The sequence below is a fragment of the Kitasatospora sp. NPDC048722 genome, from assembly GCF_040650235.1.
Taxonomy (GTDB): Bacteria; Actinomycetota; Actinomycetes; order Streptomycetales; family Streptomycetaceae; genus Kitasatospora.
On record NZ_JBEZGX010000017.1, the window covers coordinates 1 to 55861 of the forward strand.

The following is a 55861-nucleotide window of genomic DNA, read 5'->3' on the forward strand; positions in this document are numbered from 1 at the left end:
AACCGCACCCTGCTCGACGAATGGGCCTACGCCAGGCCCTACCGCACCGAGCAGGAACGCCGCGACGCCTACACCGACTGGCTCCACACCTACAATCACCACCGCGGACACACCGCTCTCGCAGGCAAGCCACCCGCCAGCCGCGTCCCCAACCTCACGGGTCAGAACACCTAGCGCGGCCCCGGGGCCGGCCGTCGGCCGCCTGTTCGCCGGTCACCGGACGAAGGCGGGGGCAGGCGGATCACCCCCGGCGGCTGACCCAGCCCCGTATTCCGTTCCGGTGGCCGGGCACGCACCCGGGCATGGACCAGGCGCCGGGCGGGTTCGTTCTCCGGGCGGACGCCCTCGACCTGCGCCCCGGCGGCACTTTGACCTACACGATGACCGCGACGGGCGCGCAGCAGGTGGCCTTCACGGAGGGCGCGGGGCTCCCGCTGAGCACGACGTCGAGCGAGACCTGCACCGTCGTGGAGCCGCAGCGCCGGCTCGGCTACACCACGCTGGCCGACTTCGTCCCCGGGGTGACCCCGTACGAGTTCCTGACCGAGGCCGAGCTCACGCCGACCGATGACGGGGTGCACGTGACGATGACGGTCGACGCCATGCACGACCAGGAGCGGACCGATCGGCTGGTCACCGGGCGGCGCAACGAACTGGCGAACCTGGCGGCCCTGGTCGGATCAAGGAAATCGGGCCGCGGTCGGGTGGGGAACCCGTCGCGCACGCCGAGACGTGACAGGTCGGTGCGATGCTGCACGCCGCCCTCGCCCAGCACCGCACCCGCACCACCCACCGCGCTCCAGCATGTGCTGCGCCGTGAGCGCCACCGCCGCGACTTGATGGCAATCTCCGGAGCCGGCTCCGGCCGCGGTTCCGCGAACGACGCGCACCGCCAGCCGTGGCCCCGGCACTCTCCGGCACCGTCCGGCATCTGACGCACTGACAAGACGTCAACCGGTTGCCGGCGAGTCCGTCCCGGTGGGAGGTACAGCACAGGGAGGGGTCCGGCCGAGCCCGACCGCACTGACACCGGTGATCCACACCGCGGCGAGCAACCGCCACAGCGGCTCCGCGCGGGTCACCGCGGGCACCGGTATCGAGACCAGGGAGAGCAGCAGCAGGGGGCCGACGGCGACACCGAAGAGGACCAGCCACCGTGGCCCGCGCCCTTGGGCGAGCGCGCTTCGCGAGACGTACCACAGCAGCCCGGCGAGCCCGGTCAGGTGGATCGGGCCGCCCGCCGCGAGCGTGAGCCGGGCCAGGACGAGAAGGGTGTCGTCGTCCGCACGGGCCGCGACCGCCGCCAGGGCCAGCGCCAGCGCGCTCGACACCGCGAAGGCCCCGGCGGCGAGCCACATCGCGAACCGCGCCCGGCGATCGGCACCCACTGCGATGGAAGCCCCGAGGCCGAACCGGAGCAGTCCAGCGGCAGCGACCAGCTGGAGAAGCGAGGACACCGCAACCGCCGTACCGCTGTGGTCGTAGTAGCCCCTCAACTGGCCCACTGTGGCGGTGGGCAGGAACACGGAGCCCCTGGCCAGCACCGCCCCGAAGACCAGGCTGGCGATGAAGCCGACCACGAAGACCGGTCCGCCGAGTCGCCACCCCCGGCGTGGATTTCTGCTGTCCATGTCCCCCTCGTTCAGAGTCCGACCACACAGGAGCGGCCGCGTCGACGGAGGTCGCACCACCTGCCGCGGCTGTGCCCAGCAAACCCGGAACTGCCGTGCGGCGTCGTCGTACTGATGGAGGCGGTTCCGCTACTACCCGGGGAGTAGCTCCGGGGGGCGTCACCCCCGCCGAGGCCTGCGCACGGCACCGCGAACGCTTCGGCCTCCGCCCCGGACCACCCGGGATCCCGAAGGTAGCGTGGATCAACGACACCGCCGAGCGCAGGGAGCCCACCCCGCGAACCTCATGGCGTCACAACCGTCTCGCTGGACTTGAAAGCTTCCGCCACGCTGCCGAGAGCACCAGGATGTCCCGATCCCCGATGACTGTCATGGATACTCTGGCAGGTACCTCATCCGAACGGTCACTCCTTCCCGGGCCCCGAGCCGCGGCCTGCACCGACGGTACGGAGGTTGCCGATGGCTCTCTCGCGAGAACCGGCCTGTGCACCGCCGTCCCAGGGCACGACGGCCCATCCGCCTCCGGTACGGCGCGCCCGTGGTTTCACGAAGGGTCTACCCGATGCCACCGCACCAGGTCTCCGGCCTGCCGCTCCGGCTCCGGCGCAGCAGGCGGTCACGACGGGCCGATGCCGTGCGGCTTCGGGTGCGTGGTGCTTCCCGTGCACGTCTCAGGTCCGTCCGCAGCCCGGAACGAACGGCGCGATCGCTGGCATCCCTGTTGGTGATTCTGCTGGTTCTGCTGGTAACTGCGCTGTTCCTCGGTTTCTTCGGGGTCGAGGATGTCAGTGAGGCCCTGGCATACACCGGCCGTTTCACCGGTGTGCTTCTGCTCCTCGGCGCCGTTGCCACGCTTCTGGGCGCAGTTGCCGTGGTGGACTACTGGTTCCGGCGCAGCTTCGCCTATTCCGGGATGGTGGCGTTGCTTGGCACCGCCACGGCAGCGGTGGCCAACGGAATGCTCCTCGTCGCCACCCTGAGGGACGGCGACTCCACCGCCTACACGCTGTTGTGGTGCGTTCTGACGGCTGGGTCCGCATGGGCCGCTGTCACGGTCTATCGGACGTCGGTGGTGATCCCGTCACCCAAGCGGGTCGCAGCGGCGGTGATCGTCTCCGCCGCTGTCGCTGTCGCCAACTTCGGTTACACGCAGCTGTATCAGCCTTACGAAACCGAGGCCGACCCCATCCTCGACGTGACCCTGGAACAGCCAGTGCTGAGAGCTGACGGGAAGGCGTTCGCGCTGCCGGTCACCATCAGGTTTGAGAACCGCAGCAACGTTGGCCTGTACCTGCTCGCCCCGGAGTTCAACGTCATGGGCCGCAGAGCGCCGTTGAGTCAGACGGACCGCCTGACCTCAGAGTGGCGAGACGACATGGTGCAGGGGAAACAGTTGTCCCGTTGGGAGATCAACGAGTCCCCCCAACTGGTCGAGGCCGGTAGCTGGACCGTCTTCGGCAGCCTGATCGCGGCGCACCAGACGTTCACGACCAACAGGGTTGTGGAACTGCCCGTTGACACCCCGTACGACCAGGTCCAGGTCAGGGCGAGTACGGCGATCGCCCGCCGGGACCGGCTGAGTCTGGACGCCTTCGGCACCCCTGGGGAGTATTCCTGGCAGAGCCACCACGGAGCCCCCCGGGGACTGGGAATCAGCACCGCGGACTATGTCACCTACCGGGGGCGGATCCATGAGAACAACGCGATCGCCGAGCACACGAGAGACCCCCGCTACGTCACCATGTGGTGGGTCTTCGGCGACAGCGGCTCAGGGGCGGCCGGCACGATCGCACGCGACGGTGAGGACGACGAGCCCGCCACGGGCGCCGAGGCGGTCCAGCTGGCGGACCGGTACGGCTTGAGCTTCCTGAACAAGGGCTGGGTCGTGAAAAGCCTGTGGGGCATCAAGGGCCAGCGGTGATCCGCAGTGGCCCCGGCGAGAGCCGCGCATCCATGGGGCCCGTGGGTTTCCCCCGAGGTGTGGAAGGTCGCCGGAGATGGCCTGATCGGCCATGAGAAGGGAGCCTCTGCCGTGGCTGCACCGATGAAGCACCCGCCCGTTGCGACAGCGAGCTGTTGCCGCATACCGCGCCGCCGGCCCGAAGCCGGTGATCCGGCAGATGGCCCGTGAGCTCGGGGTGCACCACGAGGCCCTGCGCAACTGGATCCGCCTCCTCCCGGGCGAGCGTTACGCCTTCGCCCTCGACGACCCGGAGCGGCTCCTCGGTCCGCGCGTGCGGCGGGAGTTCACCGGAGCGGGCGCGCCGGCCGCCTACGGCCGCAGGCGGCGCATGCCGGGTGGGCCGGGCCCGGGCGGGCCCGTGGTCACTGGCCCTGGCCGGCGCTTCCCATCGGGCCGATCTTCACCGGGGATCCGTTGGTGTCCGTGGCGGGCAGCGAGCCGGCGCCCGGCCAGGGCAGGGTGACCGGCTGGGTCTCGTCCGGCGGGGTCACGACCAGGCCGGTGATCCGCAGGCCGGAGCCGCCCGTGTTGTTGGGCGGGTAGCTGATGCCGAAGTAGGTCGACTTGCCGGGTGCCAGGGCGGTCGTGACGACGGGCTCGCCGGAGCGCTGCGCGGACAGCGGGCCCGAGGGGGTCTTCAGGTCGACGCCGGCGTATCCGGAGAGCGTGCACTCCTTGCCGCTGTGGTTCTTCAGCTCGACCACGACGGTGTTGTCGGGGTCGCCGGTGATGGTGCGGTCCGCGGCGGTGATGGTCAGGTCCGCGGTCCGGCACTTGGCGGTCTTTTCGGCCGGGCCGGAGCCGGCCGGTGCGGCGGTGGGCGGCGTGCCGGTCTGCCCCGGCTTGCTTGTGGCCGGTGCGTGCGAAGCCGGTGCGTGCGAAGCCGGACCGCCGGTGGCGGCGGTGCCGGTGGATGCCGTCGGGGCGGCGGTCGGGGCGCCCTGTGCACTGTCGGTCTCGTCGTTCTGGCAGGCGGTGAGCGAGAGAGCGGCGGTGACGGCCAGGGCGGCGAAGGCGAAGTTGCGGACGCGCACGGTGTTCTCCTCCAGGTGGGGCGGCGGTGCCCGGTGCTCGGTGCGAGCGGGCTTTCGAAAACAGGGACTGCCCTCCCGCTGGAACCGTTGCGCCCGGGCCACCCCCAGGACAGTGCTGTGACATGTACGGCCGAAACCACCCGCGCCGCCGCCCGCCGTACCGTGCCGCATCCTGCCGCCGACCTGCACGGACGCCGGTCCACACCGCCGCCGCGCACCGTTGACGCCGTTGCCGATCACCGGGACAGACCCGTGACGCAGACGATCTTGACCACGGACCACGACAACACCGCCCGCCCCGGCACGCCGGCACGACGTACTCGGTCCCGGCGCAAGCCGACGGGGTGGCCGGGCCGCCGCCCGACTCCGAATCGACGTCGTCCTCGACGTGACGGCCACGGAGCACGCCCGGCCCAGGACCTGACGAACCGTAGGTAGGTCGCGCTCGGCGCGGTGGCACCAGGGCTCACCCACCATCGGGGGTGGACAGCCAATGGAGGGGGGCCAGGTGTTCGCCCACTACAGCTGATCCACGACCGACTCCCGCCGACACCGGCCGGGCGTCGTCCCTGCCTCGCCCCATCCGGCGCCGGGTGGGGCCGGCGCCCCGAATCGTCGAACGCCGGGCCTCACTTCGTACGCATGGGCGATCGTCCGGTCCCGGCCCGTGATGCTGAGCGTGCCGATGGGGCGCCCGCACCGTCCCGGTGCCCCCGGGGTGCACGCCATCGACCGTGCCCGGCAGGGGAGTTGACGAAGGTAGTTCGGGTACGTCACGCTCGATGGGCCGCCCGGGCGGGCCGTCGGCCACGTTGCCGAGCGTACTTCGGACGCCCCGGCCGGATGTCCACCGTGCACCCCCTAGCGGAGGTACCACCATGCCCAAGCGCCGTCCCGCCGTCCCCGGAGCCGCTGTCGCCGCTCTGGCCCTCGCCGCCCTGTTCCTCCCCGCCACCGGCGCCCACGCCGCACCGACCGCCGACTCGTGCACCAACAACTGGAGCATCGGCTCCGCCGAGGGCTACGCGAACGGGAAGTGGTGCAACTACGACACCAAGGTCATCGGCACGGTGCACGACACCAAGGCGGACGGCCGCTGCCCCTACGTGCACGGCGGCCTCTCCGACGGCGGCTACGTCGACAGCGACTGGGCCGGCGGAAAGGGCAAGTCCCGCTCCATCACCCTCCTCGCTCCCTCGAACACCCGCTTCACCAGCCTGAGCATGCGCTACATCAACTGTTGACGCCCACCGCGGCGGCAGGGCGGTGGTGTCCGGCGCCTTCGTGTTCGCCGAACATCCTGATCAACGTCGGCTGCCCCGGCTACGTCGCGACCGGCGTCAACGGCTTCCGCGGGGTGCACACCCCCGAACAGGGCGCGGCGATCGCCGTCGAACTCGCAACACCGCCCGACGGCGGCCCGACCGGTCAGTCCTTCGAGGACGCCGGTGCAGTGCCTGGTGATGTGCAGGGCGGCCATCTCGCTCTCGTTCAAGCCGGGCCGCCGCGCTCGCCGTCCCCGATGCCGCCGAGCAGGTCGTCAGTCGTACGAGCATGCGGGGTGGTGCCGACGCCCGCGCCTTCGCTCACCACCGGCCTTCGGGGGGCCATCCGCGCCGCCCCGGCGGCCCCGCCGACTTCTTGAGGGCTGTCTCCTTGATCGGGCCGGGTGGGCGGCCGGCCCGGAACAGTCCGGCAGCCCCGGGCGGGGGTGTGTCGGTGTGGAGCGGCAGGATGACCTGCATGACGGACGGAATCGCCTGGCTCGCGGAGCCGCAGAGCATCGCCTTCGGCGGCTACAGCGTGACGCTGGCCCGGGGCCTCGGGATCGAGGCGCTGGCGGCGCGGATCGCGGCCTCGGCCCAGTGGTCGCAGCGGACGGTGGAGCCGGTCGGGGAGCTCACCGGGGACGGGCTGCTCGAGGCGTTGGATTCGGAGTGCGGGGACGCCTTGGACGGGATCGGGCTGCGGCTGGGGGTGAGCGGCGGGTGGACCTTCGCGGTGGCGTACGGGGGCTGGTTCGGGGAATTCCGGGACGATCCGGCGATCTCCGAGGGCGGGGCCGAGGTCTTCCTGGTGGAGTACGAGGAGGAGAACGGCAAGCCGGTGCCGCCGACCTTCCACTACCACCGGGACGGCCGGACGATCTGCTCGTTCAATCTGCACCTGGACGACTCCTGGGGCAACGGCCAGGTCGTCGGAGACCCCGATGTCGCCGGTCCGGTCAAGGAGTTGCTGAGCGCAGAAGGCCTGCCGGACGAGGAGCGGGCGGACCGCGAGGTGCACCGGACCACCCTGGGGGTGTTGGAGCGGTACTTCGGACTGACGCTCTCCCGGGCCCTGGTGCTGGAGGCCCCGCTGCCGGCCGTCCTGCTCGCCGGCTAGAACGTGACTCTTCGATGGGCTGAGCTGTTGATCGGATGTGCCTGTCCGATTGGTGATCAGTGAGGCGATGTGGGGCCGGATCGAGCCCTTGATGCCGCCCGATCCGGTCCGCGGGCGGCGACGGGCGAACCACCGCCGCACTCCGGAGACGATCGCGTGGAAGTACCGCACGTGCTCGCCCCGGCGGGATCCGCCCGACGGGCTCGGCTCCGTTCGGGACCGCCGACAAGCGGCTCCTGCACTGGGTGGTCGACGGTACCCGGGCGAAGGTCTTCGCCGCTGTTCGCGCCGCAGCGGACGCGGGCGACGACATCGGCTGGACCGTCTCGGGTGGACTCCACCGTCTGCCGGGCGGTGAGCGCGGCGCGCTCGCGCTCGGCGGCGCCGGCCCACCAGCACGCCGCCGGTGCCCGCGAAGGGACACCGGCCGAGGAGAGCCGGCCGACCACGCGCTCGGACGCTCGCGGGGCGGCCTGAGTACGAAGGTTCACCTGGCCTGCGACGGCAACGCCCGTCCGCTCCCCGGTTGTCCTCACCGCCGGACAAGCGGGCGGCGCGCCCCGCGTTCAGGGTGCCTGCCTGTCACGAAGTGCTCGGCTGCGGGCTCATCGCACGCTCGTACAGCTTCTCCCGCGCCCGCTTGAGCAGTTCGGCGGTCTTCTTCCGCGACGCCTCCTCCGCCTTGTCGAGCGCGCCCGGGTAGTCCGCGGACATCCCCGAGCCCGCGCTGTAGTCGACGTCGACCGTCAGGCGCAGATTCCCGTCGCAGATGGCCGACTTGAAGCTCAGTTGGTCGACCGGCCCGGGGATGGTGTCGGTGAGCGGGTGTCGGACCGACACCTGGTAGCCCTCTTGGCCGAGCCCCCCGCCGTCGGTCATCTCGAACCTCCGCGTCTCGGTCGGCTTGGGTCCGCCGAGCGGGGACTTGGCGATGTCCGCCTCGACCTCCAGCCAGTGGCAGCCGCGGGCCGCCTCGAAGACCGTCGCATCGATGTCCACCCGCCAGTCCTCCGTTGCCGGACCGCCGTCGTAGCCGCAGCTGAGCGTCTTGGACGGGTCGCTCGCGATCCCCTCGCTCGTCACCGGTATGGAGCTCCTCAGCTGCCCCGGCAGGCCAGGATCGCCCACCACCGCGCACAGGTTATCGACCGTGCGGTACCAGCCGACCTGTTTCGTCCTGCTGTCACTACTGCTGCCACCGCCGCCGCAGGCGGTGAGGAACACGAGGCCGGCAGCCACGAGGGCAGCCGCGCCGGTACGGGAGGTTCGATTTCGACTCGTCACCGCGCCAGGCTAGTGCTGTGACCGCATGCGTTCACCGGGTTTGCGATCACTGACGTCAGGAGCCGAGCTCGTCGGGTCTTTGCGAAAGTAGATCTTGAGTTGCGATGATCACGGCGTGGCGCGAGCGGACTTGACGGACCGGCAGGGGACACGACTGAGCCGTTGCTGCCGGTGGGGAAGAAGCCTGGGAAGCCGCGGACGTGGACGCGTCGGCAGCTGATCGACGGGATACGGGTGGATCGGTGACGGCCTGGACGTCGGGATGATTGCGATCAACGGCAACGGCGGCGGCCGGTTCTACGACGGCGCCTGGCCGGACGGCAGCGGCTTCGTCGCGACGCACGTACGGGGCGGGGCGCAACGACGTCGGCGACCTGATCGGGCTGAGCGGCGCCCAGTCGGGCTGGAAAGTGCGACTGCCGCGCCAGCCAGCCAGCCAAGCTGGCGCCGCGTGGCCCTGTTGGAGCCTCAGAGAGCGGTGAGTCACATGGGGCACGTCACCAGGTCCGGCCTGTGCGTGTCGACTGGACTCGTGCCTTACGGCGCCAGGACTGTCTCACCCCGTTTCGCTTGCCGGGAGGGCTTGACGAGCGGGCTGGGACGGACGACTACTGGCCGGGCGGGGCGTCCTCGATGGCGGCGAGCAGGCGGGCGTGGACGCGGGCGGCGGCTTCGCGGGTGGCCGGGTCGGGGTCATCGAACTGCGGGGCGATCAGCTCGGCGGCCGCGGCGAGGACCGGTACCGGGACGGTCGCCTCGCGCAGGTGGAGGAGCTGGGCGGCGGCCTTCTCGCCGGGCGTGGCCCTGGCGCGGGCTTCGGGGATCAGGGCGCTGATGCCGCGAGGCAGGGGCTGGGTGCTGGTCACCCGGCTCATTCTCCCGTGTGGCGGGCGCTGGTGATCACCACGGCCGGTCGTCCGGTGGCTCAGCGGGCAGGGTGCCGTGGTGGTGGCGGGCGGCCTCGGGCTCGCGGGGCGGACGGTGGATCGAGTGGACGTGGACGATCCGGACCGTGCCCGGGTCGCCCTTGCTGGACCGTTCGGGTGACTGCGGGGTTCGGCGCCGTTGGCGTGGTGGGCAGAGCCTGGGGCATGACGGCACCCCAGACCGAGCGCCGCCGCCACCGTCGGCGCCGTCCGGTCCCGCCCACCCCCGAGTCGGTCACCCCGGTGCGTTTCCCCGACCGTGCTCTCGACCCTCCAGCTCGTTGTCGGCTGAAGCAAGCGGGTAGTCGAGCGAGCGAGGGTGTGGGTAGGTCGGTCCGGGCCGCGATGGCGGGTGAGCGGCTCACCCTGATCGCCGACGGCAGAGCCAGGGCCACTAAGCTGCGGGTTCTCCCAAGCGATCACCGTTCCCTCACAGAAGTGGACCCCGATGCCCACCACCGCCGGCCCGCTCGTGGCCAACGAGCGTCTGGACCCGCAGGAGATGGTCGTCCTGCACCGTGTCTTCCGCCGCGAGATACCGCTCCTGGCCGACCTGGTCGAAGCCGCCACCCCGGGCGACCGGCGGCGCACTGCCGTGCTCGCCGACCACCTCGACCTGGTCCTCGGCGCCCTGGGCGAGCACCACGATGGCGAGGACCATCTGCTGTGGCCCAAGCTGCGCGAGCGTGCCGCCCCCGGCGACACCGTCGTCGCACGGATGGCCGAGCAGCACGAGGCCATCGCCGGCGCGCTCGCCGGGGCCACCGAGCTGTCGCACCGCTGGCGCACCCGGGCCGACCGCGACACCGCCCTGCTCCTCGCCGAAGCCCTGCGCGCACTCGACCGGCACGCCGCCACCCACATGGACGACGAGGAAGAACACCTCCTTCCCCTGATGGCCGACCACATCACGCCCCGCGAGTGGAGCGAGGTCGGTGAACGCGGACGCCGCAGCGTCCCCAAGACCAAGCTCCTGATCTTCCTGGGCGCGATCCTCGAGGACGCGACCGCCCAGGAACGGCAGCTGTTCCTCTCGCAGATGCCCGCCCCCGCCCGCCTCCTGTGGCGCACCCTCGGCACCCGCCTCTACAAGCGCACCTCCACCCGCGTCCGCCGAACCAACGCCGTGGTTCCCCAGGCGTAGCACTCGGTCCCACGGGCAGGAGGACGGAGTCCCGCGCCCTCCCACGGCACAAGACAGGTCCGGCCGACGCTTGAGTCCGGGATGACCGCTTCCGGGAGCGCCATCAGCGCCCGCCACGGCCCCGCCGGGCGCTGGTCCTGCGGTCGTTCCGGCGCCCCGGGGCATCCGGTGGTGGCCAGGCGGGGTGCTCAGGCTGGTCGGACAGCGCGAAAATCGTGGCCGTCAACCCTGCAAAGTGGCCATCTGCCGTGCAAAGTCACACCACCTCCGGGCAGGCGGGCCCGGCCCTTCGCTGCGGCCACAGACGCACCACGGCCTCGCTGTTCGGCGCCCGGCAGTCGGCACCAGGAGCAAGCGGGAGCCGAACGCGGTGCTGGTCGCGGCGTCGTTCGGGAAGATCTGCGCGTGGGCCCTGCCGCACGGATCGGACTGGCTGTCGCGAGCGCTGCGGATCCTGAAACCCGATCACCGGCCCGAACCGCGCCGCCCTCCCTCGGTGTATCCTGGCCCGGAGGTTAACCGGGGAGCTATCCCCACTTCTGGGGGTGGGGGAAGAGGGGCGCCATGAACGGGACGGCACTGGTACTGGGCGGCGGCGGCCCGGTCGGCGGTGCGTGGCTGACCGGCGTACTCGCGGGCCTCACCGCCGGCGGGATCGACCTGACGGCCGCCGACACCATCATCGGCACCTCGGCCGGAGCCGTCTTCGGCGCCCGGCTTGCGAGCGGCGAACCCGCCTACGAGCTGTACGAACGTCAACTAGCCGACCTCGACAGGGTCGAGATGGGCGTCACCGCCGCGCAGACCTTGCGCTTCCTGTGGGCTGCCCTGGCCACCCGCAACCCGGAACGCTCCGTCCGGCGCCTGGGCCACGCCGCCCTGACCGCGCGCACCACCCCCGCCCACGACCTGTCCGAAACCGTGCGCACCCTGCTGCGCGACGCCACCGCCTGGCCCGCACAGGCGCTGCGAATCGCCGCCGTGGACGCGGAGACCGGCAGCGTCGAGGCCTTCGACGCGGGCTCCGGGCTCGACCTCGCGGACGCGGTCGCCGCCAGCTGCGCCGTCCCCCTGATCTGGCCGCCCACCGCCGCCCTCGGGCGGCGGTGGATCGACGGCGGTACCCGCTCCACCGGCAACCTCCAGCTGGCCACCGGCCACCGACAGGTGCTGGCCGTCTCGCCCGTGCCCACCGCCGTCGGGCCACATCCCAGCGCCCAGCAGCAGGCGGCGCAGCTGCGCGCCGCCGGCACGCACGCCACCCTGATCACCCCGGATGCCGACGCCCGCCGCGCGATGGGACGCAACCTGACCGCCAACGCCCGGCGCCCGGCCGCCGCCCGGGCCGGCCACCGCCAGGGCACGGCCCTCGCCGCCTCGGTATCCCGCACCTGGCCGGTGGAGCGCACAACCTGAGGGTGCGTGGCGGTTCGGGGCGGACGGACGGGGCCGCCACCCGTTGAGCAACGGCCTCGCGTTCAGGTGGCTCCCGCATGGCAGTCCGCCCAGGTGCGGCCAGGCGCCGGGGACCGAGGACTGGAGCGGAATCGGGCGATCATCGACTCGATCGTCCGCGCCTTCAGGTGAGCAACGGCTGACAGCCGCCGACCGCCGCCGCACCGCACGTGAAAAGGGCCCGGATCAGGCGTCGGCGCGCTCCTCTACCGGCACTTGGAACAGGCCCCCGTCGCCGTGCCCGTGCCGGCGGGTCCTGCGAGCGCCCGGTCAACGCCGGAGGCCGAGCAGCTCGGCCGTCTCGGCGCGCCGGCTCCAGGCGATGACGGACAGCGGCACCATGAAGAGGAACGGGGTCCCGGCGTTCTCCCCGTGCATCGCGGTGAGCTGGGTGAGGAACGCGAACACGAGGAAGACGATGAGCGCCGTCGCGGCCGGTCCGGCCAGCCGCCCGACCAGCAGGCCGATGGCCCCGGCGAGCTCCACCAGTCCGGTCAGGTACATGAACCAGTGGCCCCAGCCGATGGCGTCGAAGACGGTGGTGGCGGCGGGGAGCGCGAGCAGCTTGGGCAGCGCGCTGGCCAGGGCGAAGAAGAGCGCGAGCAGGATCCGCAGCGTCCAGACCGACCGGACGGCGGCCTTGCTGGACTTCACGGTGGTGGTGGCGGCGGTGGCGGTGGTGGACATCTCAGGTCTCCCCGGGTCGGCTGTCGTTGCTTTCCCGGGTTTGACCGTCGCCACCGCCTGAACTCATCGGTCCGGTGAGAGGCAGTTTCCCGGGCTTTCCGGTGGCTCGATCACGGCGGGGGAGTCGGCCCGGGCCCTCCGGACGATCACCTGCGGGTGCGGACACGCCGCCGGCGCCTGTCTCCGTGCCCGGCGCGGGATATCCGGTGGCGGGCGGTGGGAGCTGCCCGGCAGTATGCCGCCATGACGACGAGCGGAGCCCCGGGAACGGTGGCCGAAGCGGTGCGGGAGCTGCGGGGGATCGCCCACTGGTGGGTCGACGGCCGGTACGCCGAGCCGCAGTCGCTGATCCGGGCCGCTCTGGGCGCCCTGGTCGCCGGCGTGGACACGCCGTCGCTGTGGCTGCTCGCCTGTCTGCTCAGCGGCGAGGAGGACCAGGCCCCGGGGCTGTTCGGCCGGGTGATGGACGAGCTCGGGTTCGGCCTCCAACTGCCGGACGACGAGGGGGACTACTGGCAGGGCCGGCTGGTGCTCGCCCGCTGGTGGGCCGCCGAGATCGTCGGCGGATGGCTCGACCCCGTCGAGGGGGCCGGACTCATCGTCGAGAACGTGGCCGAGGCCTACGGGAAGTGCGAGGAGCTGGCACCCATGGTCGACGCGGTGGTGGCGCACATGGGCGATGCCGGATCGCAGGTGCCCGCGGACGAGATCGCCGCGCACCTGACCCGGGCCGCCGGTGAACTCCTGGTCCGCATCCCGTCCCCGTCCGGCGGGCTCGTTCCGCACGACCTGGCGGATCCTGCGCGCGCCGGCAGCGCACGATCAAAGCCGGTCAGTCGAGCGTCTCGATTGTCTCGATGATCCTGCCGGTGCCGGCCGGTTCAGGGTGGGGGTGGCGTCGAAGGGGACGTCGGGCGTGATCGCGTCGACGCCGGGCGCCAGGCCCACCGTGGCGTTCACCGCCACCGGGCGCCATGTCCCGGGGCGGGATGAGCTTCGCCGGCGGCATCAGCAGCCCGAACGGCGCGATCGTCAGCAGAACGATCCGAACCGCGCGCACACCGCCCGGGCGCCGGGCCGGACGGCGCCGGTTACGGTGGCGCTGCGCCCGTGGCCAGCGTGGTTCGCGCCTGTTTGCGCAGCCAGGCGTGGGCGTGGTCGGTGTCGTGGCGCTGATGCCATGGATCGCCGCCCACGTCGACCTGGCCCAGGGGCAGCAGCCCGAGAACATCGCCCTCGAACCGGACGGCTCCGCCGACCTCACCCTGTCCTTCGCCCGGCAGACCGGCCGGTGGGCGGCGAGCACGTCCGGTCGGACCGGACGTCCACCGGGATCAGGCCCCACGGTGCCCGGGGGCGGCGACGAGTACGCAGGGCGGTCGTTGGATCCGTGGCGGGGCCGGGTCCACGGGCTGCGCGGGCACTGCGAATCCGTTGCCTCGGAGGCGGGGGGCCGGCGCGAGGCCGCCGAGTACGTCGATCCGGCGCTCTCCGCGGCGGAGCGGGCGCGGCTCGGTGAGCACACCGAGGGACGGGTTCGCCGCCGTCCTCGACGCCTTGGCCGTCGCCGGGGGAGCGGCGGGCGGCAGTCCCGTCGGTCGGGCGTGCCGGCCGGCGCTCGGCCGTCCGTTCCCCGCTGCGGCGGGCCGTGGCGCTGACCGTCGAGGTTCCCGGCGTCCGCAGTGGGGCGAGGCCCTGTCCGACCCGGCCGACAGAAACAGACAAATTCTGGAATTCGTACGACCTCGGCATGTGCGGATTCGTCAGTCGACGTTCACGTGCAGGCGGTTCGAGTCATCTCGATTGTTCATTCGGCCTGCTCGACTACAGTGCGATTCCCGCGCCGGACCTCCGTGGAGTCGGTGGCGGATTGTCAGATGGAACGCAGCCGATTGCAGGGGCATGTCAGGATTCATCATATCGATGTGCGGGAGATTCGTCACCGATTCCGTTTTCGTTCAGCCGCCGTGCGAACCGGGGGGCGGTCGTGAATGAGGTCGGTTCCGAGGTGGTGCTGTCGCGGCTGACGGCCGCTCGACCGAGGAGTGCGAGCCAGGAATTCACCCGGATGCTGACCGGTGTCTCCCGTGACCGGTTCTCCGGGGCGCTCCTCGTCGCCGGGGATCCGGGCGGCACCTTCCACCTGCGGCGCGGTGCCATCGTCGGGGTGGCCTCACCCGGTGCCCCCGGTGTGGACACGCTTCTCCTGCGTTCTGGCCGGGCCATCCCGGACCGGGCTCCGGCGGGCGGGTCCGGGGTCGCCGGGAGTACGGGAGCCCCGCAGGCCGCGCTGGAACCGGTCGGTGCCGCGGAGCTGCGGCTGATCCGCGGGATGGCGGCTCTGGACGCGGCCCTGGCCATGGGAATCGGCCGTATCGACGGATTCACCGTCGACCACGACGCCACGGCGCACCGGTCGGCCGCACCGGAGGAAATCGAAACGGAATGGTTGCTCCTAGAAGCCGATCGCAGAATCAGGGCGCTCGATTCGCTGGGGCTGTCGATCTCCCCTTTCCACGACCGGCTGGCCCGGAAGAACGCCGGCGCCGCACTGAGCGGTTCGGCCACCGGCGAGCGACGGGAGATCCTGTTACGGGCCGACAGCCGGAACACCTCGCGGGACATCGCCTTCCTGCTCGGACGAAGCCTCTATGCCATTACCGTGGAAGTCCTGCGCATGCTGGGCGAAGGTCTCGTCGAGGCGGTGACCCTGCCCGGAAAGAACGGCCCGGTTCGGTCGTCGGCGACGGCGGCCGACCGGACGCCGACGGAAGCCGCCGCCTGCGCGGTCGGCGGCGCCGCCACTCGCCTGCCGCGCCGCCGGCCGGGCGCGAGCGGCATCAACGAGGTCCTCCCGCTGCGACCGGTGGCCAGTCACTGGCAGCCGCCGCCCACGCTCGTGGCGAAGTACCGGGCCGCCGGAGGGCATTCATGAGGGCCTCACCTCGCGTCCGGCGCAGGTGGGAGCTGGTTCGAGCGACACGGCTCGGGTCGAAGTCAACGCGCACGTGACAGGAGAACTGTGACTACCAGGGACGACCAACTGGTTGCCGAGATGCAGGTGCTACGCGACCGGGTCATCGGTGTCACCGACATCGTGGTTGCTTCCGCCGACGGCCTGCTGATCACGGCCGAGACCGACGGGACCGAGAGCGCGGAGGGTCTGGCCGCTCTCACGGCAGCGGCCCTCAGCATCGCCCGCCGTGTCGGCAGGGTCACGAGCATGGGCGTGCTCCACCACACCGTGACGCAGTTCACCGACGGCTACCTGGTCGCCCAGGCGATCGGCGAGATGGCACTGATCGGGATCCTCGGCGACTCCGGCACGGATGTGAAACGGCTTCACATCGAGGCGAAGGTGTCCGCGGAGCGCATCGGCACCCTGCTCACCACGGGAAGCACGGCGGATCCGGGCGACTGATCCCGGCACGAGCCGAAGACATCGGTTCGAAGGAACGCGGCCGATGTCCGTACGGACCGGGCTCGGTACCGGCCCGGTAAAGAGACGACAACACCGGAGAAGGAGAACGATGAACGTGCCGGAGGCCCACGGGGCCCAGAGCATGACCGAACGGGTTTCGAGCGTGGTCAAGGGGCTGCGCGCCGAGGTGCCGGACTGTGTGGCCGCGGGGGTCATCGACATGTCCACCGGCATGCTCCTGTCGGTGGAAACCGTCGACTCGCACCCCCCGGAGGTCCTCGACATGCTGGCGGCGGCGACCCTCGACCTGTTCCAGGGCCGCAACGTGGTCATGATCGAGGGCATCTTCAAGGAGCGGCGCGGTGTGGTGAGCGACCGGCACTACTTCCAGGAGATCCTCGTCAACAGCGACAACCTGGCGCACCTGTTCCTGCGGGTCGACAGCGCCGACGAGGTCGTCGCCGTGGTCGTCTGCCGCAAGTCGGTGAACGTGGGCATGCTGTTCGCCCAGGCCCGGCGGGTGCTGAAGGATCACGGACGGCTGTGAGGCACTCCGCCGCCCCGGGCCGGTGGTCCGGCGGTGGCCCGCCGGACCCGTACCGTCCCGCCCGTCAGTACCGACTTCTGCGCGCAGTACGGGGCCGAGCGGTCCGTCGACCTGAGCACGATCCGCGTCGTGGCCCGTGCCTACATGCAGCCCGACACCCTCACCCGCCCGGCACTCTCCTCACTGCTCCTGGACCGCGTGCTCGTTTTCACCCCCAGGTGCAAGGACTGACGGCACATCACACCCCGGGGGGTCCATGGAGCGGACCATGCTCACACGCCGTGCCCCGGCAGCACCGGCGGCGGAATTCGTCGCGTCCTGACGCCCTGGCCGCCGTCCGTTCGTGATGCGTCGCCGACCCGGCTGTCGGCAGGACGAGAACCGTGAGTGGTCGGGCCTGCGCGAAGGACCGCCCGACCACTCGTTTCCGCGTCCGGGCCACGACCGGCCGCCCGGGCGGGACCAGGTCAGCAGAACCCGCCGGCCGCCCTGTGCCGTCCCGGCCGTCCATGTGGTCAGCTCCTTCACCTGATCGCCGCCAGGTGCGCCCGGCGTCCGGCGACGCGCGGCTCGGTGCTCGTGCCGGTGCCGACGGCGCGGGCCGACGGCGCGGGCCGACCGCACTGTTCTGATCCGGCAACAACCCGTACAGCCGCGGACTGCGGCACGGAAAGCGATGGCAGACGGGCCCGCTGGGGCCCGGTCGCTTCACTCGCACGGGGAGTACCTCACTGCGTGCACCGCCCCCTCGTTCGAGTGTCTCTTGGGGCTCCTTCATGGTCAATCCGGGTGGAGGCATGCCGGTGTCCGGTTGCCAGCGCCACGTTCCCCACCCTCACGAGCGCAGGCCGCCGCACTGCTGCTGTCCCGCGTGGACGACCACGAGCCTCAAGATCACCAACTGCTTCCCGGACGGCCGAACAGTCGCTGCTATTCGAGAGGTGTGCGGTCGGGGTTGTGCGAAACGGCTGGAGGAAGGCCCGGACGGCTCCGTAGCAGCCCGTGCAGCCGCAGCCGCGCTTGACCTTCCCTGGGCCCCGGGGCAGGTGGCAGTCTGGGGGCCGTCAAGCCGCCGTGGGTGACGTCCAGGGAAGCCCCGTCCTGGGGCTGCCGCGCCTGCTGTCGCGTGGGGTGGTGTCGCGTGCTGTGACGTGGGCGGAAATACTCCTTCCAGCGTATCCGCCGCCTGGTGGAAGAGGACAGCGAGGCGAACACCCCTTCCTCCGGCATATACGCCTCGGCCCACGTTCCGACTCCTGGCCGAGAGTCCTCCTGGCGAATGCGAAGAACACCGGCTTCCGGTGGCGCCGCCCCTGACCGGCGGCCGGGTGTACCACGAGGTGCAACACGGCCTCAGTGCGGTGGCCCCCACCGGTGCCGTCTACGCCGCTGACCTACGAGAACTCTGGCGATCCGGGTCAAGCCCCTCCGGCGAAGCCGCAGGCCAGCGGCGGGGAAGCGGCGGGGGAGCGGCCACCAGTGACTCGCAGGACGTGGTTCGGATCAGCGTGCTATCCGTCGAAGTCGCCGTACCCGGCCTGGGCGCGGCGCCTGCACTGGTGAGTTTCGCTCCCTGGGGGGTGCTTCTCGTCCGGGCGGCCAACAGGCCGGTGAGTCACGGGTGTTGGTGAATCTGGTGGTAACTGCACACTTCCGGAGACAGGCTGACAACCCGCCGGATAATGTTTATCGTGCGCATGCCATCAAGCTATGCGGTTGCCGACCACCCTCGCTCCGGAGATGAGATGAAGAAGGCCATCAGCCTCCTCGCAGTTCCCGTCGTTCTCCTCTTTGCCGCCGGCCCCGCTTCGGCAGCCGACAACGAGACCAAGTCCTGGAATCGATTCACGAGCACGGACTCCCGATGGCACTGCGGCCCCACCAGGACGTTGTGGTCGGGGGTCCAAGCCCAGTCCTGCGTGATTCTTGCGACGGACGGTCTCAGCTACCAGGGGGCGACGATCGTCAACACCGACGTCCCCAGGAACATGTCGGCCCGGACGGAGTCGTTCGAAGCCGGGGTTCGAACCTGGTCGTCGGTGTGTGAGGACTCGCTGCTCCCTGCGGGTCGCTCGGTCTGCTTCAGCAAGACCATCACCGGTCACAACGGCAACGCCGTGCAGGCCCGCAGCCAGATCCTGAGCACCGCCGACATCTGGACCTCGCCGACTGCCGTCCTCGGCTCCTGAGATTCAAGTGTGGGCCCCAGACGACGGCCTGGGGCCCACACTCGTGATGAGCAGACGGCCCGGCACGGTGAGCAGTTCGGCCTCGTCACACCTGAACACGGCCGTGATCCCCTCGTGGTCTCCCTCGCCATCCGGATGTCGAAACCGGTCTCGGAGAACGTCTCCGGCTCGCTGGATGTCCTCCCGCTGCTCGCCGGGCCATGAAATCGATGTCCCGACACGCGGACGTTCACCCGGAACGCGGGAGGTGCACCCGTGGCAGATCCAATGAAAGGATCATCCCAGTCCTGTTCGCTGGCGCACCTGCCCGTCACGCACACGCACGCTTCCGGGGGGAACGATGACGACACGCACCCACGCACTGTCCGCGGCCACGGCCCTGGCCGCGGCCGCGGTACTCCTGCTCGCCGGATGCAGTAAGGAGGTGCCCGCCCTGAGGTTCGGCTCCGCGCAACCGTCGGGGGACCGGCTCGCCGCACAGCCGCCGTCGGGTCGCTCGCTGGCCCTGGCCCAATGGCCGCACGCCTGCGAGGTGCTGAGCGACGCCGAGATCAAAGCGATCCTTCCACAGGCCGACGGCATCAAGCGACAGCCGGTCAAGGTCACCGTCATCAACTTCAACCCGCTGTCCGGGGCAGATCAGGGCACGACGGGCGATGTGCCCGAAGGCGGCTGCAAGTTCAGCTTCGGCCTGCCCGACAAGTCCGAGAGCGCCGGTAACAGCAGCATCAAGCTCACCTTCACCGCTGTCGCCGATCCCGCGCTCGTCGCGAAGAGCTATGCCGATGACCTGGCCCACGCCCGTGACGACGCGACCAAGTACCACAAGGAGTTCGAGGACCTCGGCACTTCACTGGGCCCGCAGGGCTGCTACGCAGGCGACCTTGCCAGGGGCAACCTGACCTGCCACCAGGGACCGTACGAGTTCGAGGTGAGCGGCACCTCGACGGCCGGCGGCGTGGGGGAGTACCCGAAAGCGGACCGGAACTGGAGCGACAAGGTCCTGCGCCAGGTTGCACGTACCCTCGGCGCGCGCATGCCGTGATGGCGGCGAACCGACCCGCGCCGAGGCGCCCCGGCCGACGGGCCGCACGCCGCCTTGCGCACCGAGGTCCTGGCCGCCCTGGCTCGGGAGGTGGCCGACGGCCCGGAGCGGGAAGCCGACCGGGCCCGGGAGTTCGCCCGCGGAGCGGCGGACCGGGCCCGCCGCCGGTGAGCACCCCGAGCCGGGCCGGCACCTCGTCGTCTCCGCCACCACCGGCCGGGCCTGCGCCTGCCGCCCGGCGCGGCCGGTGTGCCGGCAACCCTGACCGACAGGCCCGCCCCGGCAGCGCGGGCGCTCACCGGGGAGCATCCGCGCCGAGTTCCGCTGCGCGGCGCCACTGACGCCCGGGGCGACGAAGCGGCGGTGCAGCAGGCTGAACGTCACCTCGGGCTCGCCGGAGATACCGGCCTTCTCGAGCGCGGGCGCCAACCGTTCGGCGAAGAACGTCTCGAAGGCCTGCTGCGACTCCCAGACGTCGGTCACGTGCAGGCCCTGCGCGTCGAACCAGGCGATCTGCAGGGCCTGCCGGCCGGCTCGACCTCCTCCCAGCGGACCTCGTCGCGCACGGTGTCGTACTGCTCGGGGGTGGTCCCGGCCCACCGCATCGACATCACCACAGCCATGTCACCGCTCCTTCACTCCCACCCGCTCCCCGCCGCGGTCCTTTCTCCCCACCTTTTCCAGCCAACTCCCGTCGAGGCCCGGCACGCACGTCGATCCCGCGCCCTGGCCGTCGACGAGCTGACCGGCTGTCGAATCACGGATTGGACGGCAGTGGAAAGATCGTCCTGGTCCTCGGCCCCGTCGCCGCCGGTGCCCTCAACCAGTTCCGGCTGATGTCCGGATCGCCCGGGCCCGCCGCGCCGACGACACCGCGTGCCCCTTCACCCCACGCTGCGCCACTTCCCGAAGGTGGTCCGGGGCGAGGTCGTCCTCGGGACCGCGGTCCTCGTGGTGATGCCGTTCCGCACCGGGTCCGCCTGTACCGGGTCCGCCCGCACCGATGCCCTCTGCGCCGGCAGCGTCTTCGCCCCCCGGTGTCGCTCTGCTCCTCGCCCCCGCCGTCTCGCTGTACGCCACGGCCAAGGCCTCCGGCGCGCTGTCCCGCCGCCCGGCGGCCACCCTGGCGGCGAGCGTCTGACGCCAGCTGCCCCACCGCCCGGATGCACCCGGTCGTACGGAGTGGTCGACTCGAGACGACGGGAAGTCTCGGGGGCCGTCACGGAGAGGAGCCGAGCGATGCCGAAGGTATCCAAGCAGTCCGCGACGAAGGTCCAGGAGTTCGGTCCGGTGACCGACCGCCGCGAGGAGATGAACGGCTACACCGTCGAATTCGTCTCCTTCGGGGCGGACGCAGACCTGGACGGGCCGCTGCAGTCGCTGCCCGACGGGATGTGCCGGTGCCCGCACTGGGGCTACGTCATCGCCGGGCGCATGCGCTTCGTCTTCGCCGACCACGAGGAGGTGTACGAGGCGGGCGACGCGTTCTACCAGCCGCCGGGCCACCGACCGTACGTCGACGCCGGGACGGAGCTGCTGCAGTTCAGCCCCACCGACGCGCTCGCCCGCACCGAGCAGGCCATCATCGACTGGATGGGCCGCCAACAGGGCGGTACGCCGTAGCCGTCCGGCCGCCGCGTGCTGCCGGTCTGGCCTCTAACGGGAGGCCGGCCGGCACACGGTGGCCTGCCCGGCCGCCCAGGTCGTCGCGCCTGTCGGGCTCTGGGGGCGCGCCCGGTCGTCGCCTAAGGAGGCCTCACCCGCACCCTTGTGCCTTTCGGCCTCAGTGTCCCGTGCGGACGACCACGGCCAGCATCGCGAGCGCGGCTGCGGTGACCACGAACGGGAGGACGGTCGCGGCGAAGCGTTGACCGCGTGTGGCGACCACGGCGGTGTGTGGATGGTCCGGGAGGTAGAGCACCGGGACCTCGGATCCTCGCTGCAGGCTGATGCCGGGACCGGAGCCCGTCTCGGTGATCCGGACCCGTTCACCGTCGGCGGTGACGAACCCGATGATGGGGGCCGTCCCGCCGCCCCTGCCGGCGGACGACATGTGCTGCTGCCCCACCACGACGCCCGTCGTTCGGACGCCGCGTCGGCGAAGGATCCGGGCCTTTCGCACGCTGTTCGTGCCGATGGCGAAGGAAAGAACGGCTATCAGCCCCAGCACGAGATACGGAATCACGGCAGCATCGTACGGGCGCGCTGCCCGTTTCATATCGGTGGGGGAACGCACGAAGAGGTGATGCCGCCGCTGAGGAGGAGGCGGCCGAACGCGCCCGTCTCGCCCCGCGACTCGGGGAAGGCCAGCGGCAACCTCCACCGGCCGACCGTCTACCACCGCAGGCTCCAACACGTCTTCCACACCTCCGCGTTGGTCAGCATCCGCTGCAATCCGAACTCACGGGTGTTCTACGACCGCAAGCGCGCCGAGGGGAAGAAGCATGTCCAGGCCGTGATGGCCCTGGCCCGCCGACGGGTCACCACCGACCCGGTGCCCCGGCGGACGATCCACAGCAGCCGTCTGCCCTCGTCGTCATCGATCTCACGGACCTGCACGCGTTCAGCCACGTGATCATTCTGACGGTCCGGCGCCGCCCGGAACAGCAACCGGGCGGCACGTCACGACTACGCCCGCCGGGCCGGCGGGGGAGTGCTGGTGGCCGTCCCCTGGGACGGCGAATAGCCCGGGCCGCCCCGAGACGTGAAGCGGACGGTCAGCGGGGCCGGCTCGTCGCCGCGCCTCCGCAGTCCGCCGGGCCGTCGTCCTGGTGGTTCGCCTCGTGCGGTCCGGGCGAGGCCTTGGCAGCCGTCGCCGTGGTCACCGGGCCCGCCGGCCCCGTCAGCGCTGCTGGCGTCCGGGACAGCGGCGTGCGAGGCCTTCCCGTAGACGGTTCACACCGGTCAGGATGGGGCCGAAGAACGGGATCGCTGCTGCCAGCAGGCACTGGGCGCTCGCCGCGACCGGCAGGTGCAGGAGAAGCAGCCCGTAGGCGCACGCCAGGAGCAGGACGATCGACGTCCCTGCCACGGCACGGCCGGTCCGCTTCAGGCCGCGGGGGACCCCGCGGCCCGCCTTGTCCGCCGCCCACACCTTGAGCGCGATGGCGAAAAATGCGAGGACCAGGGCCGTCACCTCCACGGTGGTCAGGACAACGGTCACGAGAACGTCGACTACCAACTGCCACATCTGGTCATCCTCATGCGGATCGCCAGCCCCGTCTTGAGTACGGGTACTCAAGTCTGTGACTGCAACCGGCTGGCACGCACCCGCACCGCAGCCTTCGCGCCGCGCGGCACCGAGCAGACCGCGGCCCGCCCGTCCCAGGACCGAGCTCGCCTACCCCGCCGCCGACGGAACCCTCGACGGCCCGGCGAACCGCACCGGCGGCGAGGCGGACCCGATCTTCCGCCCTCGGACCTGGCTGCGTAAGCAGGACAAGGCCCGCACCGACTGCAAGCTGACCGACCAGCAGCCAGCGCTCCCGGACGCCCTCTCTCGGCACGCCGGGACCGTCGCCGGCTCGGTCTGGGGCCCCGACCGCTCCCGCTGCACCGGGCGGCGAGGGCTGACCCCGCCGCCCGGCCTGGCCCCCGGCGTACGGGGCGGAGCCGGTGAGGGGTTACTGGAACGGTCGGGCGAGAATGGCCAGTTGTTGCTCGGCGACGGCGCCTATGGGGCCGGGGGTGCCGAGGTGGGCCACGATGGTGGTTTCGAACAGCTCCAGCATCGACTGGGCCTCGTGGATGGTCTGCAGGGTGAAGCTGGCGTGCTTGCGTCGGTCGCCGCCCAGGGCGGGGATGCGGCCGGTGATTACCTCGTTGTGGATGGTCTCGCTGGTCTTGATGGTGTGGCGGTACTTGTCGCGCAGGAAGTCGACCATCGCCTGGGTGTCGTTCATCGCGCCATAGTGGCGTACTGGCCGCCGGAGCACACCTTTTTCGGCAAGGGCGGTTTCGTGGCCTCGCTCCCGTGTGCGGTGTCGGCACACCCTTCTGGGAGCCCGTCACCGACACTCCCGTGACCTCCCTCACGCCCGGTCCGGCCCGGGTGGGCCGGGGTGCCTGGCTGCTCGTGGCCGAAAAGCAGCCGCCCGCCGCCGACTTGGCCCGGGCGCTCCGCCCCGCCCCCGCCGCACCCGAGGGCGAGGGCTGACCTCACCGCCCGGCCCTCCTCGTCCGGTGTTCGACCGGCGCGGTCATCGTTGGAGTTCCCAGGAGAGTGCCAGCACGGCCCCGACCGGCAGGGCGAACATGCCGACCAGAACGCGGTTGCGCAGAGTGTGAGGGAGGCCGGCGACTGCCGGATAGGCCAGTAGGCAGGCCGCCGCGAGGACGTCGACCACGAAGACGACGGCCGGTGGGTGCAGCGGGTGTGAACTGGCGCGGTTCGCCCAGCCGGTGACGACCTCGAAGCTGGAGAGCAGCACGACCACCGAGGCCAGCACGTTGGGGACGGGCGCCAACGCGGCGTGCGGGGTCATGCCGCCGGGTCGGAGCCGTGCAACGGCGACCAGCAGCCCGACGCTGAAGGCGATCGCCAGCACGGGCACGATGACGAAGATCAACGGTTCCTCCAGTGGGTCGACGCGACGGCGCTCACCGCCGCGGGCAGCAGGACGGCGAGGAGGAGCAGGGAGACGATGACCACGGACAGGTCCACGGGCCCCGGGGCCCAGGGCTGCGAGGTGTGCGGCGCGGTGCCGGCGGTCGGGGCCGTGGCCCCGCCGCTGGGCGTGGTGGGACTCGGTGTCGCTGCGGCGGGCGTGGTGGGACGGTCGGCGGGTGTGGTCGTCTGGCCGGGCCCGGTCGACGCGGGCCCTTCTTGTGGGACAAAGCGGGCGGTCGCTGCGGCTGGGGGAGGAGCCGCAACGGGAGCCGGGGCCGGGGCTGCAGGTGCGGGGGGCCGCTGGAGCGGTGCCACGGTCGGCTGCTGCTGCTGCGCCGGCGGGGCGGGGGATTGGGTGGCGGGCCGGGTCACGGCCGGTGGGTCCTGGCTCGCCGGCGGGCCCGGTGCCGCCTGCGGCGCGGGGCTCGGCGAGGACGGTGGGGTGCCCGGGGCCGAGGGCGCGGGCAAGGTGGTGGCCGGGGCCGCAGGCCACCACGCAGGCGGCGGTGTCGGATCGGGGCCGGGGCAGTCGGGCGTCGGGGCCGGTGTCTCGGTCCCGACGCCCGGAACCGGCGCCGCCGTGCGGGGTGCGACAGGATCAGGCACCGCTGTTGACCTGGAGCGCGGCCTCCACCCCGGAGGCCACGGCCCCCGCGATCCAGGCGTGGTAGCGGGGGTGGCAATGGTCCCCGGCGAAGTAGAGCCGACCGTCGACGGGCGTGGCGACGTGCGGCCCGAGGCTGGTCAGCTGGCCGGGTGTCTCCACGACCGCCTCGCCCAGTGCCCACCGGTTGCGCAGCCAGGACTGCGACACCGAGCGGTCGGTGGCGAACTGCCGGATCCGGTCGCCGTACAGGGCCGCGAGGTGGTCGAGCGCCTCGGTGCGCCGGTCGTCGGGGGCAAGGGCGTCGAAGCGCATCGCGTCCTCCGCCCAGTTGTAGGCGGCGAGCACGACGCCGCCCGGTGCGCCCTGGTCGCCGGCGTGGGAGGGGAAGTAGACGAAGCGGCAGGCCTCGTCGCTCACGCAGCCGCCGCCCACGGCCGGCCGCCCGGGCCCGTGGGGCGCGGGGCGGTACGCGCCGCCCGTCCGGCTGCGCCAGGTGTCCTCGTCCCACTCCCACCAGCGCTCGGTGAATTCCAGCAGCACCTTGTGCGCGGTGTCGTGGTGCAGTTCGTTGATCGCCCGCCGCTTCCCGTACGGCAGCAGCGGGTCGAAGCCGACGTGGCGCAGCGCCGCGAACGGCACGGCGAGCACCACGGCGTCGGCCCGGTACTCGTGCACCGGTGCACCGATGGCGCCGGCGCAGGCTTCGTCCTCGGGGCCGGTCTCGGGCGCGGCGAGGACGGTCACGCGGCCGGAGGGGTCGAGCACGACCTTGGTGACCACGCGGTCCTGTTCGATCGGCAGACCTTGGGCCAGGGCGGTGGTGAGGGCGTCCGTGCCGTCGGAGAACTCGAAGTAGGTGACGGCCGGGTTGATGTCGACGGCGTCCAGGGCGGAGTGCAGGAACCCGTAGGAGAGGCGGCTGGTGAGGTTCTCCAGGGTGCCGACCGCCTGGATCTGCGGTTCGTCCCAGTGTGCGATGTCCGTCAGGTAGCGCCGGAGGGAGTAGCCGTCCAGGTCGTGCAGCAGGCGCGCCATGCCGTCGACCCGCTCCTCGATGCCCTTGTCCGACCAGGTGCCGTCCGGGTTCCTGGTCTGGGTGTAGGAGCGGGCGGTGGCCAGCGCTTCCTCCAGGGCGGCGGCCGCGGTCTGCCCGCTGTCCCAGCCGAAGGACTTGTTGACGGGCCGTGGGTCGGCGCCGTAGGCGGCCTTGGTGACGGTCTGCCCGTTGACGTGGATCAGCCGTGAGCCGAGGGCGGCCGGCGCGTGGTACGGCGGCCGCGTTCCGGTGCTGAAGGTCTCGCCCGTCCAGGAGGTGTAGAGGACCTGGCTGTCGCCCGAGACGAGGTCGGGCGTCGGGTCGGTGTCGACGAGGTGGAACGGGCGGCGGGCGACGCCGAGCCGGTCGGCGAGCGCGAGGGTGAGGACGTGGCTGGAGGGGATCCGCATGGCGCCCGCCTCCGCCCGCAGTCTGGAGTCCTGCCAGACCTCGCCCCGGAAGGTCTTCACCCGGCCGCCCACCCTGCTGCGGTTCGCCTCCAGCACACGCACCCGGTGCCCGGCCGCGCGCAGCAGTCGCGCGCAGACCATCCCGGCCACCCCGGCACCCACGACCAGGACGTCGCGTTCGCGGACCGCCCGCAGTTGGGACTTTCCGGAGAGGATCTTGAGGTATTCCAGGGTCAGGTCGTTGTGGGATTCGTCGGTGAGCAGGATCCGGCGGGCCATCGTCAGCGAGTTCGCGTACCGCGCGACGTCGCGCACCGGTTCGGTAGGGTGCGCGGTTCCGGAGAAACCGGAGAGCGAGCCCACGGTCGCGGCGGAGGCCGCGGTGGAGAGGAGAGCCCTTCTGGTGATCATGGTCCACAGATTGACAGGTGCTGGGCTCACCACTTCGCGCGGTTGAGCCGGACTCACTCGAACGCTCTACAGATGCATACGAACGATAGTTCGCTCGGAACTCGTTCACCGATCGGCCGTTCGGACGCACGGCGTGTCACCGGTCTCCTGCCGACGGCCGGAAGCCGCCGGGCAGCGGTTCCGGGGGGCGCCCTGGAGGCAGGCCGCCGTTCTCGGCTTCCCGTCGAAAGCCGGTTTTTCTGCCGGTCCCGGGCTGTTCGCACGCCTCGACCGTGCCCACCCCGGACTGCAGTAGACGCCAGTACCCCGCCTCGACATCGAGCCCGCGCTCGGGTTCCCGCCTCGCCGTCAACTCGCCGGGAGCGGGCGAGGTTGCCGGCCAGTCCGCGGAGGAGCTCCGACCGGTGCTCCTGGGGGATGCTCCACGCGGAGAGCGCACGATGGTGGCGGGCGCGGTCGACTCGGTCGGGGTCGGCGTCGAGGTCGGCGGCGATGGCTTCCACCGCCGACTGGAACAGCTACCAGGCCGCGTCGCCGGGGCGGCGGTCCCGCAGCAGGTCCAGGGGGGTGCCGGCGCATCCGCGGGGCATGCCGAGGTTTGTCGCGCAGTCGGTCCAGGTGCCGCATGCTGTCTTCTCGACGAGCTTCAGCGCTGCGGCCCGCCGGACATGCTTGCCGTTGGCGCGACCGGGACCTCGTAGCTGGACGGTGGAAGCTTCACGGTGGCGTTCGCACCAGGCCGTCGGGATGATCCGGGAAACCTCGGCCGCGGTATGGCGGGCGGCCTCGCGGGAGGGCACCCGCAGGCGAACCCGGGCGTGCTTGCGACGCCCGGCTGCCGGGAAAACCCTGTTCTGGCTGGAGAGTGCTCGGGCGAGGGACTCGGACATCGGCCGGCGGAGCCGGTCATGCCCCGTCCCGGCACGACCCCCGTCGACCGCGGCCCGGGCTCCTTCCTGGGTCCGTGACGGTTGGAAGAAAGGAGCCGGCGCAGGTCCCGGGCCCGCGCCCTGGGCTCCTTCCTGGGTCCGTGACGGTTGGAAGAAAGGAGCCGGCGCAGGTCCGGGCCCGCGCCCTGGGCGCGCCGGCGGCGCCACTGTCGGTGGCCGACGGTTCATTCTTCGGCGCCGGAGCCGAGCCGGTAGAGGTGGAACTGCATGTTGGCGCCGTAGGGCAGGGTCGGCTCCGGTGTGATGCTGCGCAGGTGCCGGGCGCCGGCGAAGGAGCGGTTCAGGGAGTCGTGGGCGATCTGGTCGTTCGTCTTGATCGCCACCAGGCAGGGCCGGCCGTCCCGGGAGCGGCGGATGTCGTCGAGGATGGTCGGGACCGGCGGCGAGGTGCGGGTCAGGTCCAGGCCGGCCGGGGTGAAGGCCGGCCCCCAGGGAGGCTCGACGAAGTACGTGTCGCGGGGACCGCGTGCGGTCAGTTTGCCGAGCAGGTCCCGGTAGTCACCGAGGTGGAGCCGGGTTCGTGCGCCGATGCGGTCGAGGTTGTGGCGGGTTGCGGCGTGGACGGCCGGGTCGAGCTCGGCCGCGTACACGGTGGCGCCGAGGCGGGTGCCGAGGTGGTGGCTGAAGTTGCCCGAACCGCAGAACAGGTCCACAACCAGCGGCTCGTCGTCCTCGTGCGGGATGCCGGTGTGCAGGCCGACCAGGGTGTCGGCGACGGCGTCGGCGTAGTCGTCGATACAGCACTCGATCGTGGTGCGCCCGAGCAGCCGGATCCCGGCCGCCTCCATCCTGGGGGCCGGGATCCCGTACAGCGAGAGCCGGTTGGGGCGCCCGTAGATGAGTCGTCCCGCCTCGCAGAGTTGCTCGCCGGTCAGGACGGTGGTGCGCAGGTCACCCAGGAGCCGGTCGCGGAAGGCGAAGTACGCGGCATGGCTGACGTCGACTGTGCTGGTCATGCGGGGGTCAACTCCGGAGGAAGAGGCAAGGGGTCATCGCAGATTGACGACCGAGCGTGTCTGGATGATTCCAAAGTGTAGTCTCACTTCGGGGCTGATGATCACCGGCCCGGAACAGGAGCTATCGCACAATGACCGTGGAATCCTCCGTCTTCCCTTCGCAGTTACTCGGATCGGCGAAGGTCGCCGCTCGCCCGTTCGACGTTCTCGGCAAGACGTACGAGGACACCTACGCCCAGCTGCCCGAGCAACTGGCCGCGATCGAATGGCTGTTGGCCCGGCTGCCCGAGCGCGCGAGGGTGATGGACATCGGGTCGGGCACCGGCCGGCCGACCGCCGAGCTGATCGCGGCCGCCGGGCACGACGTGACCGGCTACGACGTGTCGAGCACGATGGTCGAGCTGGCGCGCACCCAAGTGCCGCACGCTCGCTTCGAGTTGGCCGACGTTCGAACGCTGGCGGACGCGCCCGGACAGTGGGATGCCGTCACCGCGTTCTTCCCGCTGCTCCAGATGCCCCGCGCCGACCTGGACGCCACTCTCGCGCGCATCGCCGACTGGCTGGCACCGGGCGGACTCCTCGTCTTCGCGACGGTGCCCTTCGACGCGGAGGACGAGGAGATCCAGTGGATGGGCCAGACCATCCGCTGCACCAGCTACCCAGCCGAAACGTACCTGCAACTGCTGCGCAAGGCCGGCCTCGACATCGTCCACGAGCAGATCAGCGTCTTCTACCCGGACTTCCCCGGCATGGGGGCCGAGGAGCACCTGTTCGTCCACGCCCGCAAGCCCGGCGGCCCGACCGTCGCGCCGCACGCCCTGGCCGGCCCGTACCCGCTGCCCGCCTCCTACCGGGGGCCGCACGAGCTCAGCGAGCAGGGCTGGTTGGGCATGGAGGCCCGCTTCGAGCGAAGCGACATCGGCCTGGTCGCCGACGCGCTCGCCGGCAACACCCGGGTGCTGGACGTCGGTGGTGGAACCGGCGCGGTCGTCCGGGAGATCGCCGCCCGAGTGGAGTCCGTGACCACCGTCGAGCCGCACGCGGCACGCGAGGACAGCATGCGCCCCCTCGCCGCGCGCGGGGTGACCGTACTGCCGGGGCGCGCCGAACAACTTCCCGTCGGGGACGGCGAGTTCGATGCGATCGTCGCCACCTGGGTGCTGCATTACACCGACGACCCCGACGCCGCCGTCGCCGAGATGGCCCGGGCCGTCGACCGTACCCACCCCGAGGCGAGGATCGTCATCGTCCAGGGCGCTCCGGACAACGAGCTGATCGGGCTGTGGAACCGCACCTGCGCCCACCTGATCGGCGAGCCCCGCGACCACCAGGGCTTCCTGCTCACCCGAGCCGCCCACGTGCTGGCCGAGCACGGTTTCGACGACATCGGCTTCACCCGTGGCCGCGTGGACGTGGTCTTCCCCGAGGAGGGCGCGGAGGCGAAGGCCCGCGCGGCGGCCGAGGTGCTGGCCGACTTCTGGAACACCGGACACCCCCGGCTCGCACAGCTGCGGGAGGCCCTGCTGCCCGCCCTGCGCGAACACTTCGCCACCGGCACCGACCGCTTCAGCGACGACGCCGTGATGCTCACCGCCCGCCCGCGCACTGTCCGATAGGAACCGCACACCGTGACCTCGACGCCCGTTGTCCCCGCCGGCGCCCCCGCCACCGCCACCTCGCCCTCGCTCACCTCCGCCGAGGTCGCGGCCTGGTACGAAGCCTCCGACGACCTGTGCAAGCTGATCAGCGGCGACAGCTTCCACTACGGCCTCTGGCAACCGGGCGACCTCGACGACCAGCTGACCGCGAGGGAGTCGGCCACCCGGGCGCAGAACCGGATGACCGATCTCTTCTGCGACCTGCTCGACCTCGCGCCAGGCCGGCACCTGCTCGACGTGGGCTGCGGCCACGGCAGCCCCGCCCTCCACGCCGCCCGGCAGCGCGGCGTCGAGGTCACCGGATGCAGCATCAGCCACGCCCAGATCACGGAGGCCACCCGCCGCGCCGCCGTCGCCGGCCTCGGCGACCGGGTCCGCTTCGGCTTCGGCGACGCCATGGACCTGCCCTACGACGGCGACAGCTTCGATGCCGCCTGGGCCCTCGACAGCTTCCCCCACCTCGACGACCCGGTGCAGGGGCTGCGCGAACTGGCTCGGGCGACCCGCCCCGGCGCTCCGATCCTGGTCACCTTCTACACCCAGCGCGTCCCCGCCACCGACGCCGAACTGGCCATGTGCCGCGACGCCTTCGCCTTCTGCCCGCTCCCCACCCACGACCAGGTCCTCACCCAGGTCCGCGCAGCCGGACTCACCCTGGAACGCACCCGCGACCTGACCCGGCACATCGCACCGACCGCCGACGCCTACGCCCGCATCTACCGCGACAACCGCGCCCTGGTCGCCGAAAGGTTCGGCACCCGGTTCGCCGACACCATGGACACCACCCTGGACGACACGCTCACCTTCCTCACCGACAAGACCGGCTACCTCGCATGCCTGCTGCGCGAGTCGGCACGCGACTGACACCACCACCCGTTCCCGTCCTCCGAGGAAACCCCCGTGACGACCCCGCCCCCCGGCTGCCCCGCGCACACCCCCGGCGCCATCGCCCACCATGCCAGCGGCGACTTCCACGCCACCTACGCACACCTGCGCCGAGAGCACCCCGTCTACCACGACCCCGAACTCGACCTCTGGGTCGTCTCCCGCCACCACGACATCGACGAAGTCCTACGCGACCGCGACCGCGCCTTCACCCCCGCCCACAGCTACGACCCCGTCCAGCCCACCGACCCCGAAGCCGCCCGTATCTACACCGCCGTCCACGACGTCCCGGTGGCCGCCTCCAGCGACCCGCCCGTCCACACCCGCTACCGCGACGCACTCACCGCGGTGTGGCCCACCAGCGCGAGCCAACTCGCCCCCTGGCACGCCCACATCGAAAAGCGCGCACTCCAGACGGCGGAGACCTTCGCCGCCCGGCCCACCCGCACCGGCGAACTCGGCGCCGACTACGCGCGCCCACTGACCTCACGCATCATGAGCGACCTCATCGGCATCGCCCCCGAGGACGAACAGTGCGTCATCACCGGCTCGTCCGGCATGGCCGACCTGCTGTGGTCCTTCCAGCAACCCGCCGACCAGCAGCGCTGCGCCCAGAGCGTCGTCGACCTGTGGAACCTGTGCACCCGCCTCGTCGCCCAGCGGCGCAACGACCCCCAGGACGACCTCACCACCGCCTGGATCGCCCACCGCGACGAGCACGGGCTCCCGCTGACCGACGCCGAGATCGCCTCCACCCTCATGGAAGTCCTCACCACCAACGCCGAAACCCTCGGCCTGCTCATCACCACCGCCATCCAACACCTCCTGGCCGACGGATACCGCCACCTGGCACACCAACCCGAACTAGCCTCCTCGGCCATCGAGGAAACCCTGCGCCTGGACCCGCCGCTCATCGGCTGGCTGCGCACCACGACCCGCCCGACCACCCTCGCCGGTACCGACCTCCCCGAGGGCGCCCGCCTGCTGCTGCTCATGCACTCCGGCGCCCACGACGAGGTCCACGGCGTCCGTGCCTCCGAGACCTTCGACCCCCGACGCCAGGACACACCGCCCGTCCTCAACTTCGGCGCGGGCATCCACTACTGCCCCGGCGCGCAGTACACCCGCCTCGTCGCCCGCCACGCCCTTGCCGCCCTCGCCACCACCCTTCCGGCACTCACCCTGACCGCGCCGGCACCGGCACCGCGACCGGCCAACCTCATCCTGCGACGCCCCGTGGAACTCAAGGTCGCCTGGTAGCCCCCCCGCGAACCAATCTCCGGCAGACCGGGGCCGGCGGGATGCGGCTGCTGGAGCTGCACCTGCACGTCGCGGTCAGCCGGTTCTGACCTCGCCCGGTGCCCCGGCCCCAACGCGGGACCGGGGCAGTCAGCCGGGTTCCTTCGACGGGATGTCCTGGTAGAGCAGCCTCGGAGCTTCGTCAGCCGTGCGTGGACATGGTGGGCCGTTCGGTTACCGGCACATCCGACGCGCGCCCGTCGCCCTGGTCGCCACCGACGCCGGACCCCTCGCCCTTGCCAACCCGCAGGAGGCGATGGCCGGCCTGTCGACGGAGTGCTGGCGCAGGCAGCGGTACACGGTGCACCAGTTGCGGCCAAGCGAACTCCTGGCCGAGGGCGAGGTCCGACTGCTGCGACGAGCTCTCGGCGAATGGGGCGGGCCGGCTCGGTGCAGCGACCAACTCGCCTTGCATGGGGTTCGTGGATGCTCGCGATCTGCTCGATCAGTGCCGCAGCCTGAGCCGCGCCCGGGGTGACGACGATCCGGTCAGACCTGTCGATTGGGCGCGGACTCTTCTGGCTGCGGAGATCGTCTTCGTCAGCGACCTCGCCGGTTCAGGCGTCGAGTGGCAGACGACCACAGGGCTCAGCGACGAGGCCACGCTCACAGTCCTCCGAGCAATCCAGCGAAAGCTGGGCAGGACCGTGAGCGCGTACTACGGAAAGCGACCGGCCGCAAAGCCGAGGTCGAGTTACGGGCTCTTAACTTCGACTGCGGAGCCTGCGCTTGCGGGTGATGACGGAGAAGCCGTGGAAGACAGGGAGGAGGAACACGAGAACGCCGGCCAGGGCGCGCCAGTTGGTCGTGTACCCGCCGAACACCGCAATCAGATCGACCGCGTACAGCAGTAGCCAGAAGGTCAGGTTGACCGCCAGGGCGGTCCACGAATTCCCTGGACGCGCAAAGGTGGCCTGTCTCCAGAATTTCTTCACGTTGTTCATCGGGTCGTCCTTGCGCTGCACTTCAGGGGGTTTGAGTCGAATGGAGCGCACCTGTTCATGGCGCGCTCCATTCGACTCAGGGGCGGACTACAGGTTAGGGGCTAAGGGTCGTCCCGTAATTGATCTCCGGTGGATCCGGGTTGGATGATCCGCCTCAGGGTTGGCTTCGCCTACGCGGCCTGTAGGAGGTTGTGGAGGCGGGCGATGCCGAGCATGGCGTGGTGAACGCCGTCGCCTTTGAGGCGGCAGTCGCGGAGGATCTTCCAGGTCTTCATCCGGGCGAAGACGTGCTCGACGCGGGCGCGGACCTGCTTGTGCTCACGGTTGTGCTCGACCTGCCACTCGGTGAGTTCGCCGCCGCGTGACCTCCGGTGCGGGATCACCAGACCGGTGCCCGGATAGCCGCCGTCGGCGATGGTCGTCGTCCGGCCGACGGCGGACTTCGCGCCCGACTCCTCCCATGCCTTGCAGTCGTTCCGGTTGCCCGGCAGGGGCTTGCCGACCACGACGACCAGTCGGGTGTGGGCATCGATGACGACCTGGTGGTTGGTGGAGTACCTGTAGTTTTTCGACTGCTCGGCGATCGTGTGGTCGCGGGTGGGAACCAGGGTGCCGTCGACGATCAGCACAGTGCCCTTACGGAAGCGGCGCCGCGGGTTGAGCGCGAGCAGGGGGCGATGTGGTCGAGGATCCGGCCGGCAGCAGACTTCGACACCCCAAACAGAAGCGCGAGCTGCCGCAGTGTCAGGTTCGTACGCCAGTATGCGGCGACCAACAGGACCCGGTCCTCCAGCGGCAGGCTCCACGGGCGGCCTCGGCGCATCGCGCCGGCGCCCTCGCGGCGGAGTATCGTGATCAGCTTCTGGAAGTCGCGGGGGCCCAACCCGGTGAACGGGGATATCCAGGACGGCTCCGAAGCCGTGATCACAGCAGCCATCGCAAGATCGTTCCACAATGCCCGACGCGACATCGCGATCTTCTGCCTCCCTCGCCCTGGCCGCGCCGAATCCTGTGGCGACGCCCCTGCTCGGTCTCTACAGTCACCGCATGGCCACCGAAGACGAGCCCCCGCACCGGCCCGACATCGCCGCGATGCTCACCGACCAAACCAGTGCCTGCAAGCCAGCACGCGAAGCCATCGCCGCCGGCGCTGACGTGAAGATCTTGGACAGGGAGGCGCCCCAGTGGATGGTCGCCGGTATCGCCGCAACAAGGTTGAAGCGGTCCGTGGCTCGCGGCCTGCAAGAGACCATCGGTCTCGACGAGAGCGTTGAGATCCTTGCACGGCACCGCGGTGAGCAACTGCGCACCGGGATCATCGACTCAGCGGACGGGCTCTGGTCCTTCACTCTGTACTTCGACGCCACCGGGACCGAACTCTTGGCGTGCAGCGGGGTCAAGCGCTCTCGGCGGCACAGCGCGATGGACTCATTCGAGTCCTGAGCTGATCCGGATCCGACCCCTGTCCGTCCTCCACCACTACCTGCAGTACCTCAACTCGAGGAACAGGCCGAGGCGGCAGGCATTCTGGCGAGACCTAACTGTGGTCAGGCGTTACGGGACAAGGCTTAGTACAGGATCCAGTAGACCGCATTGTCGATCGCATTCCACGAGCCCCATCCGAGGAATCTCACGATCGGGCCGCGCGCGTAGGTCAGCAGGTACCTGATCTCGAAGCGGTACCTGCTCAGGGCGTAGCTCATGGCTCCGCCGAGACCGATGCCCCAGGCGAAGGCGGAGCCGAACTTGTACCCGGCCGTGCTCCAGCTCCAGCAGCGGTTCAGGCACTGGTAGGCGTACTTCGCGACCGCGAGCAACGAGCGCCAGCGCCGCTCCCACGCCCGACCCGCTCTCGCCGGCCTGCGCCCACACCCCGGCGCACGCCGCCAGCTGCGCCGCGGTCTGCTCGTCGCCGGCACCGGGGCGGTGGCGTTCGACGAAGGCCCTCCGCGGTGCTGCCGGCCGGGCGTCGCCGCCTGCCGCCCGGTTCACCGGCGTTCCGCTCGCGTCGCTGCCCGGCTGGGCCGTCCCGCCGCGCCGTCCGCGGCGGTGGTCGTACTTGAAGGTTCTGTCGACTTCCTGTTGACCGGACGTCGACGCCCGGGCGGGAGCCTCGTCGCTGACCGCTGAACCAGCACAAGGGAGTCGTCATGGTCAAGAAGTCCATTCGGAACGTTGCGGTGGCCGCCGTGTCCGCGGTGGCCGCGGGGGCCGCGATGCTCGGCACGGCCGGTACCGCCCACGCCGCGGAAGGCGACCGGATCGACGTCGGCTTCACGGTGAAGAACGAGGCCAACTCGTACCAGAGGATCTCCGGGTCGGGGAGCTACACCAACGCCGGCGGCATCTCGAAGGTGTGCATCAGCATCCAGCGGAGGTACGCCGGCTACGGGTGGGACACCGTCACCACCGCGTGCCGGGCCGTCCAGGACTGGGGCAACATGGGCGAGTTCAGTGCTCCCGACTTCGGGGTGCTGTCCAAGTACGCCCGGTACACCGCCGACTTCCAGACCAAGGTGGAGGCGTTCGACCTGTCGGGCAACAGCTACCTGGTCAAGTTCTCGAACCAGGTGCAGGGCCGCTCCAGCTGATCACCTGATGAGACGATCACGGTTGCGGCCAGCAACGGGCGACCGCCACCTGGCCGCAGCCTTCTCCCCGACGCCGTCCACCGCCGCCTTGTCGGCACTGCCGCCCAACCCAGGCGCAGGCCCCAGAAGATAGCCGAGGGTGACATGTAGTCACTTTGCGTAGGTTTCTATGCGTACGATGCCGGGGATTTGGGCATGGTCAGCGCCGGGGGCCGTGACGGTCCCTTCGGTTCGCGTCCACAGCGGGCCTGAGAAGGTGCCGGTCCAGCGAAGAGGAGTCCTCCATGACGGGTCAGACGCCCGACGCCGCGCAGCAGCAGGTGCAGTTCCCCATCACCGAATCGTTCGCCGGCACGGCCCCGGCGAATCCGCACTGGCGGCTGCTGGGAAGCGCGCGGCTGAACGAGGGCGCGCTGGAGCTGACGCCGAACACGGCGTCGAAGGCGGGTACGGCGTTCCTGGACCAGCCGTTCTCCTCCTCGCTCGGGGTGAGCATCGACTTCGACTACTCGTGCGAGGGTGGCGGGGCCCAGGGGCTCGGGGACGGGTTCAGCCTCTACCTGATCGACGGGAGCCGCACCACGGAGCCCGGGGCCCGCGGCGGGGCGCTGGGCTACTCCTACATCAAGGACGGCTCGTACAACCTTCCCGGCGTCACTGCCGGTTACGTGGGCGTCGGCTTCGACAACTTCGGGAACTTCGCCGCCTCCTCCACCGGCCCCGGCGGTCCCGGCCGCAGCCCCGACACTGCAGGTGTGCGCGGCTCGGGGGACCTGCTCACGGGGTTTGCCTGGCTGACCGGTGTCGAGGCGCCGGGCGGGTTCCGGGGCGGCTGGGAGGCGGGGGCGCACCTGCAGGTGACCGTCATCGGCGGGCGCCTGACGGTGCGGCGCTCCAGCGCCTCGGACCCCAACGGCACGGTACTGATCGACGATCTGGACCTGGCCTCCGGACCGGGTGAGGTCTCGATGCCCGCCACGTTCAAGCTCGGGTTCGCCGCCGGTACCGGCGGCGCCACCGCGGCCCACCGCATCCGCAACCTCGCTGTCGCCCTGCCCGTGGCCATGCCGCTGGAGATGAGCGGCCCGCTGACCGCCAAGGCCGGCCACCGGGTCTCCTACACCGTGGGCGTCCAGAACCACGGGCCCAACGACGCCCCCGACGCCGTCGTGCGCGGTGAGGTGCCCGCCCAGTTGGTCGACGTGGAGGTGACGTGCCGGGGGGAGAACGGCGCGGTGTGCGGCCAGGGAACCGTCACCGGCGGCGAACTGCACCAGCCGCTGAGCCTGCCCAGGGGCAGCAAGGCGTTGATCACCCTGAGGGGCACCGTCGACGCCCACTACGAGGGCGACTTCACCGCCACGAGCAGGATCACCTCGGCCACCCGTGCCAACACCGCGGCCCAGCAGTCCGGTCAGGTCACCACCACCGCCGAACTGCCCCTGATCACCGTCGCCCAGAAGATCGCCGGGCAGTGGGACCAGACCTGGCCCGAGGACGCCAAGGGCTGGCTCGTCAGCTACAACCTCACCCTGGCCGCCAACGACCACCGCGTGACGGCCTGGGAGATCGCCTTCGACGTCCCCGCGCGCACCCGCGTCAACCCCGCGCAGACCCAGTGGTACCGGGTCATCAAGGACGGCCTGGAGGGAACCGTCGTCCTGGGATCCCCCAACGACGGCTCCCACACCATCGACCCCGGCACCCCGCTGCCCGTCGACGTCCAGATCCTCTACCCCTCCCAGTCCGACGCCGGCGACGGACGGCTCCGCGGTCTGTACGCCGTCGAGGTCACCAACCCCTGACCCGGCACAAGCGGCATCCGCGCCGGAACGCCTCGCAGCACGCATAGCCCGCGAGGCGATCCGGCTGCTGCCCAGGGCCCGACCTGTCGGCCACGCCCGTGTGAAGCAGGAGGACGCCGCGCTTCTTCTGGTCATTTCCTCTGGCTGGCCGCCGACCCTGCAAGGTGGCCAACTGTGATGCGAAGTCACACACGCCGCAGCCGCCCCGGCGCGGGTTGCCTCTGGGGTTGCTACTTGAGGCTGCGTCAGGCGGCGCCGCCGGAAGTGGCGTTTGTGCAGCTCAGTGCCCGCTTGTCCATAAGTCGGCGGGCGCCGACTGCTTCTCCCTGGGGATCTCGGCGGGTGCTGCCCCGGCAATGTCCGGGACACCGCCCGGATCGGCCCTGCCGGCTCGGGAACACGCGCCTGGCCGGTCCGGGGTGGTGGTTCCCGTCGACCGCGCCGGGGGCTCCACATCCTGCTGCCGTGCCGCCTGTACGGAAGTGCCGCGGGAGACCGTCGCGGGGACCCCCGACTCTGCCCTGAAGTACCTTCCGCCGCGCCGTGGCTGTCGGGTTGAGTGGGACGTTGCCGACGATCCAAGGAGGAGCGGAGCCCGATGCGCAAGCGGGAGAACGAGGAAGCCACCAGGGTCAAGCCCGGCCGGGAGGCGAGGCACGCGGCCGCCCAGGCCGGGCACCCACGGTCAAGACTGCTCGTCCTCCAGGCCACCGTGGGCAACGCGGCGGTCGTCCAGATGCTCCGCCGGGCCGGCCACGGCCCGGACGAAAAGGAACACCGGCACGGGGACGGCCGTGGCCATGAGGGCCCCGCCGTCCAGCGCGCCGCGGCCCCGGCCATTCAGCGCTCCTCCGTCCACAATGTCCTGCGCGGCCCCGGCCGGCCTCTGGACCAGGCCACCCGTACGGACATGGAGTCCCGCCTCGGCGCCGACTTCTCCGACGTACGCATCCACACCGGCGGCGCCGCGAAGGCGTCCGCCGCCGAGGTCGGCGCGCGTGCCTACACCTCCGGCCACGACATCGTCATCGGCGAGGGCGGGGGCGACGCGCACACCCTCGCCCACGAGCTCACCCATGTCATCCAGCAGCGCCAGGGACCGGTCAGCGGTGCCGACAACGGCAACGGGCTGAAGGTCTCCGACCCCTCCGACCGCTTCGAGCGCGAGGCCGAGGCCAACGCCCGCGCGGTGATGAGCCGTCCGGCCCCCCAGGCCTCCTCCGACGTGCAGCGTTCGGCCGGCCCCGGGACCGGGACGGCCGGTGCGGCGGAGGCATCCGTGCAGCGCACCCTCGCGGCGGGCCTCCCGAAGGGGACCCAGGTCGTCAAGCACACGGACGAGGGGGACGTCGAGGGGCAGACGATCCTCAGTTTCGGCTTCGGGTCCTATCTGATCTCCGCGGGCACGGACGGCAAGAAGCCCCGGGCTTCCCTCAAGGACAAGTCGTGGGGGACGGTCGAGGAGCGGGAGGCGTCCCGCGCGGAGTACGAAGCGGCTCGTGCCCTGGAGTTGGACCCGGCGGTCCTCGCGGCCAAGCAGAAGCAGAAGGACCTCGACCTCGGCGAGAACTACCTCAGCGCCGACTACCGCCGGATCAACCCTCTCCTCGCGGCCCTCGGGCAGGTCGGCTTCACCCCCGGCGAGATCGCCACCCCCGGTTTCTCCTACAAGTCGAAGGAGAGCGAGGTGCTCGACGCGTGGCGCAGTGTCGCCATGGCGCGGGGCTACGCGGACGAGCAGACCACGGAGGCGTGGGACGAGAAGCATCTCGCGGACACCTTCGACATCTTCGCCCGGATCAACGGCGTGTGGGACGACTTCACGACGCCCCCCGCCAACGCGGACGGCAACGTGGTACGGGGCGACAGCAAGCACGTCTACGAGTCGTTCGGCGGCATCCTCAAGCAGCAGGAGAGCCACCCCGACGGTGGCTACGTCCCGGTCGACCAGACGATCGAGTGGCCGGCGATCCTGTCGACCACGTACGGCGATCCGTTGACCCACACGTACGTGGCCGGCAAGGAGATCGTCTGGGAGTTCGGCCTCCCGGAGGACCACCGGGGAAGGGCGCTCGGAAGGAACAACCAGTCCGAGGAGGAGATGACCTTCCCCATCGGCACCAAGATCCACATCAGCCAGATCCTCGTGCGGAGCGGTGATTTCCGGAAGGAGCGGTCGGCGCAGTACGGCGAGAGCGCGGTCGTGATCGTCTTCGCCGACATTCTGGCGGGACAGGGACCGACTCGAGGAGCCTAGGTGCGCCTCTGCCAGAGCTTGGTTACATCCGGGTCCGGGTTCTCTGCTTGAGGCGTTCGTAGGGGGTCTGGCCGCCGAGAGCGCCGTGGGGGCGGTGGAAGTTGTCGTTGTCCTCCCATTCTCGGAGTTTGTCGTTGAGGACGCCGGTGTCGTCGATGACGACACCGGCGAGCATGCGGTACAACTCCTCGGCCTCGATGCGGTGTGAGCGTTCGACCGGGAAGTTCCCGCGGCCCCGGACGGCCTTACGGATGCGGCGTTCACGCACTCACGTTTGCGGCCCTCGGCGCGGTTCTGTAGACCAGACGTGCCGAAGTCGGTCGAGCGAGACGTGGTGCACCGCGAGTCAGGGAGGGACGATGCTGATCAGGGCGGCGAAGAGGACCGAGGCGGACAGCCTGAGCGAACTGGCGCTTCGGTCCAAGGCCTACTGGGGCTACGACGAGGCGTTCATGGCTGCGTGCCGGGACGAACTGACCGTCTCCGCATCGGAGATCGATAGCCTGCGGACCGCCGTGGCGGAGCACGACGGTCGCATCCTGGGCTTCTCAACCCTTGAAGGAAGCCCGCCGCAGGGGGCCATGGGCATGCTCTTCGTCGAGCCGGCCAGCATCGGTCAGGGAATTGGCCGCCGCCTGTTCGAGCACGTCATCGCGAATGCGCGCAGCATCGGCTTCACGCGTCTGACCATCGACGCGGACCCCAATGCCGAGCCTTTCTACCTGGCCATGGGCGCCCGGCGAATCGGGACGACCCCGTCCGGCTCTATTTCCGGGCGGACACTTCCCTTGCTCGCGGTCGCTCTCACCGAATGCACCGCCGACGACTACGACCTTCCACGCTGACCGTCCGCTCCACACGCGCCAGAGTCGGACGTACCGGGGCTCGACCGGCGGGGAGGTGGAGGCGCCGCTGGAACTGACCGAGGAGGCCGGCACGGACCGGTTGGAGTGCCCGCGGCGCGTCAGCGATCGGGAGGTGGAGGGGCTGGGCCCGCTGGTGCTTCCCGTGCCGACCCCGGGGGGAGCTGGTGCCGGGGGATCACCTCGTTCCCGCCTCCTGCTGCCGCGCGGCGCTCGGGCATCATGATTGACGCGGATACGGCGGGCAGCCCGTGACTTCTGCGGCCGCGTGTCCTTGAGGAGTTGGAGCCATCAGTGAACAGTGCCACCGAAGTCGTGCGGGATGCTGAGGGAAAGCCGCTCGCCTACTACGAGGAGGAGAGCCGGGAGGGTGTCCGCTGGGCGGAGGATCTGTGTCCGGCGGAAGGTGCCCCGCTAGCCGCCGTTGCGGAGCGCGTCGTGGTGGACCTGGCGGGCTGGGGCACGACGACGCAGGCGTTGCTGGGTAGGGCCCTGGCCGAACGGGGCGCGCGCGTGGAACGCGAGTTCGACACCTACACCCACGCGCTGAGCGGCTCCTCGAAGCCGCCCGGACCGGTTCGGCTGCCGGAGAAGCTCGCCCCGTTCGCGGCGGAGGCGGTGGACCCGCAGGCCCTGCGAGCCGCGTACCGGGCGGCCTACCCGCCTGGGCACCCCGACCACGGCATGAGCACGTTCGACGATCTGCAGCGGCTCATGAACGGCACCCTGATGGGGCCGCTCCTGCCCACCAGCACCGTCCTGATCGACACCGAACGCGACACCGCCGTCGCCGCTGTGCTCGCCCACGACTGCCCCGGCGCCCCGCCCCTGGAGGGACCCTGGATCTCCGAGGTCTTCCGCGACCCCGAACCCGCCTATCGCGGCATCGGCGCGCTGCTGCTGCGCCACGTTCTGTGGCTGTCCGCCGAGGCAGGACTTCCCGCGCTCGGTCTGTCCGTCACCGCCGGAAACCCCGCGGCCCGCCGGTATGAGGGCATGGGGTTCGTCCGCACCGAACAGTGGGCCGATCTGTTCATCCACTGAGGTGGGGCAGGTGCAGGTATTTGAACCGGACAGCTTCCACCGGCGACCGAGAGCCTCTCGTCGCGGTCGTGCCCCGCCGAGTGGTGTAGCCGATCAATCCAGGATGGTGTGCGTGGTGTCGGGTAGCGCGGGGGCGCCGTCGGAGAGCTTGGGGGTAGAGCTGGCACCTGCTGCCCTCGGGCAGATAGCGGCGGGGGAAAACGATCAATTCGTCGTGCAGTTCGAAGAGCACGGCGGTGACCAGCCGCAGGAGGGCATCGTCGGGCTCGCCTTACCAGCCGCCACCTGACCCAAGCCCCCGGGAAGGACCCTGCTCCGCCGCCCGCTCCAAGCGCAAGGTGCGCCCGGACGGGGTGTTGCAGGCCCCGGAGACGGGGTGCCGGTGCAGGTCGACCGCTCCACTTTGTCGCCGTAGCGGGTGACGGCGAAGTGTGAATACGACGAATGCGGCCGCTACGACCATCTCTGGGAAATCTTCGCCGACGACTCGCCCCACCACCGAGCCGGGCCGGCACACCGCAGTGTCACGCCGGAGCGTCATCGCCCTCCGCGCTGCGTCCGAGCACCCGGAGGCCGATCTCGCGGGCCCATGCGTCCACCGCGGTCCAGTCCCTGTAGTCGCCGTAGCGCAGGCCCATGGCCTGGAACTTCACCCGGCCGGCCCGCTTCAGGTGCTCGGGCTTGATGACACCTGAGAACAGGCGGTGACCGCGCGGGTGCAGTTCGTCGATCAGGCCGCCGACCACATGGTCTTCCTCCCTGGCGACGAGCGCCTTCCACGGGCCTCGCAGGGCGGCCGGCATCCCCACGCTGAAAAGCCACGCGCCTCGCCGCATCAGCAGCTCCGAGGCTTCGTGCACGAACGTCAGTGCCGTGGGAAGCCACGCCATGTCATGAACGGCACTGCCCACAACGAACACGTCGTACTCACTCGGATCTTCCACGGCCTCAACGGGGAGCACGTCGGCTTGTGCGCCCTGCTCCTCCAGTCGAGCGGCGATGCGTTCGGCGATGCTCCGGGTCGAGCCGTGGACACCGGCATACGCGACGAGTACACGGACAGCGTCGTTCCGCCGGGAAGGCTCGGGAGCGGTGGTCACGTCAGCCAGTCTCATGCACTGCGGCGCAGCTCGCGACCCGCCGAACCGGGCCGCCGGTGTTCCTCCGCACCGCCGGCCTGGCCCCCGGCATTCGCAGCGGCAACACCGTGCGGCACACCACCACGCCGATGGGCGCCGGCCTGCTTCGAGCCGGAAGTGAGATCCGTGACGCGACCTGGACCCGCCGAACTCGACGGCGAAGGTCTCGGGGCCTACGGACCGGTGCGTCGTGCGAAGCTCCGACGCCCGGAGGCGTCGGCGACGGACCCGATCGTCAGCTCGCGGATGAAGCAGCCAATGCCGCTCGTCATGGCTCCGACCTGGCACACCCGGACCGTCGCCTTCCAGGAAGCATCCACCCCCGCCCCGTGCCGAGCGCCGCCCGGCTCACGGCCGTCCCTTCTCAGTCGACGCAGGGCACTCCGTTCCCGGCCGGGGTTCCACCCGTGCCCTCACCGGTCAGGATCTCCTTGGCCTTCCCCGGCTCCGCCACCAGCGAAGCCCCGTTCGGCTGCACCGGTAGCGTCGAGGCCTGGGCCTGTCCGCGCGCGAGCGCGGGCACCTGGCGGACGAAGTCCACAGGGCTCCACCCCTCGTCGACCACCAAGTCGTCCTTCAACGCGTCGTACAGCGCCCCCAGCTTCCCGGCGTCCCCCACGGCCCCACCGTCACGCAGCTTCTGCAGTACCCCCGCGAGGAACGCCTGGGCGCGCCGGGTCCGCCCCAGGTCCGATCCGTCGCCCACCCCGTGCCGTTGCCGGACGAAGGCCAGCGCCTGCGCGGGCCCGAGCTCCGAGCGCCCGGCGGGCAGCGCCGCTCCGCTCCACGCGTCGTCCACCGCGTGGTTCAGACAGACCGGCACCCCGCCGACGGCCTGCGCGACCCGGTAGAAGCCGGTCATCGAGACCTCCGCGAAGTGGTCCACCGGCACCCCCGTCAGCTCCTGCACCGACCGGATCAGTGCGGCCCGCCCGGCCTCCCGCCCCCGCCAGCGCAGTTCGGCTCCGGAGACACCCTGGCCCCGCAGCCGGGGCAGTTCCGCGATCTCGGCCTGCGAGTAGACCTGGTTGATGCTCATCTGCCTGCCGCCGCCCGCGTCGACCAGCACGTCCCGGGGAATCGACAGCTGACGCACCGCCCCTCCGCCGGCCGGGACATGCACCAGGACCATGGTGTCCGTGACGTCCACGTCGTCGGCCCCGGCGTGGAGTTCCCCGCGGCGCAGGTCCGCGGGCGCCGGCCGTCCCTGGGCGTCGGTCGTCGACTGCAGCCCGATCAGGAGAATGGTCACCCCGTGGTCGAGCGGCGCCGGCGCGCCCGCCGAGGAGGCGACGGCCAGCGCCCCCGAGGCCCGCCCCGGCACTGCGGACGGGACGGTCAGCACGCTCGCCCCCGCCGCGACGGCCAGCGTCAGTCCGCCGGCCAGCAGCACCGTGCGCCGCCGTCCCCGCCTGCGCCGCCGTCCGGCCTCAAGGCCACCGTCCACCAGCCGGGCAGCCCCGTCCGCTTCGAGGCCGGCGCCGGCCCGTCCGAACACCGCGCTCAACCGCAACTCGAACTCCTCGTCCCGGCCGGTCACTTCACCACTCCACTCACCGAAGATCCGTCCATGATCTGACTCGTCCCGCCCGCTCACGGCGCCACCAACTCCGCCAGATCCGCCCCCAGCAGGGACCGCAGCCGGGCCAGCGCCCGGGTGCACCTGGTCCGAACAGCCGACGAACTGTCCTTGACGATCGCCGCGGTCTCCTCCACGCTGCGGTCCTCCCAGTACCGGAGCACCACCACCGCCCTGTCCCGCGGCGGCAGTCGGGCCAGCGCATCGACCAACGCCAGCCGCAGCGCCGCGTCCCGCTCGTGCGCCGACACCTCCGGCAGCACCAGGCTGGGCCGCTCGCCACTGCTGCGCCTGCGTCGGTGCGTCAGGAACGCCCGGACCAGCACCGTCTGTGCGTACCCCGCCGCGTTGTCGATCCTGCCGGCCCAACTCGGCCGGTACAGCCGGTGCCACTGCGCGTACATCTGGCCCAGGGTCTCCTGCACCAGGTCCTCGGCCAGGTGTGCGTCGCCTCCGGTCAGGAAGTACGCCGACCGGTAGAGCGGCCCGGAGCGGGCCGTCGCGAACGCGACGAACTCCTCCTCCATGGCCGCCCGCCGTCGAGCTTCGCCCACTGCCCTCTCCCGTCCCCTCGTGATGTCCGCCCTATGACGTCCCGGGGGCACCAGGATGTTTCAAAGAACTTTCGACGGACCGTGAAGCCCCCCGACCGGCACCCGAGGTGTGCCGCAACAGCGGCCGGCTCGAGGCCCAAAATCCGCCGGGGCAGGTGGCGGCGAGCCGTTGCGGGCCGTCTCGCGGGTCGGTTGCCTGGTTGCCCTGCAGGATCTTGCAGGGGTGTTCTGCAGCAACTGCTGTCCGAACCGACCACCTCGTTGGTTCGTTGACGGATAACCTCGTTCCTGCCGTCGCCGAAGCCGTCGCCCGAGAGCCCCTCTTGCACTGCTGGCGAAGGACATTGACTGCTGCTCAGCCCCTGGCCGGGGAGGGCGGCGGTTGTGGCCCGGAAGGCGCATCCGGCGCGGCTGCTCTGCTCCGGCGGGTCGTCTCGACGCTTCGCGCGAGGACGACTGCCTCGACCACTGGAAGGACCGAATGTTGAAGCGGGCCACACATCACGGCCTTCCCCGTGGTGGCCGACCCCAAGGTCACGTGGGGGTACGTGACCGGCACGATCTACTTCGACCGCGGGGAGACCTGCAGCATCGCTCTCGGCGGCGGCCTGGGTGCCACGGCTGCTGATGTCCGTGTTCCTGCCGATCTTCATCGTCTCGGCCCTGGGCCTGTCGGAAGCCGTGGTGATGCGCAGGCGTCCTGACCGGTCCTTCCTCCTGCTGCTGAAGAACGACCGGGCCGCCCTCGCGGTGGGATCGCTGTGGTGGGTCTTCGCGATCGCCGTGTCCGTCCCCGACGGGAAGGCCCTGGGAGGCGCTCTGTTCGGGTTCCTGAGCGCCTGCGTCGTCGCCGGCACCGTCGCGACGCTGCGAAGGAACAGGTCCCGCCGCCGTGCCGCCCGCAGGACGACCACCTGACCGCAGCGACCGGACCCGCCCCGGAGGGACTCGTCCCGAGCTTCGAGGACGTCTTCCCGCGAAGCGCGCAGGTTCGCGGATTCCTCTTCGCGAAGCGTCAGGAACCCGCGTGCCGGTAGCCGAGCTGAGTGGCCATGGCGTGCGGGTTCGTAAGCGGGCCGGCCGATAGCTGCCTCGTCTGGGGATGCGAGGAGCCCCGCCCGCGGGGGTGCGGGCGGGGCTCTGCGCGCCGCCTTCGGGGTTGGGGCGCGCTGTCCCCTCCCCGGTTGGGGGTGTCCGGGTGGGGTGGCTTGATCGGGGCGGGCCTGGTCGGGTCCAGGGTTCGCTGGGTGCGGGCTACTGGGCGGCGGCCCGGGTCTCGGCCTCGTGCTTGAGGTTGTTGACCCAGTTGCGGAGGGAGTTGTCGAGGGCGGCCTGCAGGACGGTCCGGTTGGCGAGGACCGGGGCGCCGGTCCAGGACTCCTCGGTGTGGACGAGGATGCCGTCGCGGGTCGGAGTGAAGGTCCAGACGTGGATCGCGGTGATGCCCTGGGCAGGTCCGCCCCACGCGAGGCACGTGCCGTGTCCGACGGTCTTGACGGTCGAGGTGATGTTCAGTCCCTCGGTGGTCCAGCGGAAGACGGAGCCGGGGCGCAGGCTGCCGGGGGTGTCCTTGACGACCGTGACGACGTCGGGCTGCCAGGTGGGCCACTTCTCGACGTCGGTCTGGATCTTCCAGATGGTGTGCAGGGGTGCGTGGATGAGGATGTTGTCGCGGGTGATGACGGGGGCGGTCTGGTCGATCCGGGTGTTGCCGCAGTGGGCGGCGAGGGTGGTGGGGGCGGCGGGCTGGTTGTCGGCGAGCGCCTGGGTGGCGGTGCCGGAGGCGGCGAGGACGAGCGTGGCGGTAGCGGTGGCGAGAGCTGCGGTGGCGAGGGCGCGCATGGTGGTCGCCTTTCATGGGGTGGGTCGAGTGACGTTGGGGGCGGCCCCGGGGTCGGGCCGGCGGGCTGCTTGCGCGTCCCCGGGGCGGTGGGGTGATTCAGGCGCGGGGGGTGTCGAGGTCGGTGTCGGGGATCCAGGAGCCGTGGATGCCGCCGGTGACGCGGCGCGGGAGGTGGACGGTGGCGATCGTGTCGAGGCCGGAGGCATCCAGGACGAGGAGCTGGGAGGCGTCCTGCTTGAGGTCGGAGACGACGGTGAGGAGGTAGCCGTCGTCCTCGCGGGTGGCGCCCGCGGCGGGGACGAAGACGGCCTCGCTGGGCAGGCGGGCGTCGCCGGCCTGGTGGATGCTGCGGCTGCCGGTGGTGCGGTCGTACTTGACGATGCCGTAGCCGCCGAAGCCCTTCTGGTCGGGGAAGGAGACCGCGTACTGGTAGCGGTTCTCGGCGCCGAGGTAGTCCTCGTTGAGGGTGGGGAACTCGACCGCGAGGTCGTCGATGATCTGCTCGTCGACGCGGCCGGCGGTCAGGTCGACGACCCAGCGGCGGTTGTAGGAGCGGGTGTTGGGCTCGGTTCCGCGGCCCGGGGCGCCGACCCACCAGTTCCAGGAGAGCTGGAAGCCTTCGCGGTCCACGGTCGGGCCCTCCAGGACGATGCGGCCCCGGGCGTCCTCGTAGGCGTTGGCGGCGTGCAGCATGTTGCCCGGCTCGATGGCGAACCAGCGGATCTTCGAGGCTCCCTGCGGCCCGCGGGGCATGACGCCGATGCGGGCGGGCTGGGCGTCGTTCCAGCCGTAGGGGATGCCGGAGTGCTCGTTCGGGTCGAAGGTGACGGTGCCCTCGACGAACACGACGTGGTTTCGGGTGATCGCGAAGTCGTGCTTGAGGGAGGCGCTGGCACCGGGCACCTCGAAGCTGTGCGTGATCTGGCCCTTGGCGTCGGCGACGTAGTACATCAGGTAGGGCGGGAACGGGGAGGACCCGAAGAAGTGCAGCTCGCCGGTGACCGGGTCGGTCTTGGGATGGGCGGTCATCGCGCTGCGCAGTTTGCCGTCGAAGTCGTAGGCGCCGACCGTCTCCAGCTCCGGGGTGAGCTCGAAGGGGAAGTTGGCCTCGCAGAGGGCGAGCAGGCGGCCGGCGTGCTCGATGACGTGGGTGCCGGCGGTGCTGGCGGTCATGTCGGGGCCGTGGTCGGTCATGTAGGGGGCGCCGTCGAGGGCCGGGGTGTGGACCCAGCGGTTGCGGTACCACTCGGCCTGGCCGTTGCGCAGGCGGATGCCGTGGACCATGCCGCTGCCCTTGAACCAGTGGGTGGGGGTGACGCCGGGCTTGGGGTTGTGGCTGTTGCGGATCAGCCGGCCGGTCAGCTCCGGGGGCAGGGTGCCCTCGACGGTCAGGCCGAAGGCGGTGACCTCGTCGGTGACGGGGGTGTAGTGGCCGGTCAGGTAGGGCTTGCTGGACATGGCAGGAACCTCTCTGGTGAGTTCGTACGGTCGGGTGCGCCGTGAGGTAAGGAGTCGGATCGCGGGCCGGGCGGGGGTGGTGTCAGCGCTGCTGCTCGGCGCGGGCCTTGAGGCTCGCCAGCCACGTGGTCAGGGAGTGCTCCAGGGCCTGGCCGAGCTCCTCGGCGGCGGCGTCGACAGGCGCGCCGCTCCAGGACTCCTCGGTGTGGACGGTGACCTGGTCGCCGGTCTGCTCGAAGGTCCACACGTGGACGCCCTCGATGCCGTTGGCGGGACCGCCCCACACCAGTCGCTCGCCGGGGACGATCTCGCGGACGGTGGAGGTGATGTCCAGGCCGTGGGTCTTCCAGTGGAAGGAGTTGCCGGGCTGGAGCGGGCCGTCGAGCTCGGCCTGGTCGACGTCGGCGTTCCAGCCGGCCCAGGAGTCGATGTCGGTGTGCAGGGCCCAGACCGTCTCGATCGGGGCGTCGATCACGGTGGACAGGCGAACGATGACGGGGGCGGTCTCGTCGATGGTGAACATGGCGGTGGTTCCTCTCGGGTGATCGGGTGGTGGTATCTGGCCCGGTGCTGGGCCTGGTGGTTGGTTCGGTCCGGCGGTGGATCAGTTGGCGCGCGCGGCGGTTGAGGCGGGGCCGGCGGGAACGGGTTCCCCTGCGGTGGGGGTGCTGCCGCGTCGGGTCAGGGCTGCGGCGAGCAGGGCGGTGGCGGCCAGGACCGCGGCTGAGATGCCGAAGGCAGCGCGGTAGCCGGCGGTGAGCGCTTCCAGGTGGGGCTGGTGGGTCGCGGCGTGTGCGGTGACGGTGCCGGCGAGGGTGGCCAGGACGGCCAGGCCGATCGCGCCGCCGACCTGGCGGGTGGTGTTGACCAGTCCGCCGGCCAGGCCGGAGTCCTGTCGGGCGACGCCCTCGACGGACAGCGCGGTCAGTTGGACGAACGCGGTGCTCAGGCCCAGTCCGATGAGGATGCTCGGGCCGAGGATGTCGGCGAGGTAGCTGCCGTGGGCGCTGATCTGCGAGAGCCACAGCAGGCCGGCTGCCTCGGTGAGCAGTGCGCCGGTGACGGTGGCGGTGGCGCCGATGCGGCGGGAGATCCGCGGGGCGAGCGTGGAGCCGAGCATGTTGGCTGCGGCGAGCGGGAGCTGGCCGAGGCCGGTGAGGAGCGGGCTGGAGCCGAGTACCTGCTGCTGGTGGAGCGGAAGGAAGAAGAACAGGGCGATCCAGACCGAGCCGAGCAGCGCCATCAGCACGTTGCCGGCCGTGACACGTCCCGCGGCGAACAGGCGTGGCGGCAGGAGCGGGTTCGGGTGGCGGCGCTCGATCAGGACGAAGGCGGCCGTCATCCCTGCGGCGGCTGCGAAGGCGCCGAGGACCTGTGGATCGGTCCAGCCGGAGCGGCGGGCCGTGGTCAGCCCCCAGACCAGGGCGGTCAGCGCGAGCGTGACGGTGGCGGTGCCGAGCACGTCGAACCGCCCGCTCTCGCGCACCGGCGTCGTGGTCACGAAGGCGGCGGCTGCGGCCAGGACCAGGAAGGCGCCGGTCGCGACGGCGTAGAAGATCCACGGCCAGCTGAGCGCTTGGGTGAGCACCCCGCCGAGCAGCACCCCGGCCGCGCCGCCCGCACCGGAGACCGCGCCCCACACACCCAGCGCCCTGCCCCGCCCGGGGCCGGGCGGGAACAGATCCATGACCAGGGCCAGGGCTGCGGGGGCGATCGCCGCGGCCCCGAGGCCCTGGACGGCCCGCGCCGTGATCAGGATGCCGGAGGATGACGCGAGCCCCGCGGCCACCGAGGAGACACCGAACAGCGCGAGGCCGGCCAGCAGGACCGTCCGCCGGCCCAGCAGGTCCGCGGCGCGACCGCCGGCCAGGAGCAGCGCCCCGAAGGCCAGACCGTAGGCGTTGACCACCCACGTGGTGCCGCTGTCCGACAGGCCGACGCCCGCGCGGATCTGCGGCAGGGCCACGTTCACGATCGAGGTGGCCAGCATGACGGTGAACTGCGCCCCGGCCAGGGCCGCGAGCGCGGCCCCGGGGCTTGTGGTGGCGCCGGAAGTCCTGGACATCGAACCCTCCATGAGTGGTTGACCACTCACTCTCGTGAGCGAAAAATATGAGTGGTTCACCACTCACTCTTGCGGCCAAAAGGAGGGCGGGGCGCACCCCGCCGACCGTCCTGCTCAGTAGTGCGTGACGCCTGCCGCCAGCGTCCGCATCCAGGGCCCGTCCGTCTCGTCCGTTCCCATCGAGACGATGAGGTGGCACAGCATGCCGACGGCGAAGAACTGCTGGATCTGCTCCTCGCTGCCGCCGGAGGCGCCGCGCACGTACTCCACCAGCCGCGCGTAGCCACGGCGAACCACCTCGCGCACGGCGGGCTCGGAGACGGCCGCGGCCTGGGCGTGCAGCTGGATCAGCATGAGGTCGTTGTTGCTGATCAGCCGGGCGTAGGCGTCGCCCATGGTCTTGAGCACCACCTCCGGCGAGCTGCCCGTGGCCTCGGCGGCAGCGCTCTCCAGGCTTGCCCGCACCTGGACGAAGCAGTGCTCGACCACGGCCGCGAACAGCGCCTCCTTGCTCGGGAAGAGCCGGTAGACGTAGGCCTGGGAGATGCCGGCCGCCTTGGCCACCTCGGTCGTCGTGGTCCCCCAGTAGCCCCGCGCCGCGAAGGCGCCGATGGCGGTGCGCAGCACCGTCTCACGGCGTTCCTCGGCGGTGGACAACTGGCGGGCTCGTTCCTTGCTCATGTGAGTATTCAACCACTCACACTTGCAGCCGTCAACGTGTCGGCTGCCCTGGGGCACGTCTTCTTTCCCGACCCGCCCGGTCAGCGCGGAAGCAACCCGGTCTTCTCCGGATGGGCCGCGCTGACGTAGCGCATAGCGGCCGACTCCCCGATCCCGGACAGCCGCATCAGGTGGAGCGGATCAGCGGTGACGGCGGCCTCGTCCAGGATTCGGTCCTGCCGCATCTGCGACGTGTTCTCCTTGGTCGCGATCTCCCCTGCGTAGCGCTGTCCCAGGAAGGCGAAGTAGCCGTCGATCCCGTTCATCTTCGTGCGGGCCGTCGCGTGGGCCCGCTTCCCGGGGTCGGCGAAGTAGCGGTCGATCTCCCGAGCGGTCAGCCTCCAGGGCACCACACCGGAGAAGTCGCAGATCTCCACGACGGGCTGGACGAGCCGTTCCAACGTGAGCGGTGCTACCCGCACTGGAACACCGTCTACGCCTACTTCGCCCGATGGCAGGAAGAGGGCGTCTTCGACCAGCTCAACAGCCTGCTCGGACGCCAAATCCGTAGGCAGGAAGGCCGGGGGAGGAGCCGGCCGCCTGCATCATCGACTCCCAGAGCATCAAGAACTCCACCAACGTCCACACCGCCGGCCAGGGCATCGACGTCGGGAAGAAGACATCGTCGGCAGGAAGCGCGTCATCGACACCGTCGGACTCCTGCTCGGCGTCCTGGTCACAGCCGCAAGCGTTCAGGACTCAATCGCAGGTCAGGGGCTGATCGAACGCATCGCCGCCGAGCATCCCGGTATCCGCAAGACCTGGGTCGACGGCGGCTATCGCCAACACCTCGCCGAGCACGCCGCCACCCTCGGTATCGACATGCGCATCGTCCGCCGCGATCCCGCGATCCCGCGATCCCGGGATTCGCCGTCCTCCCTCGCAGGTGGACCGTCGAACGCACCCTCGGGGTGCCTGGAGGGCTGCCTCGAAAGCGAGTGGGTCGCCCTGGGTCCTGGCACTGCTGTGGACGTGACCGGCGCCGGAGTAGATCCGGCCTTGCCAGGAGCGGCTCGGGTCGGTGATGCCAAGAAAGTGTGCGGCTTCGCCGAGAGACCCGCCGGCGACCATCTGGACCAGTCGAAGGGATGCGGTGCGGCGTATGAACACGGGGTTCACGCCGTCGAGCGGCTCGAAGTGGCGCTCGAACCAGTCCTTGGGAGGGAATGTCGAACGCAACGTGTCAGCGCCCCACAAGACTTGGGCCAGAACCCGGGTTCCGACAGCAGATGCTCAGCACTTCCGACAGCACCAGACCTCGGAGCCGTTCGATTGCGGTCCCGCCGCGTGCTGCTTGAGGGAAACGGGCCCGGCGGGGCGCTGATTGGCCGGCGGCGGCCCCACGCGTAGGGCCGCCGCCGGCGGATCCGCCGGCCTCATGGTGCTGGACCCGCAGCCATCTGCTACGCCGCACCCGCTCCGTCCCGTAGCAGGAGAGAGCGGACAATGCGCATCAGCCGCTCGCCCGCGTGCCCGACGCTGCCGTTCTGGGCGCTCACCTGGGCCCCCTCGAGGAGGAAGGTGAGCTCCGCGGCAGCCTCGTCCGGGTCGGGCAGCCCGGCCCGGGTGCACAGGTCGGTAAGACGGCGCAGCTGGCCGGCCTTGTGGGCCTCGATCAGCCGCCGCGCCGGGTGGGTGCGGTCGGGCAGCTCCGCGAGGGAGTTGATGAACGGGCAGCCCCGGTGGGAGAGCCCCGGTAGGCCGTCGGCGATGAACCGGGCCATGCCCAGGATCTGCTCCCGAGGCTCGTCCGGGTGCTGCTGCGCCAGCCGGTCGAACACGGCGGTGTAGTCCGCGGCGACGATCCGCAGCCACTCCTCGACCAGTGCGTCCTTGGTCGCGAAGTGCCGGTACAGCGCCATCTTGGTGGTCGCGGCCCGGTCGGCGATCGCCTGGACACCGACCGCCTTGATCCCCTCGCGTGAGAAGAGTTCCTCCGCCGCGTCGAGGATCCGCTCCCGGGGCGGCAGTTTGGCCACCCGGCTCTGCCTGCTGACTCTGTCCACGACGTCCACGGCGGCAATGCTACGGTACCGACCAGTCCTTTGCGATACCGATCGGTCTCATCCGATACCGATCGGTATAGCGAATCGGATGTCGAGCCTCCCTAGCGGAACGGAACGGACGAAGATGAAGCTCTCCGAGTACGCGACCTACGACGGCATCGGCCTGGCCGAGCTGGTGGCCTGCGGCGAGGTGACCACTGCGGAACTCGCCGCGACCGCCCAGCTGGCGTCCGACGCGGTGAATCCGCAGCTCAACGCCGTCGTGGAGACCTGGCCGGCCGAGGATGCACCGACGCCCGGCAGCACGCCGCTGGCCGGAGTGCCCTTTCTGATCAAGGACCTCGCCGTCGCGATGGCCGGCAAGCGCACCGAGCTGGGCAGCCGGCTCGCCGCGGGGAACGTCGCCGGGGCCGACTCCTCGCTCATGGCCCGCTTCCGCCGCGCCGGACTGGTGACCCTCGGACGCACGGCAACCCCGGAGTTCGCATACAGCACCACCACCGAAGGCGTCCTGTACGGCGCCACCCGCAACCCCTGGGACCCGGCCCGCAGCCCCGGCGGCTCCAGCGGGGGCTCCGGAGCCGCCGTCGCCGCGGGCATCGTGCCGCTCGCGCACGCCACGGACGCGGCGGGTTCCCTCCGCGTCCCCGCCGCCGCCAACGGCCTGTTCGGACTGAAGCCGACCCGCGGCCGGACATCCATGGGCCCCGACGCGGACGAGGTCTTCAACGGGCTCGCCGTCCACGGCGTCCTCAGCCGCTCGGTGCGCGACAGCGCCGCGCTGCTGGACCTCGTCCACGGCCCCGAGGTCGGCGACCCCTACACGGCCCCGCAGCCGGAGCGGCCCTACGCGCAGGAGGTCACCCGCTCGCCCGGCAGTCTGCGGATCGGGCTCGTCACGCAGCCCTGGGGTGGCCGGGCCGTCGACGGCGCCGTCCTCGACGCCACGCTGCGCACCGCCCGACTCGTCGAGTCACTGGGACACCGCGTGACCGAGGTCAGCGTCGAACTCGGCGTCGACTGGGAGGAGTTCGTCCTGGCCAACGCCCGCCTGTGGAGCACCAACCTGGTGACCTGGATCGACGGCTTCGCCGCAGCCCTCGGAGGGCCCGTAGACTCCACCACCCTGGAACCCGAGACGCTGGCAAGCTACGCCTACGGACAGCGGGTCGGCGGGGCCGAGTTCGTCCACGCGCTGGCGATGCGCAACAGCGTCGCGCGCGCGATCGGCCGGTACTTCACCGGCCACGACCTCCTGCTGACGCCAACCCTGCCCGAACTGCCAGTCCCGCTGGGCACGTACGCCGAGGGGGCCGAGGGTGCAGACGGCCTCGGCTGGATCCGGCAGGTCCTCCATCGCTCACCGTTCACCGCCGCGTTCAACGTGGCCGGCACCCCGGCGATGTCCGTCCCGGTGGAGAGCGACCCCGCGAGCGGTCTCCCCATCGGCATCCAGTTCGCCGCGGGGTACGGGCGCGAGGACCTGCTCTTCCGGCTCGCCGGGCAATTGGAGCAGGCCGCCCCCTGGGCGCTGCGGACCCCCGCTGTCTGGGCGGGCGCGCAGCAGACCACCTGAGCTCAGCCTGCCTCTACCCCGGTCGGGTCGCCGAGCAAACGGCTCGCTCGACGGTGGCGGACCTGCGGTTGACCGCCGAGGAGAACCCACTTCGTGACCCATGCTGCATAGTGCGGGGAGTCGTATCACTGCTTCGTCGTGCCCGTCAGGGAGAAGAGCAATTGAGACGGCGCCGGAGGAGTTCAGGGTGCTGCCGCGTAGCGGTGTGCGAGCACGGCTACGGCCTTGGCGATGGCTTGCCTCAGTTCGGGTGGGCCGAGTACCTCTGCCTCTGTGCCGAGTCTGAGCAGGTCGCCGACCGCAACGGCCTGTGCCTCAACCGGCATCTCCACCTGCACCCATCCTTCGTGGTCCGGTGGCCCAGCGCTTTCAAGGGCGCGCGTGCCCACCGCGCCGAACTGTATGGGCAGCAGACGCTGTGCCCGGGGAGAGATCCGCAGTCGCGCGGTTTCCTGGTGAAGCGAGTCCTCCAGCTGCCGAGAGGACTCCTCCCAGTAGGCGGCCAGATCGAATCCGGCTGGTCGTTCGAAGACTTCGTCCGTGATGTCCACGGCCAAGAGCCGTGATATCCGGTAGGTCCGCACAGCCTCGTCGGCGAGCGCCACCAGGTACCAGATTCCACTTTTGAGGACGATACCGAGGGGGTGCAGTTCCCGGTGGACCTCACCGCGCCAACGCCGGTAGTGCGCGACCAGCACCCGCTGTTCCCACACCGCCTGTGCGACCGGCGCCAGATACGGTACCGGATCGGCGTCTCGGAACCAGGCTGGTGCATCGAGGTGGAACCGGTCCTGGATGCGCCGGGTGCGCTCTGCCAGTTCGACTGGGAGGGCGGCCTGCAGTTTCAGCTGAGCGGTCGTTAGCACCGCGCCGAAGCCCAGGTCC

Annotated in this window: 55 protein-coding genes and 5 pseudogenes (1 of these 60 cut by a window edge); 32 read left to right on the forward strand and 28 right to left on the reverse strand. The window is 71.0% G+C overall.

Annotation, left to right across the window (positions count from 1 at the left end; genetic code table 11):
• On the forward strand, nt 1-174 hold a 174-nt coding region (locus tag AB0C76_RS14920), incomplete at its 5' end, for an integrase core domain-containing protein (RefSeq protein WP_359964735.1).
• Nucleotides 175-269: 95 nt separating this feature from the next.
• The gene (locus AB0C76_RS14925) at nt 270-935 is read left to right on the forward strand and encodes an SRPBCC domain-containing protein (protein WP_359964737.1); all 666 of its coding nucleotides are present in this window, start codon (nt 270-272) and stop codon (nt 933-935) included.
• A 15-nt stretch (nt 936-950) separates the two neighbouring features.
• Here AB0C76_RS14925 and AB0C76_RS14930 read toward each other — a convergent pair whose 3' ends face one another.
• Nucleotides 951-1631 (reverse strand): hypothetical protein, encoded by a 681-nt coding sequence (locus tag AB0C76_RS14930; RefSeq protein ID WP_359964528.1) that lies wholly within the window; start codon nt 1629-1631, stop codon nt 951-953.
• 724 nt (nt 1632-2355) lie between these two features.
• Here AB0C76_RS14930 and AB0C76_RS14935 point away from each other — a divergent pair.
• Both AB0C76_RS14935 and AB0C76_RS14940 read left to right on the forward strand, forming a co-directional pair.
• Nucleotides 2356-3552 (forward strand): hypothetical protein, encoded by a 1197-nt coding sequence (locus AB0C76_RS14935; RefSeq protein ID WP_359964739.1) that lies wholly within the window; start codon nt 2356-2358, stop codon nt 3550-3552.
• A 139-nt stretch (nt 3553-3691) separates the two neighbouring features.
• Nucleotides 3692-4057 carry a transposase gene (locus tag AB0C76_RS14940; protein ID WP_359964530.1) on the forward strand — a complete coding sequence of 122 codons (366 nt, stop codon included), beginning with the start codon at nt 3692-3694 and terminating at the stop codon, nt 4055-4057.
• Here the strand turns inward: AB0C76_RS14940 and AB0C76_RS14945 are convergent.
• On the reverse strand, nt 3957-4628 hold the full coding sequence (locus AB0C76_RS14945; RefSeq protein ID WP_359964532.1) for a DUF4232 domain-containing protein: 672 nt from the start codon (nt 4626-4628) through the stop codon (nt 3957-3959). The genes AB0C76_RS14940 and AB0C76_RS14945 overlap by 101 nt on opposite strands.
• 878 nt (nt 4629-5506) lie before the next feature.
• On the opposite strand from AB0C76_RS14945, the gene AB0C76_RS14950 reads away from it, so the two are divergent.
• The 4 genes and pseudogenes from AB0C76_RS14950 to AB0C76_RS14965 all read left to right on the forward strand — a co-directional run.
• Nucleotides 5507-5872, forward strand: coding sequence for a hypothetical protein (locus tag AB0C76_RS14950; RefSeq protein WP_359964534.1), 366 nt, complete (start codon nt 5507-5509; stop codon nt 5870-5872).
• A 50-nt stretch (nt 5873-5922) separates the two neighbouring features.
• A pseudogene (locus AB0C76_RS14955) lies at nt 5923-6087 on the forward strand (dehydrogenase); the annotation flags it as partial.
• A gap of 284 nt (nt 6088-6371) precedes the next feature.
• The gene (locus AB0C76_RS14960) at nt 6372-7013 is read left to right on the forward strand and encodes a hypothetical protein (protein ID WP_359964536.1); all 642 of its coding nucleotides are present in this window, start codon (nt 6372-6374) and stop codon (nt 7011-7013) included.
• 37 nt (nt 7014-7050) lie between these two features.
• Nucleotides 7051-7534, forward strand: a pseudogene (locus AB0C76_RS14965) (transposase); the annotation flags it as partial.
• Nucleotides 7535-7595: 61 nt separating this feature from the next.
• Here AB0C76_RS14965 and AB0C76_RS14970 read toward each other — a convergent pair.
• Both AB0C76_RS14970 and AB0C76_RS14975 read right to left on the reverse strand, forming a co-directional pair.
• Nucleotides 7596-8096, reverse strand: coding sequence for a hypothetical protein (locus AB0C76_RS14970; protein WP_359964538.1), 501 nt, complete (start codon nt 8094-8096; stop codon nt 7596-7598).
• 809 nt (nt 8097-8905) lie between these two features.
• Nucleotides 8906-9163, reverse strand: a complete 258-nt coding sequence (locus tag AB0C76_RS14975; RefSeq protein WP_359964540.1) for a hypothetical protein — start codon at nt 9161-9163, stop codon at nt 8906-8908.
• 508 nt (nt 9164-9671) lie between these two features.
• Between AB0C76_RS14975 and AB0C76_RS14980 the strand changes: the two genes are divergently transcribed.
• Both AB0C76_RS14980 and AB0C76_RS14985 read left to right on the forward strand, forming a co-directional pair.
• On the forward strand, nt 9672-10367 hold the full coding sequence (locus tag AB0C76_RS14980; protein WP_359964542.1) for a hemerythrin domain-containing protein: 696 nt from the start codon (nt 9672-9674) through the stop codon (nt 10365-10367).
• 564 nt (nt 10368-10931) lie between these two features.
• Nucleotides 10932-11783, forward strand: coding sequence for a patatin-like phospholipase family protein (locus AB0C76_RS14985; RefSeq protein ID WP_359964543.1), 852 nt, complete (start codon nt 10932-10934; stop codon nt 11781-11783).
• Nucleotides 11784-12092: 309 nt separating this feature from the next.
• Here the strand turns inward: AB0C76_RS14985 and AB0C76_RS14990 are convergent, their stop codons facing one another.
• Nucleotides 12093-12509: a DoxX family protein gene (locus tag AB0C76_RS14990; RefSeq protein ID WP_359964545.1), complete on the reverse strand. Its 417-nt coding sequence runs from the start codon at nt 12507-12509 to the stop codon at nt 12093-12095.
• A 243-nt stretch (nt 12510-12752) separates the two neighbouring features.
• On the opposite strand from AB0C76_RS14990, the gene AB0C76_RS14995 reads away from it, so the two are divergent.
• The 7 genes from AB0C76_RS14995 to AB0C76_RS15025 all read left to right on the forward strand — a co-directional run bounded on the left by AB0C76_RS14995 (nt 12753) and on the right by AB0C76_RS15025 (nt 19711).
• Entirely contained in the window at nt 12753-13370 is a 618-nt protein-coding gene (locus tag AB0C76_RS14995; RefSeq protein ID WP_359964547.1) for a hypothetical protein, read from the forward strand.
• A 1126-nt stretch (nt 13371-14496) separates the two neighbouring features.
• Complete coding sequence (locus AB0C76_RS15000) at nt 14497-15444, forward strand: hypothetical protein (RefSeq protein WP_359964549.1); 948 nt, start codon at nt 14497-14499, stop codon at nt 15442-15444.
• 87 nt (nt 15445-15531) lie between these two features.
• Nucleotides 15532-15930, forward strand: coding sequence for a roadblock/LC7 domain-containing protein (locus tag AB0C76_RS15005; RefSeq protein ID WP_359964551.1), 399 nt, complete (start codon nt 15532-15534; stop codon nt 15928-15930).
• A gap of 142 nt (nt 15931-16072) precedes the next feature.
• A complete protein-coding gene (locus tag AB0C76_RS15010) occupies nt 16073-16477 on the forward strand; it encodes a hypothetical protein (protein ID WP_359964741.1) in 405 nt (134 codons plus the stop codon).
• A 33-nt stretch (nt 16478-16510) separates the two neighbouring features.
• Nucleotides 16511-16708, forward strand: coding sequence for a hypothetical protein (locus AB0C76_RS15015; protein WP_359964553.1), 198 nt, complete (start codon nt 16511-16513; stop codon nt 16706-16708).
• 1514 nt (nt 16709-18222) lie between these two features.
• Nucleotides 18223-18666, forward strand: coding sequence for a hypothetical protein (locus AB0C76_RS15020; RefSeq protein WP_359964555.1), 444 nt, complete (start codon nt 18223-18225; stop codon nt 18664-18666).
• A 340-nt stretch (nt 18667-19006) separates the two neighbouring features.
• On the forward strand, nt 19007-19711 hold the full coding sequence (locus tag AB0C76_RS15025) for a hypothetical protein (RefSeq protein ID WP_359964557.1): 705 nt from the start codon (nt 19007-19009) through the stop codon (nt 19709-19711).
• Between the two features lie 479 nt (nt 19712-20190).
• Here the strand turns inward: AB0C76_RS15025 and AB0C76_RS15030 are convergent, their stop codons facing one another.
• The gene (locus tag AB0C76_RS15030; RefSeq protein ID WP_359964559.1) at nt 20191-20334 is read right to left on the reverse strand and encodes a hypothetical protein; all 144 of its coding nucleotides are present in this window, start codon (nt 20332-20334) and stop codon (nt 20191-20193) included.
• 380 nt (nt 20335-20714) lie between these two features.
• Here AB0C76_RS15030 and AB0C76_RS15035 point away from each other — a divergent pair, with 380 nt between their 5' ends.
• Together AB0C76_RS15035 and AB0C76_RS15040 are read left to right on the forward strand one after the other, a co-directional pair.
• Entirely contained in the window at nt 20715-20852 is a 138-nt protein-coding gene (locus AB0C76_RS15035) for a hypothetical protein (protein ID WP_359964561.1), read from the forward strand.
• A gap of 98 nt (nt 20853-20950) precedes the next feature.
• Nucleotides 20951-21334 (forward strand): hypothetical protein, encoded by a 384-nt coding sequence (locus AB0C76_RS15040; protein ID WP_359964563.1) that lies wholly within the window; start codon nt 20951-20953, stop codon nt 21332-21334.
• 160 nt (nt 21335-21494) lie between these two features.
• Here AB0C76_RS15040 and AB0C76_RS15045 read toward each other — a convergent pair whose 3' ends face one another.
• The 4 genes and pseudogenes from AB0C76_RS15045 to AB0C76_RS15060 all read right to left on the reverse strand — a co-directional run bounded on the left by AB0C76_RS15045 (nt 21495) and on the right by AB0C76_RS15060 (nt 23613).
• Nucleotides 21495-21947, reverse strand: coding sequence for a DUF3592 domain-containing protein (locus tag AB0C76_RS15045; protein WP_359964565.1), 453 nt, complete (start codon nt 21945-21947; stop codon nt 21495-21497).
• 221 nt (nt 21948-22168) lie between these two features.
• Nucleotides 22169-22282: pseudogene (locus AB0C76_RS15050) on the reverse strand (IS630 family transposase); the annotation flags it as partial.
• Nucleotides 22283-22553: 271 nt separating this feature from the next.
• Complete coding sequence (locus AB0C76_RS15055; protein ID WP_359964567.1) at nt 22554-22901, reverse strand: hypothetical protein; 348 nt, start codon at nt 22899-22901, stop codon at nt 22554-22556.
• Between the two features lie 433 nt (nt 22902-23334).
• Nucleotides 23335-23613, reverse strand: coding sequence for a hypothetical protein (locus AB0C76_RS15060; RefSeq protein WP_359964569.1), 279 nt, complete (start codon nt 23611-23613; stop codon nt 23335-23337).
• Between the two features lie 119 nt (nt 23614-23732).
• On the opposite strand from AB0C76_RS15060, the gene AB0C76_RS15065 reads away from it, so the two are divergent.
• The gene (locus AB0C76_RS15065) at nt 23733-23867 is read left to right on the forward strand and encodes a hypothetical protein (protein ID WP_359964571.1); all 135 of its coding nucleotides are present in this window, start codon (nt 23733-23735) and stop codon (nt 23865-23867) included.
• 43 nt (nt 23868-23910) lie between these two features.
• On the opposite strand, the gene AB0C76_RS15070 is transcribed toward AB0C76_RS15065, so the two are convergent.
• The 3 genes from AB0C76_RS15070 to AB0C76_RS15080 all read right to left on the reverse strand — a co-directional run bounded on the left by AB0C76_RS15070 (nt 23911) and on the right by AB0C76_RS15080 (nt 28690).
• Nucleotides 23911-24279 (reverse strand): hypothetical protein, encoded by a 369-nt coding sequence (locus AB0C76_RS15070; RefSeq protein ID WP_359964573.1) that lies wholly within the window; start codon nt 24277-24279, stop codon nt 23911-23913.
• A 639-nt stretch (nt 24280-24918) separates the two neighbouring features.
• Complete coding sequence (locus tag AB0C76_RS15075; RefSeq protein WP_359964575.1) at nt 24919-26784, reverse strand: FAD-dependent oxidoreductase; 1866 nt, start codon at nt 26782-26784, stop codon at nt 24919-24921.
• 1114 nt (nt 26785-27898) lie between these two features.
• Entirely contained in the window at nt 27899-28690 is a 792-nt protein-coding gene (locus AB0C76_RS15080; RefSeq protein ID WP_359964577.1) for a hypothetical protein, read from the reverse strand.
• Between the two features lie 131 nt (nt 28691-28821).
• Between AB0C76_RS15080 and AB0C76_RS15085 the strand changes: the two genes are divergently transcribed.
• From AB0C76_RS15085 to AB0C76_RS15095, 3 genes are read left to right on the forward strand one after another with little or no spacing between them, the layout of a single operon-like run.
• The gene (locus AB0C76_RS15085; RefSeq protein ID WP_359964578.1) at nt 28822-30306 is read left to right on the forward strand and encodes a methyltransferase domain-containing protein; all 1485 of its coding nucleotides are present in this window, start codon (nt 28822-28824) and stop codon (nt 30304-30306) included.
• 12 nt (nt 30307-30318) lie between these two features.
• Nucleotides 30319-31212, forward strand: coding sequence for a class I SAM-dependent methyltransferase (locus AB0C76_RS15090; protein ID WP_359964580.1), 894 nt, complete (start codon nt 30319-30321; stop codon nt 31210-31212).
• Nucleotides 31213-31248: 36 nt separating this feature from the next.
• Complete coding sequence (locus AB0C76_RS15095; RefSeq protein ID WP_359964582.1) at nt 31249-32493, forward strand: cytochrome P450; 1245 nt, start codon at nt 31249-31251, stop codon at nt 32491-32493.
• A gap of 743 nt (nt 32494-33236) precedes the next feature.
• Here the strand turns inward: AB0C76_RS15095 and AB0C76_RS15100 are convergent.
• Nucleotides 33237-33476 (reverse strand): hypothetical protein, encoded by a 240-nt coding sequence (locus AB0C76_RS15100; RefSeq protein WP_359964584.1) that lies wholly within the window; start codon nt 33474-33476, stop codon nt 33237-33239.
• A gap of 170 nt (nt 33477-33646) precedes the next feature.
• Nucleotides 33647-34413, reverse strand: a pseudogene (locus AB0C76_RS15105) (transposase).
• Nucleotides 34414-34523: 110 nt separating this feature from the next.
• Here AB0C76_RS15105 and AB0C76_RS15110 point away from each other — a divergent pair.
• Nucleotides 34524-34919, forward strand: a complete 396-nt coding sequence (locus AB0C76_RS15110; RefSeq protein WP_359964586.1) for a hypothetical protein — start codon at nt 34524-34526, stop codon at nt 34917-34919.
• Between the two features lie 125 nt (nt 34920-35044).
• Here the strand turns inward: AB0C76_RS15110 and AB0C76_RS15115 are convergent, their stop codons facing one another.
• Nucleotides 35045-35293 (reverse strand): hypothetical protein, encoded by a 249-nt coding sequence (locus tag AB0C76_RS15115; RefSeq protein WP_359964588.1) that lies wholly within the window; start codon nt 35291-35293, stop codon nt 35045-35047.
• Between the two features lie 333 nt (nt 35294-35626).
• Between AB0C76_RS15115 and AB0C76_RS15120 the strand changes: the two genes are divergently transcribed.
• From AB0C76_RS15120 to AB0C76_RS15130, 3 genes are all read left to right on the forward strand, one after another.
• Nucleotides 35627-36067 (forward strand): hypothetical protein, encoded by a 441-nt coding sequence (locus AB0C76_RS15120; protein WP_359964590.1) that lies wholly within the window; start codon nt 35627-35629, stop codon nt 36065-36067.
• A 284-nt stretch (nt 36068-36351) separates the two neighbouring features.
• A complete protein-coding gene (locus AB0C76_RS15125) occupies nt 36352-37872 on the forward strand; it encodes a hypothetical protein (RefSeq protein WP_359964592.1) in 1521 nt (506 codons plus the stop codon).
• A gap of 598 nt (nt 37873-38470) precedes the next feature.
• Nucleotides 38471-40129: a DUF4157 domain-containing protein gene (locus AB0C76_RS15130; protein ID WP_359964594.1), complete on the forward strand. Its 1659-nt coding sequence runs from the start codon at nt 38471-38473 to the stop codon at nt 40127-40129.
• Nucleotides 40130-40151: 22 nt separating this feature from the next.
• On the opposite strand, the gene AB0C76_RS15135 is transcribed toward AB0C76_RS15130, so the two are convergent.
• The gene (locus AB0C76_RS15135) at nt 40152-40304 is read right to left on the reverse strand and encodes a hypothetical protein (protein ID WP_359964596.1); all 153 of its coding nucleotides are present in this window, start codon (nt 40302-40304) and stop codon (nt 40152-40154) included.
• Between the two features lie 184 nt (nt 40305-40488).
• Here AB0C76_RS15135 and AB0C76_RS15140 point away from each other — a divergent pair, with 184 nt between their 5' ends.
• Together AB0C76_RS15140 and AB0C76_RS15145 are read left to right on the forward strand one after the other, a co-directional pair.
• The gene (locus AB0C76_RS15140; protein ID WP_359964598.1) at nt 40489-40974 is read left to right on the forward strand and encodes a GNAT family N-acetyltransferase; all 486 of its coding nucleotides are present in this window, start codon (nt 40489-40491) and stop codon (nt 40972-40974) included.
• A 312-nt stretch (nt 40975-41286) separates the two neighbouring features.
• Nucleotides 41287-42036, forward strand: coding sequence for a GNAT family N-acetyltransferase (locus AB0C76_RS15145; RefSeq protein WP_359964600.1), 750 nt, complete (start codon nt 41287-41289; stop codon nt 42034-42036).
• A gap of 524 nt (nt 42037-42560) precedes the next feature.
• Here AB0C76_RS15145 and AB0C76_RS15150 read toward each other — a convergent pair.
• The 3 genes from AB0C76_RS15150 to AB0C76_RS15160 all read right to left on the reverse strand — a co-directional run bounded on the left by AB0C76_RS15150 (nt 42561) and on the right by AB0C76_RS15160 (nt 45281).
• The gene (locus AB0C76_RS15150; RefSeq protein ID WP_359964602.1) at nt 42561-43136 is read right to left on the reverse strand and encodes a flavodoxin domain-containing protein; all 576 of its coding nucleotides are present in this window, start codon (nt 43134-43136) and stop codon (nt 42561-42563) included.
• A gap of 403 nt (nt 43137-43539) precedes the next feature.
• Complete coding sequence (locus AB0C76_RS15155) at nt 43540-44715, reverse strand: LCP family protein (protein WP_359964604.1); 1176 nt, start codon at nt 44713-44715, stop codon at nt 43540-43542.
• 53 nt (nt 44716-44768) lie between these two features.
• Entirely contained in the window at nt 44769-45281 is a 513-nt protein-coding gene (locus tag AB0C76_RS15160; protein WP_359964742.1) for a SigE family RNA polymerase sigma factor, read from the reverse strand.
• A 654-nt stretch (nt 45282-45935) separates the two neighbouring features.
• Here AB0C76_RS15160 and AB0C76_RS15165 point away from each other — a divergent pair.
• Nucleotides 45936-46226, forward strand: coding sequence for a hypothetical protein (locus AB0C76_RS15165; RefSeq protein ID WP_359964606.1), 291 nt, complete (start codon nt 45936-45938; stop codon nt 46224-46226).
• Nucleotides 46227-46562: 336 nt separating this feature from the next.
• On the opposite strand, the gene AB0C76_RS15170 is transcribed toward AB0C76_RS15165, so the two are convergent.
• From AB0C76_RS15170 to AB0C76_RS15195, 6 genes are all read right to left on the reverse strand, one after another.
• A complete protein-coding gene (locus AB0C76_RS15170) occupies nt 46563-47150 on the reverse strand; it encodes an SRPBCC family protein (RefSeq protein ID WP_359964608.1) in 588 nt (195 codons plus the stop codon).
• Nucleotides 47151-47247: 97 nt separating this feature from the next.
• Entirely contained in the window at nt 47248-48609 is a 1362-nt protein-coding gene (locus AB0C76_RS15175; protein WP_359964610.1) for a carotenoid oxygenase family protein, read from the reverse strand.
• 82 nt (nt 48610-48691) lie between these two features.
• Nucleotides 48692-49132, reverse strand: coding sequence for an SRPBCC family protein (locus tag AB0C76_RS15180; RefSeq protein WP_359964612.1), 441 nt, complete (start codon nt 49130-49132; stop codon nt 48692-48694).
• Between the two features lie 81 nt (nt 49133-49213).
• Nucleotides 49214-50674 (reverse strand): MFS transporter, encoded by a 1461-nt coding sequence (locus AB0C76_RS15185; RefSeq protein ID WP_359964614.1) that lies wholly within the window; start codon nt 50672-50674, stop codon nt 49214-49216.
• A gap of 114 nt (nt 50675-50788) precedes the next feature.
• Nucleotides 50789-51355 carry a TetR/AcrR family transcriptional regulator gene (locus tag AB0C76_RS15190; RefSeq protein ID WP_359964616.1) on the reverse strand — a complete coding sequence of 189 codons (567 nt, stop codon included), beginning with the start codon at nt 51353-51355 and terminating at the stop codon, nt 50789-50791.
• An 80-nt stretch (nt 51356-51435) separates the two neighbouring features.
• Nucleotides 51436-51816 carry a hypothetical protein gene (locus tag AB0C76_RS15195; protein ID WP_359964750.1) on the reverse strand — a complete coding sequence of 127 codons (381 nt, stop codon included), beginning with the start codon at nt 51814-51816 and terminating at the stop codon, nt 51436-51438.
• Between AB0C76_RS15195 and AB0C76_RS15200 the strand changes: the two are divergent.
• Nucleotides 51808-52305, forward strand: a pseudogene (locus tag AB0C76_RS15200) (transposase); the annotation flags it as partial. The gene AB0C76_RS15195 and the pseudogene AB0C76_RS15200 sit on opposite strands and share 9 nt — an antisense overlap.
• A gap of 492 nt (nt 52306-52797) precedes the next feature.
• Here AB0C76_RS15200 and AB0C76_RS15205 read toward each other — a convergent pair.
• Nucleotides 52798-53400 carry a helix-turn-helix domain-containing protein gene (locus AB0C76_RS15205; RefSeq protein WP_359964744.1) on the reverse strand — a complete coding sequence of 201 codons (603 nt, stop codon included), beginning with the start codon at nt 53398-53400 and terminating at the stop codon, nt 52798-52800.
• 124 nt (nt 53401-53524) lie between these two features.
• Here AB0C76_RS15205 and AB0C76_RS15210 point away from each other — a divergent pair, with 124 nt between their 5' ends.
• Complete coding sequence (locus tag AB0C76_RS15210; protein WP_359964618.1) at nt 53525-54976, forward strand: amidase; 1452 nt, start codon at nt 53525-53527, stop codon at nt 54974-54976.
• Nucleotides 54977-55158: 182 nt separating this feature from the next.
• Here the strand turns inward: AB0C76_RS15210 and AB0C76_RS15215 are convergent, their stop codons facing one another.
• Nucleotides 55159-55861 carry the 3' portion of a WYL domain-containing protein gene (locus AB0C76_RS15215; protein ID WP_359964620.1) on the reverse strand. The gene runs 269 nt beyond the window's last position, so 703 of the gene's 972 nt are visible here — the last part of the coding sequence; the start codon falls outside the window, past its right edge — the gene reads right to left on this strand; its stop codon occupies nt 55159-55161.

Excerpts from the sequence above, each read along its gene's own strand:
- AB0C76_RS14930 (WP_359964528.1), bottom strand. The coding sequence starts at position 1,631 with ATGGACAGCAGAAATCCACGCCGGGGGTGGCGACTCGGCGGACCGGTC.
- AB0C76_RS14950 (WP_359964534.1), top strand. The coding sequence starts at position 5,507 with ATGCCCAAGCGCCGTCCCGCCGTCCCCGGAGCCGCTGTCGCCGCTCTG.
- AB0C76_RS14960 (WP_359964536.1), top strand. The coding sequence starts at position 6,372 with ATGACGGACGGAATCGCCTGGCTCGCGGAGCCGCAGAGCATCGCCTTC.
- AB0C76_RS14980 (WP_359964542.1), top strand. The coding sequence starts at position 9,672 with ATGCCCACCACCGCCGGCCCGCTCGTGGCCAACGAGCGTCTGGACCCG.
- AB0C76_RS14985 (WP_359964543.1), top strand. The coding sequence starts at position 10,932 with ATGAACGGGACGGCACTGGTACTGGGCGGCGGCGGCCCGGTCGGCGGT.
- AB0C76_RS14990 (WP_359964545.1), bottom strand. The coding sequence starts at position 12,509 with ATGTCCACCACCGCCACCGCCGCCACCACCACCGTGAAGTCCAGCAAG.
- AB0C76_RS14995 (WP_359964547.1), top strand. The coding sequence starts at position 12,753 with ATGACGACGAGCGGAGCCCCGGGAACGGTGGCCGAAGCGGTGCGGGAG.
- AB0C76_RS15010 (WP_359964741.1), top strand. The coding sequence starts at position 16,073 with ATGACCGAACGGGTTTCGAGCGTGGTCAAGGGGCTGCGCGCCGAGGTG.
- AB0C76_RS15020 (WP_359964555.1), top strand. The coding sequence starts at position 18,223 with ATGAAGAAGGCCATCAGCCTCCTCGCAGTTCCCGTCGTTCTCCTCTTT.
- AB0C76_RS15025 (WP_359964557.1), top strand. The coding sequence starts at position 19,007 with ATGACGACACGCACCCACGCACTGTCCGCGGCCACGGCCCTGGCCGCG.
- AB0C76_RS15030 (WP_359964559.1), bottom strand. The coding sequence starts at position 20,334 with ATGGCTGTGGTGATGTCGATGCGGTGGGCCGGGACCACCCCCGAGCAG.
- AB0C76_RS15035 (WP_359964561.1), top strand. The coding sequence starts at position 20,715 with ATGCCCTCTGCGCCGGCAGCGTCTTCGCCCCCCGGTGTCGCTCTGCTC.
- AB0C76_RS15040 (WP_359964563.1), top strand. The coding sequence starts at position 20,951 with ATGCCGAAGGTATCCAAGCAGTCCGCGACGAAGGTCCAGGAGTTCGGT.
- AB0C76_RS15055 (WP_359964567.1), bottom strand. The coding sequence starts at position 22,901 with ATGTGGCAGTTGGTAGTCGACGTTCTCGTGACCGTTGTCCTGACCACC.
- AB0C76_RS15060 (WP_359964569.1), bottom strand. The coding sequence starts at position 23,613 with ATGAACGACACCCAGGCGATGGTCGACTTCCTGCGCGACAAGTACCGC.
- AB0C76_RS15075 (WP_359964575.1), bottom strand. The coding sequence starts at position 26,784 with ATGATCACCAGAAGGGCTCTCCTCTCCACCGCGGCCTCCGCCGCGACC.
- AB0C76_RS15080 (WP_359964577.1), bottom strand. The coding sequence starts at position 28,690 with ATGACCAGCACAGTCGACGTCAGCCATGCCGCGTACTTCGCCTTCCGC.
- AB0C76_RS15085 (WP_359964578.1), top strand. The coding sequence starts at position 28,822 with ATGACCGTGGAATCCTCCGTCTTCCCTTCGCAGTTACTCGGATCGGCG.
- AB0C76_RS15100 (WP_359964584.1), bottom strand. The coding sequence starts at position 33,476 with ATGAACAACGTGAAGAAATTCTGGAGACAGGCCACCTTTGCGCGTCCA.
- AB0C76_RS15110 (WP_359964586.1), top strand. The coding sequence starts at position 34,524 with ATGGCCACCGAAGACGAGCCCCCGCACCGGCCCGACATCGCCGCGATG.
- AB0C76_RS15120 (WP_359964590.1), top strand. The coding sequence starts at position 35,627 with ATGGTCAAGAAGTCCATTCGGAACGTTGCGGTGGCCGCCGTGTCCGCG.
- AB0C76_RS15125 (WP_359964592.1), top strand. The coding sequence starts at position 36,352 with ATGACGGGTCAGACGCCCGACGCCGCGCAGCAGCAGGTGCAGTTCCCC.
- AB0C76_RS15130 (WP_359964594.1), top strand. The coding sequence starts at position 38,471 with ATGCGCAAGCGGGAGAACGAGGAAGCCACCAGGGTCAAGCCCGGCCGG.
- AB0C76_RS15135 (WP_359964596.1), bottom strand. The coding sequence starts at position 40,304 with ATGCTCGCCGGTGTCGTCATCGACGACACCGGCGTCCTCAACGACAAA.
- AB0C76_RS15140 (WP_359964598.1), top strand. The coding sequence starts at position 40,489 with ATGCTGATCAGGGCGGCGAAGAGGACCGAGGCGGACAGCCTGAGCGAA.
- AB0C76_RS15160 (WP_359964742.1), bottom strand. The coding sequence starts at position 45,281 with ATGGAGGAGGAGTTCGTCGCGTTCGCGACGGCCCGCTCCGGGCCGCTC.
- AB0C76_RS15165 (WP_359964606.1), top strand. The coding sequence starts at position 45,936 with ATGTCCGTGTTCCTGCCGATCTTCATCGTCTCGGCCCTGGGCCTGTCG.
- AB0C76_RS15170 (WP_359964608.1), bottom strand. The coding sequence starts at position 47,150 with ATGCGCGCCCTCGCCACCGCAGCTCTCGCCACCGCTACCGCCACGCTC.
- AB0C76_RS15175 (WP_359964610.1), bottom strand. The coding sequence starts at position 48,609 with ATGTCCAGCAAGCCCTACCTGACCGGCCACTACACCCCCGTCACCGAC.
- AB0C76_RS15180 (WP_359964612.1), bottom strand. The coding sequence starts at position 49,132 with ATGTTCACCATCGACGAGACCGCCCCCGTCATCGTTCGCCTGTCCACC.
- AB0C76_RS15185 (WP_359964614.1), bottom strand. The coding sequence starts at position 50,674 with ATGTCCAGGACTTCCGGCGCCACCACAAGCCCCGGGGCCGCGCTCGCG.
- AB0C76_RS15190 (WP_359964616.1), bottom strand. The coding sequence starts at position 51,355 with ATGAGCAAGGAACGAGCCCGCCAGTTGTCCACCGCCGAGGAACGCCGT.
- AB0C76_RS15210 (WP_359964618.1), top strand. The coding sequence starts at position 53,525 with ATGAAGCTCTCCGAGTACGCGACCTACGACGGCATCGGCCTGGCCGAG.